At 54.2% G+C, this 56,164-nt stretch carries 57 protein-coding genes and 1 tRNA gene (2 of these 58 cut by a window edge); 40 read left to right on the forward strand and 18 right to left on the reverse strand.

All coding sequences use genetic code 11. The features are described 5' to 3' along the window. The 3 genes from H7U06_RS12695 to H7U06_RS16385 all read left to right on the forward strand — a co-directional run. Positions 1–679 carry the 3' portion of a hypothetical protein gene (locus H7U06_RS12695; protein ID WP_217703467.1) on the forward strand. 392 nt of this gene lie to the left of the window's left edge, so 679 of the gene's 1,071 nt are visible here — the last part of the coding sequence; the start codon falls outside the window, past its left edge; its stop codon occupies positions 677–679. Continuing rightward, complete coding sequence (locus tag H7U06_RS12700; protein WP_175626510.1) at positions 679–909, forward strand: hypothetical protein; 231 nt, start codon at positions 679–681, stop codon at positions 907–909. The genes H7U06_RS12695 and H7U06_RS12700 overlap by 1 nt, the downstream gene beginning before the upstream one ends. A gap of 156 nt (positions 910–1,065) precedes the next feature. Beyond that, positions 1,066–2,682 carry a recombinase family protein gene (locus H7U06_RS16385; protein WP_368492575.1) on the forward strand — a complete coding sequence of 539 codons (1,617 nt, stop codon included), beginning with the start codon at positions 1,066–1,068 and terminating at the stop codon, positions 2,680–2,682. On the opposite strand, the gene H7U06_RS12715 is transcribed toward H7U06_RS16385, so the two are convergent. Both H7U06_RS12715 and H7U06_RS12720 read right to left on the reverse strand, forming a co-directional pair. Continuing rightward, positions 2,641–2,716 (reverse strand) — tRNA-Asn (locus tag H7U06_RS12715). The two genes, H7U06_RS16385 and H7U06_RS12715, sit on opposite strands and share 42 nt — an antisense overlap. A 103-nt stretch (positions 2,717–2,819) precedes the next feature. Further along, positions 2,820–4,034 carry an amino acid aminotransferase gene (locus H7U06_RS12720; protein WP_175626511.1) on the reverse strand — a complete coding sequence of 405 codons (1,215 nt, stop codon included), beginning with the start codon at positions 4,032–4,034 and terminating at the stop codon, positions 2,820–2,822. Between the two features lie 117 nt (positions 4,035–4,151). Between H7U06_RS12720 and uvrB the strand changes: the two genes are divergently transcribed. Both uvrB and H7U06_RS12730 read left to right on the forward strand, forming a co-directional pair. Next, on the forward strand, positions 4,152–6,248 hold the full coding sequence (uvrB, locus tag H7U06_RS12725; protein WP_124575224.1) for an excinuclease ABC subunit UvrB: 2,097 nt from the start codon (positions 4,152–4,154) through the stop codon (positions 6,246–6,248). Between the two features lie 67 nt (positions 6,249–6,315). Next, on the forward strand, positions 6,316–7,101 hold the full coding sequence (locus H7U06_RS12730; protein ID WP_175626512.1) for a uracil-DNA glycosylase: 786 nt from the start codon (positions 6,316–6,318) through the stop codon (positions 7,099–7,101). Positions 7,102–7,108: 7 nt separating this feature from the next. Here the strand turns inward: H7U06_RS12730 and H7U06_RS12735 are convergent, their stop codons facing one another. Then, entirely contained in the window at positions 7,109–7,840 is a 732-nt protein-coding gene (locus H7U06_RS12735) for a TetR/AcrR family transcriptional regulator (RefSeq protein WP_175626513.1), read from the reverse strand. 512 nt (positions 7,841–8,352) lie between these two features. Here H7U06_RS12735 and iscR point away from each other — a divergent pair. The 8 genes from iscR to iscX all read left to right on the forward strand — a co-directional run bounded on the left by iscR (position 8,353) and on the right by iscX (position 14,263). Beyond that, positions 8,353–8,826, forward strand: coding sequence for a Fe-S cluster assembly transcriptional regulator IscR (gene iscR / locus H7U06_RS12740; protein ID WP_012079108.1), 474 nt, complete (start codon positions 8,353–8,355; stop codon positions 8,824–8,826). Positions 8,827–8,843: 17 nt separating this feature from the next. Beyond that, a complete protein-coding gene (locus H7U06_RS12745; RefSeq protein ID WP_175626514.1) occupies positions 8,844–10,097 on the forward strand; it encodes an IscS subfamily cysteine desulfurase in 1,254 nt (417 codons plus the stop codon). Positions 10,098–10,155: 58 nt separating this feature from the next. Further along, positions 10,156–10,560: a Fe-S cluster assembly scaffold IscU gene (iscU, locus tag H7U06_RS12750; RefSeq protein ID WP_012079110.1), complete on the forward strand. Its 405-nt coding sequence runs from the start codon at positions 10,156–10,158 to the stop codon at positions 10,558–10,560. A gap of 79 nt (positions 10,561–10,639) precedes the next feature. Next, positions 10,640–10,963, forward strand: coding sequence for an iron-sulfur cluster assembly protein IscA (gene iscA / locus H7U06_RS12755; RefSeq protein WP_012079111.1), 324 nt, complete (start codon positions 10,640–10,642; stop codon positions 10,961–10,963). A 166-nt stretch (positions 10,964–11,129) separates the two neighbouring features. Continuing rightward, positions 11,130–11,645, forward strand: coding sequence for a Fe-S protein assembly co-chaperone HscB (gene hscB / locus H7U06_RS12760; RefSeq protein WP_175626515.1), 516 nt, complete (start codon positions 11,130–11,132; stop codon positions 11,643–11,645). A 117-nt stretch (positions 11,646–11,762) separates the two neighbouring features. Then, positions 11,763–13,625, forward strand: a complete 1,863-nt coding sequence (hscA, locus tag H7U06_RS12765; RefSeq protein WP_175626516.1) for a Fe-S protein assembly chaperone HscA — start codon at positions 11,763–11,765, stop codon at positions 13,623–13,625. A gap of 81 nt (positions 13,626–13,706) precedes the next feature. Next, positions 13,707–14,045 (forward strand): ISC system 2Fe-2S type ferredoxin, encoded by a 339-nt coding sequence (gene fdx, locus H7U06_RS12770; protein WP_175626517.1) that lies wholly within the window; start codon positions 13,707–13,709, stop codon positions 14,043–14,045. 23 nt (positions 14,046–14,068) lie between these two features. Then, complete coding sequence (iscX, locus tag H7U06_RS12775) at positions 14,069–14,263, forward strand: Fe-S cluster assembly protein IscX (protein WP_175626518.1); 195 nt, start codon at positions 14,069–14,071, stop codon at positions 14,261–14,263. A 61-nt stretch (positions 14,264–14,324) separates the two neighbouring features. On the opposite strand, the gene H7U06_RS12780 is transcribed toward iscX, so the two are convergent. The 3 genes from H7U06_RS12780 to prfB form a co-directional block, all read right to left on the reverse strand. Continuing rightward, the gene (locus H7U06_RS12780) at positions 14,325–14,987 is read right to left on the reverse strand and encodes a glycine zipper 2TM domain-containing protein (RefSeq protein WP_175626519.1); all 663 of its coding nucleotides are present in this window, start codon (positions 14,985–14,987) and stop codon (positions 14,325–14,327) included. Positions 14,988–15,171: 184 nt separating this feature from the next. After that, positions 15,172–16,707 (reverse strand): lysine--tRNA ligase, encoded by a 1,536-nt coding sequence (lysS, locus tag H7U06_RS12785; protein WP_175626520.1) that lies wholly within the window; start codon positions 16,705–16,707, stop codon positions 15,172–15,174. A 56-nt stretch (positions 16,708–16,763) separates the two neighbouring features. Then, a protein-coding gene (gene prfB, locus H7U06_RS12790; RefSeq protein WP_175626521.1) for a peptide chain release factor 2 occupies positions 16,764–17,868 on the reverse strand; the annotation gives its coding sequence in 2 pieces (ribosomal slippage) (positions 16,764–17,786 and positions 17,788–17,868; 1,104 coding nt in all). 140 nt (positions 17,869–18,008) lie between these two features. On the opposite strand from prfB, the gene H7U06_RS12795 reads away from it, so the two are divergent. After that, positions 18,009–18,734, forward strand: coding sequence for a hypothetical protein (locus H7U06_RS12795; protein WP_175626522.1), 726 nt, complete (start codon positions 18,009–18,011; stop codon positions 18,732–18,734). 11 nt (positions 18,735–18,745) lie between these two features. On the opposite strand, the gene recJ is transcribed toward H7U06_RS12795, so the two are convergent. After that, a complete protein-coding gene (gene recJ / locus H7U06_RS12800) occupies positions 18,746–20,443 on the reverse strand; it encodes a single-stranded-DNA-specific exonuclease RecJ (RefSeq protein ID WP_175626523.1) in 1,698 nt (565 codons plus the stop codon). After that, a complete protein-coding gene (locus tag H7U06_RS12805) occupies positions 20,440–21,438 on the reverse strand; it encodes a hypothetical protein (RefSeq protein WP_254873239.1) in 999 nt (332 codons plus the stop codon). Before H7U06_RS12805 ends, recJ begins: the two co-directional genes overlap by 4 nt. Positions 21,439–21,683: 245 nt before the next feature. On the opposite strand from H7U06_RS12805, the gene H7U06_RS12810 reads away from it, so the two are divergent. The 7 genes from H7U06_RS12810 to ftsB all read left to right on the forward strand — a co-directional run bounded on the left by H7U06_RS12810 (position 21,684) and on the right by ftsB (position 30,525). Continuing rightward, a complete protein-coding gene (locus H7U06_RS12810) occupies positions 21,684–22,949 on the forward strand; it encodes a lipoprotein-releasing ABC transporter permease subunit (RefSeq protein WP_175626525.1) in 1,266 nt (421 codons plus the stop codon). After that, the gene (lolD, locus tag H7U06_RS12815; protein WP_175626526.1) at positions 22,942–23,628 is read left to right on the forward strand and encodes a lipoprotein-releasing ABC transporter ATP-binding protein LolD; all 687 of its coding nucleotides are present in this window, start codon (positions 22,942–22,944) and stop codon (positions 23,626–23,628) included. The genes H7U06_RS12810 and lolD overlap by 8 nt, the downstream gene beginning before the upstream one ends. Positions 23,629–23,685: 57 nt before the next feature. Beyond that, a complete protein-coding gene (locus H7U06_RS12820; protein ID WP_175626527.1) occupies positions 23,686–24,483 on the forward strand; it encodes a TatD family hydrolase in 798 nt (265 codons plus the stop codon). Between the two features lie 12 nt (positions 24,484–24,495). Beyond that, positions 24,496–26,910: a DNA internalization-related competence protein ComEC/Rec2 gene (locus tag H7U06_RS12825; RefSeq protein WP_175626528.1), complete on the forward strand. Its 2,415-nt coding sequence runs from the start codon at positions 24,496–24,498 to the stop codon at positions 26,908–26,910. Between the two features lie 216 nt (positions 26,911–27,126). Continuing rightward, on the forward strand, positions 27,127–28,770 hold the full coding sequence (locus H7U06_RS12830; protein ID WP_175626529.1) for a CTP synthase: 1,644 nt from the start codon (positions 27,127–27,129) through the stop codon (positions 28,768–28,770). Between the two features lie 82 nt (positions 28,771–28,852). Beyond that, the gene (gene eno, locus H7U06_RS12835; protein WP_124575206.1) at positions 28,853–30,136 is read left to right on the forward strand and encodes a phosphopyruvate hydratase; all 1,284 of its coding nucleotides are present in this window, start codon (positions 28,853–28,855) and stop codon (positions 30,134–30,136) included. Positions 30,137–30,192: 56 nt separating this feature from the next. Continuing rightward, positions 30,193–30,525, forward strand: a complete 333-nt coding sequence (ftsB, locus tag H7U06_RS12840) for a cell division protein FtsB (RefSeq protein WP_012079128.1) — start codon at positions 30,193–30,195, stop codon at positions 30,523–30,525. A gap of 38 nt (positions 30,526–30,563) precedes the next feature. Here the strand turns inward: ftsB and hslO are convergent, their stop codons facing one another. Together hslO and H7U06_RS12850 are read right to left on the reverse strand one after the other, a co-directional pair. Next, entirely contained in the window at positions 30,564–31,490 is a 927-nt protein-coding gene (gene hslO, locus H7U06_RS12845; RefSeq protein WP_175626530.1) for an Hsp33 family molecular chaperone HslO, read from the reverse strand. A gap of 2 nt (positions 31,491–31,492) precedes the next feature. Beyond that, positions 31,493–32,017, reverse strand: coding sequence for a gamma carbonic anhydrase family protein (locus H7U06_RS12850; RefSeq protein WP_175626531.1), 525 nt, complete (start codon positions 32,015–32,017; stop codon positions 31,493–31,495). Positions 32,018–32,186: 169 nt separating this feature from the next. Here H7U06_RS12850 and H7U06_RS12855 point away from each other — a divergent pair, with 169 nt between their 5' ends. The 11 genes from H7U06_RS12855 (at position 32,187) to H7U06_RS12905 (ending at position 41,626) form a co-directional block, all read left to right on the forward strand. Beyond that, a complete protein-coding gene (locus tag H7U06_RS12855; protein WP_175626532.1) occupies positions 32,187–33,020 on the forward strand; it encodes a ferritin-like domain-containing protein in 834 nt (277 codons plus the stop codon). Between the two features lie 186 nt (positions 33,021–33,206). Next, positions 33,207–33,515, forward strand: a complete 309-nt coding sequence (locus H7U06_RS12860; protein ID WP_175626533.1) for a hypothetical protein — start codon at positions 33,207–33,209, stop codon at positions 33,513–33,515. 182 nt (positions 33,516–33,697) lie between these two features. Next, a complete protein-coding gene (locus H7U06_RS12865; RefSeq protein WP_175626534.1) occupies positions 33,698–34,564 on the forward strand; it encodes an alpha/beta fold hydrolase in 867 nt (288 codons plus the stop codon). Between the two features lie 94 nt (positions 34,565–34,658). Next, the gene (locus H7U06_RS12870; RefSeq protein ID WP_175626535.1) at positions 34,659–35,495 is read left to right on the forward strand and encodes a 3',5'-nucleoside bisphosphate phosphatase; all 837 of its coding nucleotides are present in this window, start codon (positions 34,659–34,661) and stop codon (positions 35,493–35,495) included. A gap of 101 nt (positions 35,496–35,596) precedes the next feature. Then, entirely contained in the window at positions 35,597–36,469 is an 873-nt protein-coding gene (gene htpX / locus H7U06_RS12875; protein WP_175626536.1) for a protease HtpX, read from the forward strand. A 62-nt stretch (positions 36,470–36,531) separates the two neighbouring features. Beyond that, complete coding sequence (locus tag H7U06_RS12880) at positions 36,532–37,155, forward strand: L-threonylcarbamoyladenylate synthase (RefSeq protein WP_175626537.1); 624 nt, start codon at positions 36,532–36,534, stop codon at positions 37,153–37,155. A gap of 176 nt (positions 37,156–37,331) precedes the next feature. Then, positions 37,332–37,988 (forward strand): site-2 protease family protein, encoded by a 657-nt coding sequence (locus H7U06_RS12885; protein ID WP_175626538.1) that lies wholly within the window; start codon positions 37,332–37,334, stop codon positions 37,986–37,988. 30 nt (positions 37,989–38,018) lie between these two features. After that, positions 38,019–38,597, forward strand: coding sequence for a bifunctional 2-polyprenyl-6-hydroxyphenol methylase/3-demethylubiquinol 3-O-methyltransferase UbiG (locus tag H7U06_RS12890; protein WP_175626859.1), 579 nt, complete (start codon positions 38,019–38,021; stop codon positions 38,595–38,597). Between the two features lie 86 nt (positions 38,598–38,683). Further along, the gene (dapA, locus tag H7U06_RS12895; RefSeq protein WP_175626539.1) at positions 38,684–39,562 is read left to right on the forward strand and encodes a 4-hydroxy-tetrahydrodipicolinate synthase; all 879 of its coding nucleotides are present in this window, start codon (positions 38,684–38,686) and stop codon (positions 39,560–39,562) included. A gap of 127 nt (positions 39,563–39,689) precedes the next feature. Then, entirely contained in the window at positions 39,690–40,814 is a 1,125-nt protein-coding gene (gene bamC, locus H7U06_RS12900) for an outer membrane protein assembly factor BamC (RefSeq protein ID WP_254873240.1), read from the forward strand. Between the two features lie 32 nt (positions 40,815–40,846). Continuing rightward, positions 40,847–41,626: an MBL fold metallo-hydrolase gene (locus H7U06_RS12905; RefSeq protein ID WP_175626541.1), complete on the forward strand. Its 780-nt coding sequence runs from the start codon at positions 40,847–40,849 to the stop codon at positions 41,624–41,626. Between the two features lie 111 nt (positions 41,627–41,737). Here H7U06_RS12905 and H7U06_RS16390 read toward each other — a convergent pair whose 3' ends face one another. Then, a complete protein-coding gene (locus H7U06_RS16390; RefSeq protein WP_124575193.1) occupies positions 41,738–41,971 on the reverse strand; it encodes a hypothetical protein in 234 nt (77 codons plus the stop codon). Between the two features lie 231 nt (positions 41,972–42,202). Beyond that, positions 42,203–43,324, reverse strand: a complete 1,122-nt coding sequence (locus H7U06_RS12915; protein ID WP_175626543.1) for a cupin domain-containing protein — start codon at positions 43,322–43,324, stop codon at positions 42,203–42,205. 78 nt (positions 43,325–43,402) lie between these two features. Here H7U06_RS12915 and H7U06_RS12920 point away from each other — a divergent pair, with 78 nt between their 5' ends. Beyond that, complete coding sequence (locus H7U06_RS12920) at positions 43,403–43,948, forward strand: peptidylprolyl isomerase (protein WP_175626544.1); 546 nt, start codon at positions 43,403–43,405, stop codon at positions 43,946–43,948. A gap of 85 nt (positions 43,949–44,033) precedes the next feature. Here H7U06_RS12920 and H7U06_RS12925 read toward each other — a convergent pair whose 3' ends face one another. From H7U06_RS12925 to H7U06_RS12935, 3 genes are all read right to left on the reverse strand, one after another. Continuing rightward, a complete protein-coding gene (locus H7U06_RS12925; protein WP_175626545.1) occupies positions 44,034–44,978 on the reverse strand; it encodes a hypothetical protein in 945 nt (314 codons plus the stop codon). A gap of 8 nt (positions 44,979–44,986) precedes the next feature. Continuing rightward, a complete protein-coding gene (gene mutS, locus H7U06_RS12930; RefSeq protein ID WP_175626546.1) occupies positions 44,987–47,629 on the reverse strand; it encodes a DNA mismatch repair protein MutS in 2,643 nt (880 codons plus the stop codon). A 156-nt stretch (positions 47,630–47,785) separates the two neighbouring features. Further along, entirely contained in the window at positions 47,786–48,472 is a 687-nt protein-coding gene (locus H7U06_RS12935; protein ID WP_175626547.1) for a fumarylacetoacetate hydrolase family protein, read from the reverse strand. A gap of 215 nt (positions 48,473–48,687) precedes the next feature. Here H7U06_RS12935 and H7U06_RS12940 point away from each other — a divergent pair, with 215 nt between their 5' ends. Next, complete coding sequence (locus tag H7U06_RS12940; protein ID WP_175626548.1) at positions 48,688–48,942, forward strand: hypothetical protein; 255 nt, start codon at positions 48,688–48,690, stop codon at positions 48,940–48,942. A gap of 85 nt (positions 48,943–49,027) precedes the next feature. Here the strand turns inward: H7U06_RS12940 and H7U06_RS12945 are convergent, their stop codons facing one another. Further along, positions 49,028–50,374 (reverse strand): DEAD/DEAH box helicase, encoded by a 1,347-nt coding sequence (locus tag H7U06_RS12945; protein ID WP_175626549.1) that lies wholly within the window; start codon positions 50,372–50,374, stop codon positions 49,028–49,030. Between the two features lie 258 nt (positions 50,375–50,632). Continuing rightward, a complete protein-coding gene (locus H7U06_RS12950) occupies positions 50,633–51,427 on the reverse strand; it encodes an inositol monophosphatase family protein (RefSeq protein WP_175626550.1) in 795 nt (264 codons plus the stop codon). Between the two features lie 131 nt (positions 51,428–51,558). Here H7U06_RS12950 and H7U06_RS12955 point away from each other — a divergent pair, with 131 nt between their 5' ends. Further along, entirely contained in the window at positions 51,559–52,332 is a 774-nt protein-coding gene (locus H7U06_RS12955) for an RNA methyltransferase (protein WP_175626551.1), read from the forward strand. 10 nt (positions 52,333–52,342) lie between these two features. Here H7U06_RS12955 and lexA read toward each other — a convergent pair whose 3' ends face one another. Continuing rightward, positions 52,343–53,002, reverse strand: a complete 660-nt coding sequence (lexA, locus tag H7U06_RS12960; RefSeq protein WP_175626552.1) for a transcriptional repressor LexA — start codon at positions 53,000–53,002, stop codon at positions 52,343–52,345. A gap of 270 nt (positions 53,003–53,272) precedes the next feature. Here lexA and rpsF point away from each other — a divergent pair, with 270 nt between their 5' ends. The 5 genes from rpsF to H7U06_RS12985 form a co-directional block, all read left to right on the forward strand. After that, positions 53,273–53,641 carry a 30S ribosomal protein S6 gene (rpsF, locus tag H7U06_RS12965; RefSeq protein ID WP_012079158.1) on the forward strand — a complete coding sequence of 123 codons (369 nt, stop codon included), beginning with the start codon at positions 53,273–53,275 and terminating at the stop codon, positions 53,639–53,641. Positions 53,642–53,668: 27 nt separating this feature from the next. Beyond that, the gene (gene priB / locus H7U06_RS12970) at positions 53,669–53,962 is read left to right on the forward strand and encodes a primosomal replication protein N (RefSeq protein WP_175626553.1); all 294 of its coding nucleotides are present in this window, start codon (positions 53,669–53,671) and stop codon (positions 53,960–53,962) included. A 15-nt stretch (positions 53,963–53,977) separates the two neighbouring features. Beyond that, complete coding sequence (gene rpsR, locus H7U06_RS12975) at positions 53,978–54,262, forward strand: 30S ribosomal protein S18 (protein WP_012079160.1); 285 nt, start codon at positions 53,978–53,980, stop codon at positions 54,260–54,262. A 26-nt stretch (positions 54,263–54,288) separates the two neighbouring features. Next, positions 54,289–54,741, forward strand: a complete 453-nt coding sequence (gene rplI, locus H7U06_RS12980; RefSeq protein ID WP_175626554.1) for a 50S ribosomal protein L9 — start codon at positions 54,289–54,291, stop codon at positions 54,739–54,741. A gap of 111 nt (positions 54,742–54,852) precedes the next feature. Beyond that, positions 54,853–56,164 carry the 5' portion of a replicative DNA helicase gene (locus tag H7U06_RS12985; RefSeq protein ID WP_175626555.1) on the forward strand. Its footprint extends 74 nt past the window's final position, so the window shows 1,312 of its 1,386 coding nt (coding positions 1–1,312); it begins with the start codon at positions 54,853–54,855; its stop codon lies beyond the right edge, outside the window.

Here is a 56,164-nt window from a genome sequence, read left to right on the forward strand (position 1 = left end):
CTTTGATTACTGTCTGCCCGAGATCAATTTCAAGGAAGATGATTTCGTGTCGCTGTCAGCAAAAGATAGTCAGCACCGTAAAGACAGGCAGGTGCAAACCTTCTCATTCGGCAAGGGTGATGTGATGCTGCGTGTTTATAACAAGATTGCAGAAATCAACGAAAAGAGTCTGAAGACATGGTTCTTCGACTTATGGGGCGGTATCACTGAAAACGTCTGGCGTATCGAATGGCAGGTGCGCAAAGAAGTATTGCGACGCTTCGGCATTCGTAGCTTTGCTGATCTATTCGATGGGCAAGGCGATATCCTCCGCTATCTTTCGCATGAGCACACCACGCTACGCTCACCCAATGAAGACAGTAATCGCTCGCGCTGGCCTTTGAATCCACTCTGGCAATCGTTGCAAGCACATATCGGCACGTTACAAGCGCAAGGCGTTTATCGTGAGTACGACCGAGAGGAAATGCTTAATGCGCGTCTGATGCGTATAGCAATCGCTATTCAAGGCTATTTGAAGCGCATAGCGGCGGTTGAATGCGTGCTGCACGATAAACCGATGCTCACTAACAAAGAGGCATTTAAGCACCTTGAAGGGCTTCTCTTTAATGTCCATGACCCGCTGACATGGAAAACAGATGTAAGAAAGCGGATTGATTCGATCAAGTTAGGGCAATGGTGATGCTGCAATCTATCCTTGATTCACTCAATACGCACAAGCGGGAGTTGTTGCTTATGGCAGAAGCAATGCTGTTGCCGCAGCAGTTCGCAGCGTACCGCAAGCTATTATTAAATCGTCTTGGCAGGCAAGGCTTTGAAGGGGATTTGGAACGTATTATTGCCGAGCATGAGAAGCAGCAAAGGAATGGACAAGGGCAGGCCGATATAAGCAAGAAAGGAGGTGCCCTATGATTGAATCAACCTTCATCCTTGCAAGTCGTTGTTGCATTCGACGATGTACTGTCGAATGAAATTATTGGTGAGAGGGAATTAGCTTTGATTGGTGAATTCCTTCCTGAACTTTTGAAAGAAATGATCTGGCAAACATCCGAATCGGAGGAATAAGCCATGGCGGTTGCACTCTACGCTCGTGTATCGACGACACGACAAGCTGACAAAGATTTATCGATTCCTGACCAGTTGCGGCAAATGCGTGACTGGTGCGAGAAACAAGGGCTAGTTGTTGGGACTGAATATATCGAGCCGGGTGCATCCGCTACCGATGATCGCCGCCCAGAATTTCAAAAGATGATTGGTGATGCGACGTTTAAACCATCACCTTATGAAGCCGTGATTGTTCATAGTCAATCACGCTTCTTTCGTGATTCGCTCGAATTCGGATTGTATGAACGTCGTTTAAACAAGGCGGGTGTAAGGCTCATCTCCATCACGCAGCAGACCAGTGATGATTCATCCGGTCAAATGATGCGAAAAATCTTCAGCGTCTTTGATGAGTACCAAAGTAAAGAGAACGGAAAACACACACTACGCGCGATGAAAGAGAATGCGCGGCAAGGCTATTTCAATGGTTCCAAGCCTCCATTTGGTTTCAAAAAGGTAGAGCTTGATATCTCAGCGGCTAAAGGCAAAAAGAAAAAACTAGTCGTTGATGAAGTCGAAGCAGCTATCGTTCATAAGATATTTAATCTTTATCTGCATGGCGCACACGGTCAAGAAATGGGAACGAAGCAGATCGCTTCATATCTCAACGATCAAGGCATTCTGAACCGCAGCAAGAAGTGGTCACGTAATCGCATTCATCAGATGCTTTCTGATACCGCCTATTTCGGTCAATACTTCTTCAATCGTAAAGATATGAAGACGGGGCAAACCAAGCCGGTAGCAGAATGGGTGCCAATTGCTATTCCCGCGATTATTGATGAAGCCATGTACCGTGCCGTCGAAGCTAAACGGTATTCGCGTTCGCCCGACATGATGGCACCGCGCCTCGTCAACTCCCCAACGTTGCTGACAGGCTTGCTGAAGTGCGGCAATTGCGGGGCAGGGATGACCTTAGCGACAGGCAAGGGTGGGCGTTATCGCTATTACAAATGCAACACCCGCATAGCCAAGAATAATCACGACTGTGACACGCCAGCGATTCCGATGGAAAAGCTGGATACGCTTGTCTTGCAAGCATTGGCTGATAAGGTCGCCAGTCCTGAACGTCTGAAGGTGATGCTCAAGGCGATGAAGGCGAAGATCAAGAATGCTCATACCGAACAAAATACGCATCTCATCACGTTGAAGAAGGAGCTCTCCGAGTTAGAGGAGGCGACAGCGCGTTTATATGAGGCTGTAGAAAAAGGATTCCTGCCGATGGATGGCACTTTGCAGGAACGGGCGCAAAAACTCAAAGCAAGACGTGAATCAATTCTGATTGAAATGGCGGGTACTCGCCGCGATAGTGCGATGCCACTAGATAAAATCAATGCAGGTCAGATTGATGCGTTTGGAAAAGCGATGCGAACGAAACTGCTTGATCGTGAAAATGGATTCTCGAAACAATACCTGCGCTTGCTGGTAAGTGAGATTCGTGTAGAGGGAAAAGAGGTCAGGATGACCGGAAGCAAAGAAGCATTGTTGAATCTAATGGCACAAAAAAAAGTAGGCACCGCAGTGGTGCCTACTTTTAGCCATTCTTGGCTCCCCGACCTGGACTCGAACCAGGGACCTGCGGATTAACAGTCCGTCGCTCTACCGACTGAGCTATCAGGGAACAGAAGCGAGATTATGTATCAAGAACTCTCACTTGTCAAAGCTTTCGCGATAAATTTCTTTGTTTTTTGCAAAAATATTTATCGCGCTTTTACTACTACGTATTAAATGACCTTCGCGATTGCGCCAACGACGTAATCGATGTTGCGTGTGTTCAAAGCTGCGACGCAGATACGGCCAGTGTCGATAGCGTAGATCGAGTATTCGTCACGCAGGCGATTGACTTGTTCTTTGGTCAGGCCAGAGTACGAGAACATGCCGCGTTGCTGAATAACGAAGTCGAAGTTGTGCGCTGGTGCTTGCTCTTTCAACTTCTGTACGAATGCTTGACGCATGTCACGGATACGTACGCGCATGTCAGCCAGCTCTTGTTCCCACAGTGCACGCAGTTCAGGTGTTGCCAGTGCTGTTGCAACGACTTGGCCGCCGTGGATAGGTGGGTTGGAGTAGTTGGTGCGGATGACGCGTTTCAATTGCGACAGGACGCGTGCTGCTTCTTCTGCGCTGACTGCAACGATGCTCAATGCGCCTACGCGTTCGCCGTACAGCGAGAACGATTTGGAGAAGGAGTTCGAAACGAATACCGGGCCGCCAGCTTCTGCGAATTGGCGAACTACTTTGCCGTCGGATTCGATGCCATCGCCAAAGCCCTGGTAAGCCATGTCGAGGAATGGGATCAGGCCGCGTTTCAATACGACTTCAATGACTTGCGCCCATTGTGCGTCGGTCAGGTCTGCGCCGGTTGGGTTGTGGCAGCAAGCGTGCAACAGAACGATGGAGCCGCTTGGGATCGAGTTCAGGGTGTCCAGCATGCCGCTGAAGTTCACGCCGCGGGTTGCTGCGTCGTAGTATGGGTAGTTGTTGACTACGAAGCCAGCCGATTCAAACAGTGCGCGGTGGTTTTCCCAGCTTGGATCGCTGATCCAGACTTGTGCGTTAGGTGCGAAGCGTTTCAGGAAGTCAGCGCCCAGTTTCAATGCGCCGGTGCCGCCGATTGCTTGCGCGGTCACTGCACGTTTTTCCTTGACTACTGCGCTATCGGCACCAAATACGAGTTCTTGTACTGCTTTGTCGTAAGCAGCCAGGCCGTCGATAGGCAGGTAACCGCGTGGCGACAGTTTTTCTGCCAGCAGTACTTCGGCTTTACGTACGCATTCCAACAGTGGCAACTTACCGTTGTCGTCGTTGTATACGCCGACACCAAGATTGATTTTGTTTGGATTCTTGTCAGCATTGAATGCTTCGGTAATACCAAGAATCGGGTCACGGGGCGCCATTTCGATGGCGTTGAGGAGCGAAGCAGGAAGAGGTGCGTTCATCGTGATAACATCAAAAGTTAGCTGCAAACGGTGGTGTTGCAGACGGGTTGTATGAAGCGCAAGGCCAAAAGTCTTGCGGGAAATGCGACTCACTATTTTACCAAAGGTCGGATTTAAATGGCTGATTTATCCCAGGTTTCCAATCCAGTTGACGAATCGAAAATCGTTACCTTCCCGAACTCCCCGTTTCGCCTGCATCAGCCGTTCCCGCCGGCAGGGGATCAGCCGACTGCGATTGCGAAATTGGCCGAAGGCATCGAAGACGGTCTGTTTTACCAGACGCTGCTGGGCGTAACCGGTTCCGGCAAGACTTATACAGTTGCTAACGTGATCGCCCGCATGGGGCGTCCGGCCATCGTGTTTGCGCCTAACAAGACGCTGGCGGCACAGTTATATAGTGAATTCCGCGAGTTTTTCCCGGAAAACGCGGTCGAGTACTTCGTCAGTTACTACGATTATTACCAGCCGGAAGCATACGTACCGCAGCGCGACTTGTTCATTGAGAAAGATTCATCCATCAATGAGCACATCGAGCAGATGCGCCTGTCCTGCACCAAATCGCTAATGGAACGGCGCGATGTGGTGATTATTGCGACGGTTTCGGCGATTTACGGTATTGGTAACCCGAGCGAATACCACCAGATGATCCTGACCTTGCGCGCCAAGGACAAGGTCAGCCAGCGCGATGTGATTGCGCGCCTGATCGCGATGCAATACACGCGCAACGAGGTCGATTTTGGCCGCGGCACCTTCCGCGTACGTGGTGACACCATTGATATCTTCCCGGCTGAGCATGCCGAGCTGGCGATCCGGCTGGAGATGTTCGATGACGAGATTGAGAGTTTACAGCTGTTTGATCCGCTGACTGGCCGCGTCAAACAGAAGATCCCGCGCTTTACCGTATACCCAGGTTCGCACTACGTGACGCCGCGCGCCACCGTGCTGCGTGCGATTGAAACCATCAAGGATGAGTTGCGCGAGCGTCTGGAGTTCTTCCGCCAGGAAAGCAAGCTGGTGGAAGAGCAGCGCCTCGAGCAGCGTACCCGTTTCGACTTGGAAATGATGCAGGAAATCGGCTTTACCAAAGGCATCGAAAACTATTCACGCCACCTGAGCGGCGCCAAGGCGGGTGATCCGCCGCCGACGCTGGTGGATTATCTGCCGCCGGATGCGCTGATGTTTATGGATGAGTCGCACGTCCTGATGGGGCAGCTCAACGGCATGTATAACGGCGATAGGGCGCGGAAGACCAATCTGGTCGATTACGGTTTCCGCCTGCCTTCGGCACTGGATAACCGGCCGCTGCGTTTCGATGAATTCGAAGGCAAGATGCGGCAGATGGTGTTCGTCTCGGCGACGCCTGCCGATTATGAAAATACGCACGCCGACCAGGTGGTCGAGCAAGTGGTACGGCCTACCGGTCTGGTTGATCCGATTATCAGCGTGCGCCCGGCATCGACCCAGGTAGATGACCTGATGTCGGAGATTACCGATCGCGTGAAGAAGAATGAGCGCGTACTGGTCACTACGCTGACCAAGCGTATGGCCGAGCAATTGACTGAGTTCCTGACGGATAACGGCGTGAAGGTGCGTTACCTGCACAGCGATATTGATACGGTTGAACGGGTCGAGATCATCCGCGATTTGCGCCTGGGTACGTTCGACGTTTTGGTCGGGATTAACTTATTGCGCGAAGGGCTGGATTTGCCTGAGGTGTCTTTGGTGGCGATCCTGGATGCGGACAAGGAAGGCTTTTTGCGTTCCGAGCGCAGCCTGATCCAGACCATAGGCCGTGCCGCGCGTAACCTGAGCGGGATGGCGATACTGTATGGCGACAAGGTCACCGACTCCATGCGCCGCGCCATCGATGAAACCGAGCGTCGTCGCGCCAAGCAAATTGCTTTCAATGCGGCGAATAACATCACGCCTATGGGTATTAAGAAAAATATCCGTGAGTTGATCGATGGCGTCTACAGTCCGCAGGAAGCGCGCCTCGAGTTGCAGGTTGCGCAGGAGCACGCCAAATATGAGGCGATGAGCGAGAAGCAGGTCAGCAAGGAAATCAAACGCCTGGAAAAACAAATGCTGGTGCATGCGAAGAACCTGGAGTTTGAAAAGGCGGCGCAGATGCGTGATCAGTTGCGCATCCTCAAAGAGCAGCTGTTCGGCGCACCGGGTGCCGATAACGTCACACCGCTGGCGGGTAATCAATAGCGATTTAGGCTTGTGCCGGGCGAACTAGCGGCTACAATCGCTGCTTTCGCCCGCTCGCTATCAAGCTATGTCGCACACAATTCCACCTACCTTTATTGCCATGCTGGATGCCGCTGACGCATCCTGGCGTCCTACTCTGCTGGCTGGCCTGCAAGCAGTACATCAAGCCGCTCCTGATTATTTGCCTACGCTGGCCGCTGATGATTTCCTGCCGAATGGCGGCCGTCTGTTTGCCGCTTTCAAGCAGCCGCTGGCTGCCGTGCGCTATGTATTGGTGGGCGAGGGGCCTTATCCGCGTCCGGACAGTGCGACCGGGGTTTGTTTTATGGACGGTGCGGTGTCGTCACTGTGGTCGGACAAGGGTTTGTCCAAGCAGGTCAATCGTGCCACTTCGTTGCGCAATTTCATGAAAATGCTGCTGGTGGCGGATGGTCAGTTGGCGGTAGAGCAGACCACCGGCGATGCTTTGGCGGGTGTTTCACAGAAGGCGCAGGCGGAGCCGGCTAAAGTGATCCAGACCTTGCCTGAGTTGCAGGACAAGCTGACGCAGCATGGCTTCCTCTTGTTGAATGCTTCGCTGGTATTCCGCGCCCATGTCGCGCCGGTGAAGGATGCGAAAGCCTGGTTGCCGTTTCTGCAAACCGTGCTGGCGGCTTTGGCTGATCATGCGCAACACGCAGGCCAGATCGCGCCGACGCTGGTCTTGTGGGGCAAGATAGCGGTGCAATTGGAGGCTTTACCTGAGAGTGGGCGCTTCCCGAAGAAGGTTTCCGAGCACCCGTATAACCTGAGCTTTATCGCGAATGCGGTGATGCAGGACTTGTTTGGTCCTATGCATTTATTGCAGAAGTAGAGTTGTTTTAAATCAGGCTGAGCTGACGCAGGTCGGTCGCTTCTGCCGGCTCTTTGGCTTCACTCGCCGGAGCGGCAGCACTGGCTTGTGTCGCTGCAGCTTTGCCTGATTTTTCCGGTTTGCTTTCACGTGTCAGCAGCCGCGAAATCATCGTTTCAAAGAAGGCTGGCAACGCGTGCTGATCATCATGCGCGTGGAAATGCTGACGTATCACCATCCCATCCCACATCCCGGTCAGGAACAAAGCTGTTTGCGCTGCATCCAGTGATGCATCCATCTGTCCACGTGCTTGCGCAACCCGCAGCAGGTTGGTCAGGCCCATGATCCATTCCGCTTCTATCTTGCGCAGCACCGTGCCTACGCGTTTGCTGCGCATGCCTTCTGCATAGACTTCAGTCATCAGGCTGGCGTCACCACCCGCGCGATAACGTTCTGCGAACAGGCGAGTGGTGTTGTTCAGTGCTTGTTGTAGTGATTCAGCATCGCGCATTTGCAGCAGCATGGCGCGGGTTTGGCGGCGTTCATCTTCCACCATCGCTTCAATGATGGCTTCCTTGCCGGTGAAATAACGATAGACCGCACCCGGGCCGAGGCCGGTTTCAGCGCAGATTTGCTGCATGGAGGTTTGGTGGAAGCCGGTTTTGCGGAAACATTTGCCAGCTGCCTTGAGGACTTCAATTCGTTTTTTATCGGCTTTTTGGGTAGGCGATTGCGGGGTCTTGGAGATGCGTGTGGCCATTGCAGATATCGAAACGAGGTTTCAGTCAATTAACGAAGGGTCAATTATAAATTGAATATTCGTTCAAAGTCATATTTGTACTAAATCAGTGTGAAATGTGCTTTCTTCTATTGCTGTTATTTTGGGTTTTGCTCTGGAAAGTTTAATTAAATTGATTGAATAATCATTCAAATAATTATTTTGGCTAATGGTGTTTGGGGTGAATTCGGTGCTTCGGGACGGTTGCGGCTTGGGTTTGCGTGCGTCCTGCTGGCTATCGCAGGGTAATTTGCTGGCGCATAAAAAACTGATTTTTCTGCGATGCAATATCTGGCTTAGTGACGCCGGTCAATGTTGTCAGGCCGGGTGACTTATAAAATATCGACTTGGAAATGTTGGCGGAAAAGCCTTGTTGTATCCCGGCAAATCGGAAAAAGCGGGTACCTGACAGATTCAGTCAAGTTTGTTATACTTGAGTGAATCGATCAACCACTCGGTTTATTCATTCCTGTTGATCACTGGAGGCAAGATTCATGCGTTTGACGACTAAAGGACGTTTTGCTGTAACAGCAATGATTGACTTGGCATTGCGCCAGGACAATGGTCCGGTCACGCTCGCCGGAATCAGCCAGCGACAAGAGATTTCGCTGTCGTATCTGGAGCAGTTGTTTGGCAAGTTGCGCCGTCATGAAATCGTTGAATCCGTGCGCGGACCAGGTGGTGGTTACAACCTGGCGCGTCGTGCAGAAGACGTGACGGTGGCAGATATCATTATTGCCGTCGATGAACCTCTGGACGCAACGCAGTGCGGTGGCAAGGAAAATTGCCATAGCCCTGAGCATGAACACGGTGGTCGTTGCATGACGCATGACCTGTGGGCAACGCTAAATGCAAAAATGGTGGATTATCTCGATTCTGTGTCGTTAAAAGATTTGGTTGACCAGCAAAAACAAAAGATTTCTGAACAATGCGTGGTGGTTGTGCACCGCAACCACGCAGCCGTTTGATTATTGGAGCTTAAAAGATGAACGCCCCGTTAGACAAAAGCCTGATTGATACGATCAAGGCGCCGCATTTCCCGATTTATATGGATTATTCGGCGACTACGCCTATCGATCCACGGGTCGCTGACAAAATGATTCCGTACCTGCGTGAGCAGTTCGGTAATCCGGCTTCGCGCAGCCATATGTATGGCTGGACGGCTGAGAAGGCAGTGGAAGATGCGCGTGAGCAAGTCGCTGCACTGGTCAACGCTGACCCACGTGAAATCATCTGGACTTCGGGCGCAACGGAAGGCAACAACCTCGCACTCAAAGGCGCGGCACAATTTTATAAAACCAAGGGCAAGCACATCATCACGGTAAAGACCGAGCACAAAGCTGTGCTGGATACCGTGCGTGAACTGGAGCGCCAGGGTTTTGAAGCAACTTATCTGCAACCGCAAGACAATGGCCTGATCACTATCGAGCAATTGGCGGAAGCGATCCGTCCTGACACCATTCTGGTATCGGTGATGCTGGTCAACAATGAAATCGGCGTCATTCAGCCTATCGATGAAATCGGCGAATTGTGCCGCAGCAAGGGCATCATCTTCCATTGCGACGCTGCACAGGCAACCGGCAAAGTGAAGATCGACCTGGAAAAATCCAAAGTCGACCTGATGACATTTACTGCACACAAAACCTACGGTCCTAAAGGTATCGGTGCCTTGTACGTACGCCGCAAACCACGCGTCCGTATCGAAGCGCAAATGCACGGCGGTGGCCATGAGCGCGGCCTGCGTTCGGGCACGCTGGCAACCCACCAGATCGTGGGCATGGGCGAAGCTTTCCGTATCGCACGTGAAGAAATGGATGAAGAAATCACCCGTATCAAGGGTTTGCGCGACCGTTTGGCCAAAGGCCTGATGGATATGGAAGAGGTCTATATCAACGGCGATATGGATCACCGCGTACCGCACAACCTCAACGTCAGCTTCAACTATGTTGAAGGCGAGTCGCTGATCATGGCAATCAAGGATCTGGCTGTTTCTTCAGGTTCGGCTTGTACTTCGGCCAGTCTGGAACCATCTTATGTATTGAGAGCGCTCGGTCGCAGCGATGAATTGGCGCACAGTTCGATTCGTTTCACTTTCGGTCGCTTTACGACGGAAGAGGACGTGGATTTCACGATCAAGCTGATCAAGGAAAAAGTCAACAAGCTGCGCGAATTGTCGCCGCTGTGGGATATGTATAAAGACGGGATCGATATCAGCACGATCCAATGGGCAGCGCACTAATATCGTTCTCATTCCTGTCGCTGAATGGCAGGAATAAGGCTTAACAAGGAGTATCAAAATGGCTTACTCAGACAAAGTTCTCGATCACTACGAAAATCCACGTAACGTGGGTGCCTTCGACAAAGGCGATGAAACCATCGGTACCGGCATGGTCGGTGCGCCGGCTTGCGGCGACGTGATGAAATTGCAAATCAAGGTCGGCGCTGACGGCGTGATCCAGGATGCCAAGTTCAAAACCTACGGCTGCGGCTCGGCGATTGCTTCGTCGTCGCTGGTGACCGAATGGGTCAAAGGCAAAACCCTGGACCAAGCAATGTCGATCAAGAACACGCAAATCGCGGAAGAACTGGCTTTGCCGCCAGTCAAGATTCACTGCTCGATTCTGGCAGAAGATGCGATCAAGGCAGCAGTGCTGGACTACAAAACCAAGCACGGCGTAGCTGAATCGAAAGAAGCGGCTTAAGCTTGTTTAAGCGTCTGTGCAGCGCGTGTCCTTGCGGATGCGCGTGGCACAGTCCGGACAATCTTTTAGAGCAAAGATCATGGCAATTACACTGACTGAAAAAGCAGCGAAGCACATTACTCGCTATATGGAACGGCGCGGCAAGGGTATCGGCCTTCGTTTCGGCGTGCGCACGACCGGTTGTTCCGGTCTGGCCTACAAGCTGGAATATGTGGACGAAAGCGCCAATGAAGATAGCGTGTTTGAATCGCATGGCATCAAAGTCTTTGTCGATCCGAAGAGCTTGCCGTACATCGACGGCACCGAGCTGGACTTTGCACGTGAAGGTCTGAACGAAGGTTTTAAATTCCGCAATCCGAACGTCAAGGATGAATGCGGTTGCGGCGAAAGCTTCCGTATTTGATAGCTGGCTGCAGGGGCGTTTGCGCTCCGGCAGGAATGCCTTCTTTAGAGAGAGCCTGTCGAATGTGCGCAGGCTTTTTTATTTAATAAACCGGATATTCCCTGAGTATTCACTGATGCGATGTGTCGCATCGCACTAAAAGCCAGCCCATAGCCAGCGCACAAGCATGCAAAACCACTTCGAACTCTTCCACCTGCCGCAGCGCTTTGCCGTCGACCTGAAGGCACTGGATGGCGCGTATCACAGCGTGCAGGGCCAGGTTCACCCTGATAAGTTTGCACATGCGTCGGATGCCGAGAAACGCGTGGCGATGCAATGGGCGACCCGTGCGAATGAGGCCTATCAGACACTGAAGAGCCCGTTCAAGCGCGCTGCTTACATGTGTGAACTGAATGGTGTCGATCTGCAGGTCGAGTCCAATACCGCGATGCCGGTTGAATTCCTGATGCAACAAATGGAGTGGCGCGAAGCGCTGGACGACGCACGTGCACACAAAAGCAGTGAAGAGCTGGATGAGCTGGACAGCGCGATTCGCGCCGCACGCAAAACCACGGTAGCCGAGATCGGCACCTTGCTGGATGCGAACGACTTTACGCAAGCGGCCGGACTAGTGCGCCAGCTGATGTTCCTGGAAAAATTTGCCGAAGAAGTTTCTTATGCATTGGATGCCTTGCCGGATTGATAGGGCATGGCATCGAGTGCAGTAAAACCGATTAATGCGCGTAGCTAGCAATCACGCGCTAACGATGATGGCCGCAGTATGACCGTCATCCCATCTTGAGATAAGTTACAAACGAATATGGCTCTTCTTCAAATCGCCGAACCCGGCATGTCTACCGCGCCGCATCAGCACAGGCTGGCAGTCGGTATTGATCTCGGTACTACCAATTCTCTGGTCGCGACAGTACGCAACAGTATTCCTGAAGTATTGACCGATGAAGAAGGGCGCGCCTTGCTGCCGTCCGTCGTGCACTACATGAAGAACGGTCACGCGCAAATCGGTTACAAGGCGCTGGCAGCACAAAATACTGATCCAAAAAATACGGTAGCGTCGGTCAAGCGTTTCATGGGTCGTGGTTTGAAAGACATCGCCTATGTCGAAAACCTGCCTTACGATTTCCTCGACACACCTGGCATGGTGCAGCTGAAAACCGTGGCTGGTGTCAAAAGCCCGGTAGAAATTTCCGCTGAGATCCTCGCCACTTTGCGTCAGCAGGCAGAAGATGCGCTCGGTGATGAGTTGGTCGGTGCGGTGATTACCGTGCCTGCGTATTTCGATGACGCGCAACGCCAGGCGACCAAGGATGCAGCCAAGCTGGCTGGCCTGAACGTCTTGCGCCTGCTGAATGAACCGACCGCTGCTGCGATTGCCTACGGTCTCGATAACGGCTCTGAAGGCGTATTCGCAGTCTACGATCTGGGCGGTGGTACTTTTGACGTATCCATACTCAAACTGACCAAGGGTGTATTTGAAGTGTTGTCTACCGGTGGCGATTCCGCCCTGGGTGGTGACGACTTCGATCATCGCCTGCTGTGCTGGATCATAGAACAAGCCAAGCTCTCGCCTTTGTCCGATGAAGACCTCAGTGTTTTGATGGTGAAGTCGCGCGAAGCGAAAGAATTGCTGTCGACCAAGGCAGAAACACGCATAGATGCGGCACTGGGTTCGGGCGAAGAAGTGCACCTGACAGTGACGGCTGAAGAGTTTGTCAAAATGACGCAGCATCTGGTGGCGAAAACCATTACGCCGACCAAGAAAGCATTGCGCGATGCTGACCTGACCGTGGATGACGTCGATGGCGTTGTGATGGTGGGTGGTGCGACGCGCATGCCGCATATCCGTAAAGCGGTCGGTGAGTTTTTCCAGGCTACGCCGCTGGCGAATATTGATCCGGATAAAGTTGTGGCGCTCGGCGCGGCGATACAAGCCAATCTGCTGGCCGGTAATCGTGCCGCAGGCGACGACTGGTTGTTGCTGGATGTGATTCCTTTGTCGCTCGGTATAGAAACCATGGGCGGCCTGGTTGAAAAAGTCATTCCACGTAACTCGACCATTCCATGTGCACGCGCGCAGGAATTCACGACTTTTAAAGATGGCCAGACTGCGATGGCGATCCATATTGTGCAGGGCGAACGTGAACTGGTGAGCGATTGCCGCTCGCTGGCTCGCTTTGAATTGCGCGGCATTCCACCGATGGCTGCGGGCGCAGCACGCATACGCGTCACCTATCAGGTGGATGCGGATGGCTTGCTCTCTGTTTCTGCCCGTGAACTGCGTTCCGGCGTCGAAGCTTCGATCAGCGTCAAACCTTCGTATGGTCTGGAAGACGACCAAATCGCGCAGATGCTGCAGGATTCATTCAAGTCGGCAGATGTCGACATGGCTTTGCGTGCTTTGCGCGAAGAGCAGGTGGAAGCAGAGCGCATCGTACTGGCGACGCAATCCGCGCTGGCGGAAGATGGTGGCTTGTTGTCTGATGACGAGCGTGCATCCGTTACCGGCTTGCTGGCTGCCGTGCAGCAAAGCAGCACCGGTAACGACCATCATGCGATCAAGGCGGCAGTCGAAGCCCTGGCGCAAGGGACGGAAGAATTTGCCGCACGTCGCATGGATCGCAGCGTACGAACTGCGCTTTCTGGCAAGAAACTGGACGAAATTTGATACATCGCTCTTCATCCTGTGGGTGAAGGGTAGTCAGGCTAAGCAGTGCGCATTAAAACTTAAACTTTCGAGGTAAACCAAGTGCCCCAAATCGTTGTTCTTCCCCACCATGCTTTGTGCCCGGACGGTGCCGTAATCGAAGCGCCTGCAGGCAAATCGATATGTGATGTTTTGCTGGAAAACGATATCGATATCGAACACGCTTGCGAGAAATCCTGCGCTTGCACAACTTGCCACGTGATCGTGCGCGAGGGCTTTGCTTCGCTGAATGAAGCCGGTGAAACTGAAGAAGATTTGCTGGACAAGGCCTGGGGCCTGGAAGCCTCATCGCGCCTGTCCTGCCAGGCCATCGTAGCGGAAGAAGATCTGGTGGTTGAGATTCCACGCTATACAATTAATCATGCCAGCGAAAATCACTAAAACTTATTGCCGGGAGAGCTGATATGAAATGGACAGATACCATCCGCATTGCGGAAGAATTGAACGATAAATTCCCAGACATCGATCCTTTGACGATACGTTTTACCGACCTGCACCGCTGGGTATGTGAACTCGACGGCTTTGACGATGCACCGGATCACTCAGGTGAAAAAATCCTCGAAGCGATCCAGATGGCATGGATAGAGGAATCGAAATAATCACTTCATTGTGACGAAAAAAAAGCGACCCGCAGGTCGCTTTTTTTATGGCCATCAAGGATTAACGTGGGCGCAGATAACCATCAACTACGCGAACCTGGTCGCCGTTGCTCCAGTTAGGTGGGTTATTGTATGGGAAGGTGCGGATGCGACCATCGTCCATACGGACACGCACTTCATAGGTCGTGGTGGTGCGGGTGTGTTTCTCGATTTCATTGCCGGCATAACCGCCACCGACTGCACCAGCTACTGTTGCCAGGCTGCGGCCGTTACCGTTACCGATCTGGTTACCGAGCAAGCCACCAACTACAGCACCACCAACGATACCGACACCGCTAGGTTTGGCTGCGGTTTGTACACTGCGGATGGATTCGATGCGACCGCAGTTGCTGCAAACCTGGGCTGGAGGCGCTGCTTGTGCCAGCTTGTTGCTGGAGTTTTCACGGGCTTGTGCCTGCTTCGCTGCCTTGGCAGCAGCAGCCTGGCGTTCATCTGCTTCACGACGTGCCTGATCGGCACGTTCTTCGGCAGCTTGTGCTTCTGCTGCTTTATCAGCGGCTTCTTTTTCCAGCGCGGCGATGGCTTCTTTTTGTGAGCCGGAGCTGTTTGAGTTAGGCAGCATACCGGTCATGGCGGCGATACCAACCAGACAGACCAGCAATACTGCGACAGCAGCAGCGGCGATGAGTGGGTGTATGCGACTAGTAGTGTTATTGGTTTCCATGGTTCCCCCAGCTAGTGGTTATTGTTCGAGTAGCTGCAGTATTGCGCGCTACCAGTTAAATAAAAAGCCGAAACCTGTGTCAAATGTAAGCCTATGTAACGATACACACCTGAAAACAACATTTAGTTTCTCACAATAAAAAAAGGACTGCCGAAGCAGTCCTTTTTTGTTTTCATATGGAAACTTAGTCTTCGCGACGCAGGTGCGGGAACAGCAATACGTCACGGATATTCGGCGAGTCGGTGATGATCATCATCAGGCGATCGATACCGATACCGCAGCCACCGGTCGGAGGCATGCCGTATTCCAGTGCACGGATGTAATCAGCGTCGTAGTACATCGCTTCTTCATCGCCTGCGTCCTTGGCGGCTACCTGTGCCTGGAAGCGTGCTGCCTGGTCTTCTGCATCGTTCAGCTCGGAGAAGCCGTTGGCGATTTCACGACCAACCATGAACAATTCAAAGCGCTCGGTGATGCCTTCGACGGTATCCGAAGCACGTGCCAGTGGCGATACTTCAACCGGGTAATCGATGATGTATGTCGGCTCCCACAGTTGCGCTTCCGCAGTTTCTTCAAACAGTGCCAGTTGCAACGCGCCGAGGCCGGAGTGGGCATGTGGCTTGACGCCGAATTTCTTCAGTTCAGCCTTGATGAATTCGGCATCGTGCAATTGTTCGTTGCTGTATTGCGGCGCGTATTTATTGATTGCACCAACGATGGTCAGGCGATGGAAAGGCTTCGCCAGGTCCAGTTCGCGACCGCCGTATGTCAGGGTGGCGGTGCCGTGCGCATCGATCGCTGCCTGACGGATGACGGCTTCGGTGAAGTCCATCAGCCATTTGTAGTCGGTGTAGGCCGCATAGAATTCCATCATCGTGAATTCCGGATTGTGGCGTATCGAGACGCCTTCATTACGGAAGTTACGGTTGATTTCAAATACGCGATCGAAGCCGCCGACGACCAGGCGCTTCAGGTACAGCTCAGGTGCGATACGCAGGAACATTTCCATGTCGAGCGCATTGTGATGCGTCACGAAAGGCTTGGCTGCAGCACCGCCAGGGATCGTGTGCAACATCGGTGTTTCGACTTCCATGAAGTCGTTCTCTGCCATGAAGCGACGTATCGATGCGATCGCAGCAGTACGTGCCTTGAAGGTACGGCGTGTATCTTCATTCATGATCAGGTCAACGTAACGTTGGCGATACTTGGTTTCCTGATCGGCCAGGCCGTGGAATTTATCCGGCAACGGACGCAGCGATTTGGTCAGCAAGCGCAGTTCGGTAACCTTGATGGTCAATTCATCGGTCTTGGTTTTGAACAGGGTACCGACCACGCCCAGGATGTCGCCGAGGTCGTAGTGATGCAGTGCCGCCATCGCCGCTTCACCGGTCAGGTCCAGCGTTGCGTAGATCTGGATACGGCCGTCAGCCTTCGGTCCGGACGCATCCTGCAAGGTGGCAAATGCAGCTTTCTTGCCTGCTTCACGTTTCAACATCATGCGGCCTGCCAGCGTCACGGTGACTGGCTCGGCTTCCAGTTCTTCGCGTGTCTTGCTGTCGTACTGCGCGTGTAGGTCGGCTGCTTTATGTTGTGGACGGAAGTCGTTCGGGAACGCGATACCTTGTTCACGCAAGGTGCTCAGCTTGGCGCGGCGCTCGGCGATGATTTTGTTTTCGTCTTGCGGTAGCGCTGCTGCAGCGTCGTCGTTGTGCGTAGTCATGGGAGGCAACAATCTGTATGTAAATGTATTTTATTGACGGAGGTACTCGGTGCTGCTTATACGCCTTGCTTCAGCGATGCGGCGATGAAGTCGTCGATGTCGCCGTCGAGTACCGCCTTGGTATTGCCGGTTTCAAAGTTGGTACGCAAATCCTTGATGCGGGACTGATCCAGCACGTAGGAACGGATCTGGTGACCCCAGCCGACGTCGGTTTTGGAGTCTTCCAGCTTTTGCTGTTCGCTCATGCGATTGCGCAATTCCAGCTCAAACAGTTTGGCTTTCAGCATGTCCCATGCTTCGGCTTTGTTGCGATGCTGCGAACGGTCGTTCTGGCACTGCACGACGATGCCGGACGGAGCGTGCGTCAGACGCACAGCGGAGTCGGTTTTATTGATGTGCTGACCACCCGCGCCGGACGCACGATAGGTATCGATGCGGACGTCGGCCGGATTGATGTCGATCTCGATCGAGTCGTCGACTTCAGGGTAGACGAACAAGCTGGAGAACGAAGTGTGACGACCGTTGGCCGAATCGAACGGCGATTTGCGCACCAGGCGATGCACGCCGGTTTCAGTACGCAGGAAGCCATAGGCGTAGTCACCTTCAACCTTGAGGGTCGCGGTTTTGATGCCGGCAACCTCGCCGTCGGATTGTTCGAGGATTTCGACCTTGAAGCCTTTGCGTTCGCAATAGCGCAGGTATTGGCGCAACAACATCGATGCCCAGTCCTGCGCCTCGGTACCACCAGCACCAGCCTGGATATCGATAAAGCAGTTGTTGGCATCCATAGGATTGTTGAACATGCGGCGGAATTCCATGCCTTCAACCAGCTTCAGCAATTCCTGAGCATCGTTTTCGATGGCGACGATGGTGTCTTCGTCTTTTTCTTCACGCGCCATTTCAAACAGATCGCGCGCGTCGTTCAGCTCGGAATCAATCTTGATGAGCGTATGGACGATCGCTTCCAGCGATTTCTTTTCTTTGCCCAGGTCCTGGGCGCGTTTCTGGTCATTCCAGACATCCGGGTCTTCGAGTTCACCGTTGACCTGGTCGAGTTTCTCTGACTTCACATCGAAGTCAAAGATACCTCCGGAGTTCGGCCGCGCGAGTCGTGAGATCGGCGAGCAGGGATTCGAGGGAATTTAAGCGTTCAGCTTCCATGATATTTCTTCAGCAATCAAACCGTGAATTATACCTGAGCTAGTGTTTGCTTTTAAGCCAGTTTCTAGGGCAAACTGGCTTGGGATATCGTTTTTTCAATATTAGGACTACTGATAAATATTATTCAGGGAGTAACAAATATGGAGCGGTCGCGACACATTTGCGCGTTTTTTTGCGTATGTGCGGTACTGACAGGCTGTTCCACGACCCCGGCGCCACGCGGGGAAGTCAAGGGGATGTCAGCCAGCGGTAAAGAGATGGCGCAGTCGGATACCAACCGGATTGCCACGATAGCCATGCGTGACAATCTGGAAAGCCTGTATCTGCTGATGGATAAGCTGTACAAGCGCAATCCTGCCGAATGGCGTAAAACCGGCACCAGCCGTGAGGAAAGCATCAAGCGGGTGCGTGCTGCGGTGGAGCAGCGTCAGCCGTGGCCGGGCCTGCAAGGCCAGCGCGACATCAAGGCACTGTCCCTGGCGCTGAGTCCTGAATTCAGTGGTGACCGGGTGGCGGCGCTGATTTATGGCAGTGCCGACATGATAGTCGCCGCGCATGATGGCAAAACCGAATTTTTCCTGATCGACGGGCTGGATGCGCAGCATATCTACAATGCCGCCCGCAATATCGAAATCGCGGTGTGGCTGCTGGGCAGTCGACGCGACAGCAACGGCAAGGTCTTGCTTCTGGCGGACGATATCAGCGAAAACGGACGCAACCTGAGCTTTGAGCGTGAATTCGGCAAGGTGGTTGGTCGGCTCGACCTGATGGCCGAGTTCCTGACTGAGAAGTACCGCCGTGCCGGTATCACTTATGTGCAAAACCTGATCGGCGGTTCCTTCCTGCAATTCCTGCCGGTGCGTTGACGTGTGTTGATTTAGTCCGTAGCCTCAGCATGCTCGACCAGCAACTGGACGCGGGTACGGCCATTGAATTCATTCGCGTCGAGACGGAAAGCGACGCGCGCACGATTCGGTAGCGAGTCTATGTGGCCGAACCAGATAGCGTCATAGCTGGCACCGTCTTTTTCCAATGTCAGCTTGAGGTGACGTTCTTTCAGGATGCGCTGGTTGACGACGCGGAACTCATCGCAAAACACTGGCGGCGCAAAGCCCTGGCCCCATACCTGGGCTTCCATCAATTCGATGAATTGCGTGGTGAAGTAAGCGGTTTCCAGCGGGCCGTCGGTTTCTACCACGCGCTCCAGCTGATTCTGATCCAGCCAGTCCTTGCCGACTGCTTCAAACGCTGCGGTAAACGCGTCCAGCGCATCTGCCCGTATCGTCAAACCAGCCGCCATCGCGTGACCGCCAAATTTATCGATCAGTGTCGGAGCGTGCTTGGATACCAGATCCAGCGCGTCGCGCAAATGGAAGCCTGCAATCGAGCGACCCGAACCCTTGATCCAGCCATCTCCGGCATCGGCAAAGGTAATCGTCGGGCGGTAAAACTTGTCTTTCAGGCGTGAGGCGACGATACCGATCACGCCCTGATGCCAGCTCGGATCAAACACGCTGATGGTAGTCTTGTCTTGCGGATTGAAGTTTTCCAGCAAGAGCAGCGCGGTGTCCTGCATATCCGCTTCTATGCTGCGACGCTCGCGATTGATTTCATCCAGTTGCTGTGCGATAGCCCAGGCACGGCCTTCGTCGTCGGTGGTCAGGCATTCGATGCCGAGCGACATGTCGGACAAGCGACCGGCGGCATTCAGGCGCGGTCCCAGCGCAAAGCCAAGATCGAACGGTGAAGCACGACGTGCTTCGCGTCCTGCTGCGCGGAACAGGGCGGCAACGCCTGCGTGCATGCGTCCGGCGCGCATGCGCTTCAAACCTTGGGCGACCAGGATGCGGTTATTGGCATCGAGTTTGACCACGTCGGCCACAGTGCCGAGTGCGACCAGGTCGAGCAGGCTATCCAGCTTGGGTTGTGTCTGCGCGTCAAAGATGCCGCGTTTGCGCATTTCTGCGCGCAAGGCGAGCAGCACGTAAAACATCACGCCTACACCTGCCAGGTTCTTGCTCGGGAAGCCGCAATCCGGCTGATTCGGATTCACGATGACGCGTGCTGCCGGCAGCGTGTCAGCGGGTAAGTGATGGTCTGTCACGACTACATCGATGCCGCGACGATTGGCTTCGGCCACGCCGTCTATGCTGGCGATGCCGTTGTCGACCGTGACGATGACGTCCGGTGTTTTTTCACGGACGGCGAGGGCGACGATTTCCGGCGTCAGGCCATAACCGTATTCGAAGCGATTCGGCACGATGAAGTCGACGATGGCACCCATTGCGCGCAAACCGCGCAGCGCAACAGCACAGGCGGTCGCGCCATCGCAATCGTAGTCGGCGACGATGACGAGTTTCTTTTTAGCGGCGATCGCGTCGGCCAGGTAGCTGGCGGCCACATCTATTTGCAGCAAGCCGGGCGGCGGAATCAGCGCAGTCAATTCGCTATTCAATTCCTTCAGGTCGAGCAAGCCGCGTGCGGCATACAGGCGTGCCATGACCGGATGCACGCCGCTTTGCGCCATGCGTTCGGCATCGCGGAATGGATAGGGACGGGTGGTAATACGGGTCATGGTGCCAGTCGGGTGAGGGATGCTTTACGCCAGAATTTGCGCAGCGACGATTTGCTGCTGGTGATGGTCGACAAGGCGGTGTTATTGCTGAGGGTGAGGCTGAGCTGGTCTAGTTGGCCGTTTTTCAGTGCTTCCAGCAAAGGCGCGAACCAAATGCCTTCCATCGCCTGCAGGTGCATCAGCCATTCCGACCAGTCGCCAGCCATCGCCGGGGCGATGAGGCTTCCCAGTGTGAGCAGGCCACGTTGCGGATGAGTGGCTAACAGCTCGGCGGCGGAACTCACGGCGCGCTGTCTCAGCTCTGCGCCGATCAGCGGATTGCGCTCGGTTGATAAACTGAATGTTTCTTCAAATTTCTGTGCCGGAGCCGCATTGCCACTGCTTGTGGCACCCCACAGCCAAACCGAATTGACCGGTTTCAAGCCGCGCATTTCGCGTGCTTCATTGGTCGGATGGGCATGCCAATGCATTTGGACTTCGTTTTGCAGGCGACGCCAGTCACGCGCTTTTTCGCCCTTGGGCATCCAGATGTCGATGTTGTGGCCGCAGGCTGCGCCCGGAGTTGACGTCTGCAAAGCGGATAATTCATCGGCGCGCAGGAACCAGGTTTGCGCATCGCCATACAGCAGCGTCTGGCCGGTTTCGGCAAATAAAGGTTGGATGACCTCAAACAGGCTGCGCGCATCTTCTTCCGCCAGCTGCAATTGCTGGGTGTCTGTCAGGACCAGGTGATCGCGGGCGATGTGTAAATGTACAGGCTGCAGAATGAACCAGGTGCCATCTGCGCTTGGCAGGCCGTAGGCGGTCATCGCGTTGTGTGCGGCGGCGGGGCTGGTGTCGCCTGTGCTGCCCAGGCCGAATTGCCGCGCCAGCCATGTTTCATGCGGCAGGCTGCGGGCAAAGCCGTCAAATGCCAGGTGTTCGGTCAAATCGCCGCGTCCGAGCAGGGTGGCGAGTGCGGGCGTTTTCAGCTCACGCATGAGGTCGCGTGCCATTTCTTTCTGTGGCAGGGCGTACGGTAAAAGGAGTGCAAGTTGAGTCATGCCGCGATTGTAGGGCAATTGCGTGATGCACTGCTATCTGGATCGCGATCCGGATAGCTAATCCGGATTTGTATCTGCCGGGAACGTAAGTTGATACGGCATAGTCAATCGCTGGTACGCTTGCCGCTTTTCACCCTCGGGCTGTACTGGCAAAGGGGAATGTATGGCAAACTGCGTGCTGCATTCAGGAGCCCTCTTTGAGCATCATAAAAAACTTATCTTTCGAATGGCTGGTCGGCATACGCTATACGCGTGCCGGGCGACGCAGTGGTCGTAACAGCTTTATCTCATTCATCTCGCTGATTTCGATGGCGGGCATTGCGCTCGGCGTGGCGGCACTGATTATTGTGTTGTCGGTCATGAACGGCTTCCAGAAGGAGGTGCGTGACCGCATGCTGTCGGTGCTCTCGCATATAGAGATCTTCGAGCCGCAAGGTGCGCTGCCGGACTGGCAGGCGACTGCGCGTGAAGCCTTCACAAATAAGGAAGTGCTGGGCGCTGCACCTTATGTGGATGCCCAAGCCATGATGACGCGTGATGACACTTTGCGTGGCGTCGCGGTGCGTGGTGTGTTGCCAGCGGAAGAGCCCAAGGTTTCGGATGTTGCGTCGCAAGTGCGCCAGGGTAGCCTGAATAATTTGCGCGCGGGTGAGTTCAATATCGTGCTGGGCAATGAGCTGGCCCGTAGCATGGGCGCGCAGCTGGGCGACAAGGTAACGATGATTGCGCCGCAAGGGCAGGTTACGCCGGCAGGTGTGATTCCGCGTCTCAAGCAATTTACCGTGGCTGGCATTTTCGATTCCGGTCACTTTGAATACGATTCGACGCTGGCTTTCATCCATATTAATGATGCGATGACTATGTTTAAACTGCCAGCGCCATCCGGTTTGCGCCTGAAAATCGCCGACATGCAGCGTGCGCCACAAGTCGCGATGGATTTGACGCAAGTCATCAGCGGCAATGTGCTGATACGTGACTGGTCGCGCCAGAACCGTAACTGGTTCGCTGCGGTACAAACAGAAAAACGCATGATGTTCATCATCCTGACCCTGATCATTGCGGTTGCCGCGTTTAACCTGGTGTCGACGCTGGTGATGACAGTGACCGACAAGCAGGCTGATATTGCGATCCTGCGTACGCTCGGTGCATCGCCACGCTCCATCATGAAGATCTTCATGATCCAGGGCGCTTTGGTCGGCCTGATAGGTACGGCACTGGGCGTCGGTGGTGGTGTGTTGATTGCGTCGAATATCGATGTGATCGTGCCGTTTATTGAACGCTTGCTGCACGTGCAATTCCTGCCCAAGGATATTTACCTGATTAGCGAACTGCCATCCGATTTGCGCTGGAATGATGTCTGGACCATCGGCAGTGTGGCAGTAGTACTTTCTTTTGTTGCGACGCTGTACCCAAGCTGGTGGGCTGCCCGCGTAAAACCTGCGGAGGCATTGCGTTATGAGTGATCAAGTATTGGCGTGCCGTGATCTGGCTAAGACTTTCACGCAAGGGAAGTATTCGGTCAATGTACTGAAAGGCATCAACCTGGATATCGTCAAAGGTGAGCGTGTGGCCATCGTCGGCGCTTCCGGTTCCGGCAAATCGACCTTGCTGCATTTGCTGGGTGGCCTAGATACGCCTAGCGCGGGTTCAGTAACCTTGCTGGGACAGGACTTCGCGACGCTGGATGAAAAGAAACGTGGTGACTTGCGTAACCAGTCGCTGGGCTTTGTGTATCAGTTCCATCATCTCTTACCAGAGTTTTCTGCGTTGGATAATGTTGCGATGCCCCTGATGATACGGCGTGTACCGCGCGCGGAAGCGCATGAAACAGCGCGCAAGATACTGGCACGGGTAGGACTCGAGCATCGCGTTACACACGTACCAGGTGAGTTGTCCGGTGGTGAACGACAACGCGTGGCTTTGGCGCGTGCGCTGGTGACACAACCGGCGTGCGTACTGGCAGATGAACCTACCGGTAACCTGGACCGTGCAACTGCGCAGAAGACATTCGATCTGATGCTCGAGTTGTCGCGTACCTTGGGTACGGCGTTTATCATCGTGACGCATGATGTTGAGTTGGCGACGCACTGCGACCGGATTCTGCGTTTGTCGGATGAAGGGCTGCAGCCTTATACGGATTGATTTTCGGGATAGCTATGGATGATTTGCATTGCCATCATCTGATTGCGCATAGTTGATATGTGGGTAGATACACACTGTCATCTGGATGCGGCCGAGTTTGCAGGTGTTGAAGACGCCATTGCAGTCGAAGCGGCGCAAAGCGAGGTCGGCATGATCGTGATCCCGGCGGTTGCGCGCGATAACTTCGTGACGGTGGCCGAGCTGGCACGCAAGCATGCCAATTGCAGTTACGCCCTCGGCATCCATCCCATCTATGTGCCGCAGGCCGAGGAAAGTGATCTCGCTCTCTTGCGCGAGACAGTGGCTGCGGCCATGAACGATCCCCGTTTTGTTGCTTTGGGCGAGATAGGCCTGGATTTCTTTGTGCCTATGCTGACCACGCCGGAGATGCGTGAGAAGCAGGAATTCTTTTATGCAGAGCAACTCAAGATTGCGCGCGACTTTGACTTGCCAGTACTGCTGCATGTGCGGCGTTCGCAAGACAGCATCCTGAAATACTTGCGTCGCATCAAAGTGGTCGGCGGCATTGCCCATGCATTCAATGGTAGCTTCCAGCAAGCTGAAACCTTCATCTCACTGAATTTCAAACTCGGCTTTGGCGGCGCGATGACATTTACCCGTGCGCTGCAAATCCGACGCATGGCGGCTACCTTGCCGATCGAAGCCATCGTGCTGGAAACCGATGCACCCGATATTTCACCGGCCTGGCTGCACCCTGAACGCAATAGTCCTGGGCAATTGCCGCGTATAGGCCAGGTATTGGCTGAATTGCGTGAACTTCCACTGGATGAGGTCGCACACCAGACGACCGCCAATGCGCTTGCCGTGATGCCGCGGCTGGGCAGCTTTATCTAATTCCTGGTCGGCATGCGTAGTGCAATCCTTGGCTTTGTCTTGGGTGCGGCCTGGCTGCAAACGTGCGCTACGCTGCCACAATACTTCACCATCCTGCTGCTCCTGATTGCAGCCTGTGCATTGATTGCGCTGGCGCGGTACTCCATCCTGAAGAAATTCAGAACGCCCTTGTTCGTGTTATTCGGCACGGCGCTGGGTTTCGTCTGGGCGGCCTTGTTCGCGCAATTTTATTTATCGCATGAATTGCCGAAGGAGCTGGAAGGCCGGGACATTACCGTGATAGGTACTGTTGCCAGCCTGCCGAATTATTTTGAGCGTGGCGTGCGCTTTAATTTTGCGGTGGAAGACGTGTTGCCAGTAGATGGTGTGGTGCCGACTATACCCGGCAAGCTGGCTTTGTCCTGGTACACCTCCTTCAATCCGGCCGATGCGACGCCGGTCAGCGAGATACATGCCGGTGAGCGCTGGCAACTGACGCTGCGACTGAAGCGTCCGCATGGCAATGCGAATCCATATGGCTTTGATTACGAGCGTTGGTTGCTGGAGCAAAATATCCGTGCCACCGGCTATGTGCGTCCGGATCAAAAAGCCGAGCTCAAGAATCAGCGACTCTCTCCATTTGTGTTTAGCTTCAACAATGTGGTTGAACGCGGTCGCGGCTGGTTGCGCTCGCGTATAGAACGAACGCTGGAGGGCAAGCCTTACGCGGGTGTGATTGTGGCGTTGGTGGTGGGGGATCAGCGTGCGATCAGTCAATCGGATTGGGCCGTATTTAACCGAACCGGTGTTTCGCACCTGATTTCCATTTCTGGTTTGCACATCACCATGATCGCGGCCATGTTTGCCGGTCTGGTCTTTGCATTGTGGCGGCGTTCTTTTTTCACCTCGGCACGACTGCCTTTGTTTTTACCTGCGCAAAAAGCCGCGGCATTGGCAGGTGGCCTGGCGGCGCTGGTGTATGTCTTGCTGGCCGGTGCTGGTGTACCTGCACAGCGTACGCTGTATATGCTGACGGTGGTGGCACTGGCCTTGTGGCACGGTCGGATTACCAACGTCTCTTATGTATTGTGTGTGGCGCTGGGCGTGGTGGTCTTGCTTGATCCGTGGGCGGTGCTGGGGCCAGGCTTCTGGTTATCGTTTGGTGCTGTCGCGGTGATCCTCTACGTCAGCGTAGGACGCGCGCGGCCACCGAGTCAGTCCGCTGGCGCACGCTGGCGTGTCGGTTTGAAGAATGCCGGCTTGACGCAATACGCAGTGACGCTAGGGCTGGTTCCATTCACCGTCCTCTTGTTTGGCCAAGCTTCGCTGGTCAGCCCGATTGCGAATGCAGTGGCGATACCACTGGTTAGTTTCTTTGTGACGCCGCTGGCACTTGCAGGCAGTGTATTGCCCGCGCCTTTGTCTGCCTGGTGTTTAGTGTCAGCGCATTTCCTGGTTGAGATGCTGGCGCAATTGCTGGGCTGGATGAGTAGCTGGCAACTGGCGGTCTGGACGGTACCGATTCCAGGCTGGTGGATGTTTGGGCTGGCCTTGTTCGGCACTCTGTGGATGCTGGCGCCACGCGGCTGGCCGGTGCGTTATCTGGGCGCGTTCGCCTGGCTGCCTTTGCTGCTCAATACTGCCACTCATCCGCGTGCTGGTGAAATGTGGGTGACGGCCTTTGATGTGGGGCAGGGTATGGCCTTACTGGTGGAAACGGAAAAACATCGCCTGCTCTACGATACCGGCCCCGTTTACTCGCCGGAATCGGATGGCGGTAATCGCGTGATCCTGCCTTATCTGCACGCGCGCGGGATTAATCGGCTCGACGCTGTGATGATTTCGCATAGCGATAATGATCATTCAGGCGGCGCTTTATCCATCCTGAAGGAAATAGAAGTTGCGCAGCTGTCGAGTTCCTTGCCGCTCGACCATCCGATAGTCAGTGCCGCGCCATCGCACCAGCGTTGTACGGCCGGGCAGGCCTGGGAGTGGGATGGGGCGCGCTTTGAAGTTTTACACCCGTCACCAGAGAGCTATGACAGCAGCAAGTGGAAGCCGAATGCGCGCAGTTGTACGTTGAAGATCAGCGTGGGTGAGTATGCAGTCCTGTTGCCGGGTGATATAGAGGCGCGGCAGGAAGCTGAGCTGGTCGCAAACCAGGGCGATAATTTGCGTGCCCATATATTGCTGGCACCGCACCATGGCAGTGGTACTTCTTCGACTGAGCCATTTTTGCGTGCCGTTGATCCGCAATACGCGGTATTCCAGGTTGGCTATCGCAACCGTTACCGCCATCCGAAGCAGGAAGTCTACGATCGCTACGGAGCGCTGGGGATCTCGCGTTTGCGCAGCGATGATACCGGCGCGATCAGCCTGCGCTTTGCCCAGCAGATGCAGGTAAGTGACTATCGCAGCGAACATGCGCGCTACTGGTACGGGCGTTGACAGGGCGTTCCGGCGGCGTTGTGATTTTTGTACTTTTGGCGGTTTTGACGGAAAGCCTTATGCCACAAGGTTTTGCCGATGCGAGCTTGCATGCGGCCGGATGGAAACCGGGGAATTTGTTTCACCGGCTTTAAATTCATCTGAAAACCTCGAAGAACCAGGTGGGTTTGCGGTATAATTTGAATTTCCCGCATGTGCCGTTCGGCACCTTCTGTAATGACCAAGTTTGTATTCGTCACTGGCGGCGTTGTGTCTTCCCTGGGTAAAGGGATAGCCGCCGCCTCTCTCGCTGCGATCCTCGAATCGCGCGGCCTCAAAGTCACTCTTCTCAAGCTCGATCCGTATATCAACGTTGATCCAGGCACGATGAGTCCGTTCCAGCACGGTGAAGTCTTCGTTACTGAAGACGGCGCTGAGACCGATCTTGATCTCGGTCACTATGAACGCTTCATCACTGCCAAGATGCGCAAGGTGAATAACTTTACGACTGGCCAGATTTATGAATCCGTAATCCGCAAGGAACGTCGCGGTGAGTATCTGGGCAAGACAGTACAGGTTATTCCGCACATCACCAACGAGATCCAGGATTACATCTATCGTGGCGCTGAAGGTTTTGATGTTGCTCTGGTGGAAATCGGTGGTACGGTCGGCGATATCGAATCGCTGCCTTTCCTTGAAGCTGCCCGTCAGTTGAGCTTGCGTGCTGGCCGTAATGCCGCTGCATTCGTACACCTGACCCTGGTTCCTTACCTGGCGTCTGCCGGTGAACTGAAAACCAAACCGACCCAGCACAGCGTGCAAAAACTGCGTGAAATCGGTATTTCGCCAGACGCCTTGCTGTGCCGCGCGGATCGCCAGATTCCGGACGACGAGCGTGCAAAGATTTCGCTGTTCTCTAACGTGCAGGAAGACGCGGTTATCTCGGTTTGGGATGCCGATACGATTTACAAGATTCCACAAATGCTGCACGACCAGGGCCTGGATCGCATCGTTTGCGAAAAACTCGCCTTGTCGCCGAAACCAGCTGATCTGTCGATCTGGACCAAGCTGGTGCACGCACTGGAAAATCCAAAGGACAGCGTCACCATCGGTATGGTCGGCAAATACGTCGACCTGACCGAGTCGTACAAATCGCTGACCGAAGCGCTGCGTCACGCCGGTATCCATACCGAAAGCCGCGTCAATATCGAATACCTGGATTCGGAAGAAATCGAAGCGACCGGCCCGCAATGCCTGGCCAAGTACGATGCGATCCTGGTACCTGGCGGCTTCGGCAAACGCGGTGTGGAAGGCAAGATTGCGTCCGCTCGTTTTGCCCGCGAAAGCAAAATCCCTTACCTCGGCATCTGCCTCGGCATGCAAGTCGCGCTGATTGAATATGCACGCGATGTAGCAGGCCTGACCAAGGCGAACTCGACCGAGTTTGATCCGGATACCGAACAGCCAGTGGTCGCACTGATCAATGAATGGCAAAACCATGACGGCAAAGTAGAGCGTCGTGATGCCAATTCTGATCTCGGCGGCACCATGCGCCTCGGCGCGCAAACCTGTGCAGTCAAGCCGGGTACGCTGGCAGCAGAAATCTATGGCAATGAAGTGACCGAGCGTCACCGTCATCGCTATGAAGCAAATAACCATTATCTTGGTCGTGTTGAAGATGCGGGCCTGATTGTTTCGGCGCGTACCCCAACCGAGTCCCTGTGTGAAATCATGGAATTGCCACGTACCGCGCATCCTTGGTATGTCGGCGTGCAGTACCACCCTGAGTTCAAGTCAACCCCGCGTGACGGACATCCGTTGTTCATCTCGTTCATCAAGGCGGCGCTGGCACACAAACATGCAGGGCAGGCCAAGAAGTAAAGGGGATTAAACCCTGCAGAGTATCGAAGCAGCTTCCATATTCATACAAACGTTAAAAGAATTTGTAATTTAGGAGAATTAGATGAGTGCAATTGTTGACATCATTGGTCGCGAAGTAATTGATTCACGCGGCAATCCGACCGTTGAATGCGATGTCTTGCTGGAATCCGGTGTCATGGGCCGTGCGGCCGTACCGTCCGGCGCGTCGACCGGTTCGCGCGAAGCAATCGAATTGCGCGATGGCGACAAGAGCCGTTATTTCGGCAAGGGCGTGTTGAAGGCATGTGAGAACATCAACACCGAAATCTCCGAAGCGATCATGGGTCTGGATGCCAATGAACAGGCTTTCCTCGACCGTACCCTGATCGACCTCGACGGTACCGAAAGCAAATCACGCCTGGGCGCAAACGCGACCCTGGCAGTGTCGATGGCAGTTGCCAAGGCAGCCGCTGAAGAATCCGGCTTGCCACTGTACCGCTACTTCGGTGGTTCGGGCGCGATGCAAATGCCTGTGCCTATGATGAACGTCATCAACGGCGGTGCCCACGCAAACAACAATCTGGATTTGCAAGAATTCATGATTATTCCAGTCGGTGCGCCTAGCTTCCGCGAAGCGATCCGCTACGGTGCGGAAGTGTTCCACACCCTGAAAAAAATCATCAATGACAAAGGCTTGCCAACTTCGGTAGGCGATGAAGGTGGTTTCGCTCCTTCGGTGGAAAACCACGAAGCAGCGATCAAACTGATCTTGCAAGCAATCGAACAAGCCGGCTACGAGCCAGGCACGCAAATCGCGTTGGGCCTGGATTGCGCTGCCAGCGAATTCTACAAGGATGGTAAATACAATCTGTCCGGCGAAGGCATGACCTTGTCGAGCGCTGATTTCACCAACCTGCTGGGCACCTGGTGCGACAAATACCCTATCATCTCGATCGAAGACGGCATGGCTGAAAACGATTGGGAGGGCTGGGCAACACTGACCAATGCATTGGGTAAAAAAGTGCAATTGGTTGGCGACGATTTGTTTGTGACCAACACCAAGATCCTGCGTGAAGGCATCCAGAAAAACATCGCCAACTCGATCCTGATCAAGATCAACCAGATCGGTACCCTGACCGAAACTTTCGCTGCGATTGAAATGGCGAAACGTGCAGGTTACACCGCTGTGATCTCGCATCGCTCGGGCGAAACCGAAGATTCGACCATTGCAGATATCGCAGTTGGTACCAATTCGCTGCAGATCAAAACCGGCTCGATGTCGCGTTCGGATCGTATGGCGAAGTACAACCAATTGTTGCGCATAGAAGAAGATCTGGGTGATATCGCGAGCTATCCAGGCCGCGGTGCATTCTACAATTTGAAGTAAGCATGATCCGGTCATGCAGCCTTGCTGTATGACCGGAATTTCCTTGTAGATGTCTGATGCGTCTCATTATTCTTTGTCTCGCAGCGCTGGTAGTGCTGATCCAATTCCCGCTGTGGCTGGGGAAGGGCGGTTGGCTGCGCGTGTGGGACCTCGATCACCAGGTGGTCGCAGCACAGAAAAAGAATGACGAGCTCAAGGCGCGTAACGCCAAACTGAATTCCGAAGTACAGGATTTGAAGGAAGGTACCGGCGCCGTTGAAGAACGCGCCCGTTACGAGTTGGGCATGATCAAGGAAAACGAAGTCTTCGTGCAGATTCTTGATCCTAACAAGAAGTCCACCTTCGTTTCGATTCCCCCGCCTGTCGTAGAACCCAAAGAAAAACGTTGAATGATGCGTGTCGCAGGACACGCACCATATAGCTGGCTTTAGTGCTTGCTCGGGCTGGCCGGGATCAGTGTTTCGACCGGTGCTTCGCTCACGAACAGTTGTGCGCAATCGACCGGGTCAAACTCATAGTGCTGACCGCAGAAGTCGCAGTCTATCGCCAGTTTTCCCATTTCTTCCAACGCCGTTTCCACTTCCGCCTGGCCCAGCATTTTCAGCATGGAGCCGACTTTTTCACGTGTGCAGCTGCACAGGAAGTGTGGATGCTTGGGATCGAAAATGCGTATGTCTTCTTCCCAGAACAGGCGACGCATCACGGTTTCGATATCAGTCGACAACAGCTCCTCGGTGCGCAGCGTGGATGCCAGCATGACAGAGCGATCCCATGGTTCCATCTCTTCGCCGCTGGCCGATTTGATGCCGCCTTCGCCAGGCAATTTCTGCAGCAGCAAGCCACGTGAGACATTGCCATCAGCTGCCAGCCACAGGCGGGTATCCAGCTGTTCCGAACGCATCATATAATTTTCGATGACAGTCGCAACCGACTCGCCATCCAGCGGCACGATGCCCTGGTAGGCCTGCTGGCCTGGCAGTTTGTCTTTCGGGTCCAGTGTAATGACAAAGCGACCGCTGCCGTTCTGGTTGACCAGCTGCGTCAGGGTGGTGTCGTCGGCGATGACTGCAGAGTCAGCCAACTTTGCGGTGGCGCGCATATTCAGGTCGGAGTCGCATTCGACTACCAGCAAACGCAGCGGGCCGTCACCGTGGATTTGCATCACGATGGCACCATTGAATTTTAGGTTGGCAGACAAAAGTGCAGCAGCCGACAGCATTTCGCCGAGTATGGTTTTTACCGCAGCAGGATATTCACGTCGGGCCTGTACATGTTTCCATGTCTCTGAAACATCGACCAGCTCACCGCGTACCGCAGTGTTTTCGAACATGAATTTTTGTAGTGTATCGGTCATGCTTATCCTATCCGTTTCAATTTATCTTTAAATTCACGCGCACGCTCTACATAGCTGTTTGCGATGCGCTGCAAGTTGGCGACATCCGCCTCGTTCAGTGTGCGTATGGCGCGGGCAGGCGCGCCGATGATCAATGAGTTATCCGGGAATTCCTTGCCTTCGGTGACCAGTGCGCCCGCACCGACCAGGCAGTTTTTGCCGATTTTGGCACCGTTCAGGATGATGGCCTGGATTCCAACCAGTGAGCCTTCACCTATGCTGCAGCCATGTATCATCGCCTGATGACCGACGCTGACATTGTCTGCCAGCGTTAGCGGGAAGCCGGGGTCTGCGTGCAGTACCGCGCCTTCCTGCAGATTGCAGTTACGGCCGATGGTGATGTCTTCATTGTCGCCACGTATGGCCACCTGGAACCACACGCTGGAGTTGTCCTTGATGGTCACGCGTCCGACTACGGTGGCGGTATCCGTCACGTAAGCGCTGGTGGCTATGTCAGGGACGTGCTCGCCTAATTGGTAGATGGCCATGTTGTCAGTAAAATAGTAAGGTTTTAATCGTGCCTGACCAGGCTACAAGTCCCGTAGCCGGATCAATCTCCGTAATTGGGGTCGTATTCCCGAATTGGAAGTCCCGCGCCGAATGAATTATGGCAGCCAGCCTGGCTGCGCCAATAAAGCGCTATTTTACGTTACTCACATGCATATTCTCGAATCCACGCCCGGCGCAAACTATGAATTGCGCGCGCTGGCTCTGTATTGGGCCGGGCAGACCGACGCCGCTGCCAAGGCCGCAGGTGTGATCGGATTGGCAAAATCCTGGGCGGCAGGTCAAATCGGACTGAGTCCGGCCGCCTCTTTGCAGGCGCAAGTGAGCATCCCGGGACGCCCGGCCTTGCCCGAGCTGATCTCGCCCAAATTCGTCAAACACCGTTCCATGCGCACGACAGAGGGACGCGCCGCGTTAATCCATGCGCTGACGCATATCGAGTTCAATGCCATCAACCTGGCGCTGGATGCAATCTGGCGCTTTGTCGGTATGCCGGCGGCTTATTATGCGGACTGGCTGCAGGTCGCAGGAGAGGAAGCGCTGCATTTCTCGTTGCTGGCCGGACATTTGCAGGTATTGGGTCATCAATATGGTGATTTCCCCGCACACAACAGTATGTGGGAAATGGCAGACAAAACCAGCAGCGATATCCTGGCGCGCATGGCGCTGGTGCCGCGTACGCTGGAAGCGCGCGGGCTGGATGCCACGCCGCTGACCCGAGCCAAGCTGGCGCAGGCGGGTGACCAGGCTGCGGCAGAGATACTGGATATCATCCTGCGCGACGAGATAGGACACGTGGCAATAGGCAATCACTGGTATAAAGTGCTGTGTGACGAGCGTGGACTTGATCCGGTGACAACGTATGCCGATTTGACCGTACACTACAAAGCACCTGTTTTGCGCGGACCATTCAATCTGGATGCACGGCGGGCGGCCGGTTTTAGTGAGCCGGAGCTGGATGCGCTGCAAGCTGAGCCACGCTAGATTTTCGCTTCACCTGTTGTTTGCATTTGTTACACCCTGTTACTGCATGAATGGAAACTTGGTTCAACGTTCTTAGTCTGATGGAAAGATTGTCGTATCGATAATCGCAATGCGTAGGGATGTTTCTCTGCCAGTGCATTTTGGTTTGAGGCATCTTTTTCGTATCACTTCTAAAAGGGAAAAATCATGAATTCAAGCAAAACTCTCATCTCGCTACTCGCAGCTAGTGTGTTGATCGCAGGATTGGCCGCCTGCCAGAAAAAAGAAGAAGTCAGTGGCGGCCCGGCGGAAACCACCGGCCAGAAGATAGACCAGGCCGCAGCTGCGGCAGGGCAGAAAATAGATGAAGCAGCTGCGAAGGTTAGTGCCGAAGCAGAAAAAGCCAAGGCTGACATTAGCCAGGGCGCTGCCAATATGACAGACGCGGCTGGTAAAAAAGTCGAAGAAGTCGGCGTGAAGATGCAAGACTCCGCTAAAGACAGCACCAGCAAGTAAGCAGTTTTTCCAGCAAGCGCGCCGCCAGTTCTGCTGTCGGCGCGCTTTGTTTGTTTACGCTCGTGCAGTCGTGCGGGCTTAGCCTTACAGTGGCTGGAATGTAAAATGCTTAGTAATCAATTGCAGTATTTGTTGCTCGTTTTACAGAGCTATTTCTATCGACAATTTTTATTGAATTCAGCATGAAGTCTACGCGTTCGGAATGGATCAATATCCGCGGTTTGCAATACCACATACGGCATTGGGGCGAGCCTGACGCGCCTGTCCTGTTCATGCTGCACGGCTGGATGGATGTGTCGGCTTCGTTCCAGTTCCTGGTCGATAGCCTGCAAGGCGAGTGGCATGTGATTGCACCGGATTGGCGCGGTTTTGGTTTGAGCGATCATGCTGCCGGTAACTACTGGTTTCCCGATTACCTGGCAGACCTCGATGCCATCCTGCAGCATTATTCGCCGGAACAGTCCGTCAATTTAGTTGGGCATAGCCTGGGCGCGAACGTCGCTGGTATTTATGCGGGTGTGCGGCCGGAACGGATCGCGCGGTTGATCTTGCTGGAAGGATTCGGTATGCCGGCGACGCGAGCCGAAGATGCGCCAGCACGCTTTGCCAACTGGCTGGATGAGTTGCGTGAACCGCCCGTGTTACGCGACTACGGCAGTTCAGCAGAAGTTGCGCGACGCCTGCAGAAGAATAATCCGCGCCTGAATAATGAACGTGCGGCATTTTTATCTGTCCATTGGGCAGCGCCGGATAAGGATGGACGTTGGGAGTTGCAGGCTGATCCTGCGCATCGATTGTCGAATCCTTATCTGTATCGCATTGATGAAGTGCAGGCTTGCTGGCGCGCGATTACGGCCCCGGTTTTATGGGTGGAAGGCAAGCAGAGTGAATTGCTGGCGCGTTTTGGCGCTGACCCGCGCGCGGTGGTCGATGAGCGGATTGCTTGTATCGCCGATGCCACTGTCGTCCTGCTCGATGATGCGGGGCATATGCTGCAGCATGATCAGCCGGAACAGCTGGCTGCTGCAATGGAACAATTCCTTGTCTGAAGCCGCCTATTCCTTTTTGCTGTGCAGCAAATCACCGCTATCACGCGTACAATCCTTACATGCGCCCATGCTGGCGCAAAACTATTGAATTTGCATGTTAAACGCTGACCTACATTGCCACTCCAACTTTTCTGACGGTACCTTGACGCCGACGGCTCTGGCTGCACGTGCCAAGGCAAATGGCGTCGATGTATGGGCGATGACAGACCATGATGAAGTCGGCGGCCTGGCAGAAGCACGTGCTGCTGCCGCTGCGCTCGATTTGCCGTTTGTCGCGGGTGTAGAAATCTCTATCACCTGGTCTGGACAGACCGTGCATATCGTCGGTTTGCAAATCGACGAAACCAATGAAACCCTGGTGCAGGGTCTGGCGAGTACCCGTGGCGGGCGTGAACCACGCGCGCGTGAAATTGCCGCGCAACTGGAAAAGATAGGTATCAAAGGTGCGTATGAAGGTGCACTCAAATTCGTTGATAATCCTGACCTGATTTCGCGTACCCACTTTGCGCGCTACATCATCGAACAGGGTTTATGCGATAACTTGCATGATGTTTTTGCCAATTACCTGGGCGAGGGCAAGCCGGGTTTTGTCCCGCATCGCTGGGCCAGCCTGCAGAATTCTGTCGATTGGATACGCGCCGCCGGAGGCATCGCCGTGATCGCCCATCCGGGACGTTATAAATTTACTGATCTCGCATTTGACGCCTTGTTTAAGGAATTTAAATCCTTCGGCGGTGTCGGAATCGAAGTGACGACAGGTAGTCATACTGTCGATCAATATGATTTTTATGCGAAGGTTGCCAGGGACTATGATTTCCTCGCTTCGCGTGGTTCCGATTTTCATGGTCCAGGCGAGTCGCGCGTTGACCTGGGCGGCTTGCCGCCGCTGCCAACAGGTGTAAAACCGGTGTGGCATAACTGGGGGTGGTAAATTTTGTGAAGATTTCGTTAAAAACAGTGAGTTACACTATTGAAATTTTCGATTGCGGTCTTATTTAGGAATCGCTCTTAACCCCCTCTGGAGGCTATTGAATGAAACGTATTTTCCTCTTCATCGCGACGAATATTGCAGTTATCGCGGTGATGTCCGTGGTCCTGTCGCTGCTGGGCGTAGATCGCTTTATCTCGCAGGCTGGACTGAACCTGCCGATGTTGCTGGTGTTCTCGCTGGTGGTTGGCTTTACCGGTTCCATCATCTCGCTGCTGATCAGCAAGCCGATGGCCAAGTGGTCGACCGGTGCGCGCGTGATCGATGCGCCATCGTCGAGCACTGAATTGTGGCTGGTCGATACCGTCGGCAAGCTGTCACAGCGTGCGGGTATCCGCATGCCGGAGGTCGCTGTTTATGATGGTGAACCGAATGCATTCGCGACTGGCGCTTTTCGTGATTCCGCTCTGGTTGCGGTGTCGACCGGTCTGCTGCAAAGCATGACGAAGGAAGAAGTGGAAGCTGTGCTCGCACATGAAGTGGCTCACGTTGCCAATGGCGACATGGTGACCATGACGCTGGTGCAAGGCGTGGTCAATACTTTCGTGGTGTTCCTGTCGCGTGTGGTTGGCTACTTTGTTGATCGTGCGATTTCGCGCGACAACAATAACAGCCAGGGCATCGGTTATACGATTACCGTCATTGTGTCGCAAATCGTATTTGGTATTGCTGCCTCGGTGATCGTTGCATGGTTCTCGCGTCATCGTGAATACCGTGCGGATGCAGGTGCTGCCAAATTGCTGGGTAGCCCGCAACCGATGATGAAAGCGTTGGCACGTTTGGGCGGGATCGAGCCGACCAGCTTGCCGGAAGGTCTGGCTTCGCTGGGTATCAACGATAAGCCTGGATTCGCTGCCTTGTTCTCCAGCCATCCGCCTATCGAAGATCGTATTGCTGCGTTGCGTAACCTGCGATAGTCTTTAACAAAGGAAGACACGGCGGCGGTGGCTAAAAAAGCTGCCGCCGCCCTTATTATTTTATGAGCCAATTTTTTCAAATCCATCCTGACAATCCGCAAGCGCGATTGATCAGCCAGGCGGTGCAAATCATCCGGGACGGTGGCATTGTCGCCTTGCCGACTGATTCCTGTTACGCGCTGGTTTGTCATCTCGACGACAAGGACGCCGTGGCGCGCCTGCGTCGCATACGTAATGTCGATGACAAGCATCACCTGACGCTGCTGTGCCGCGACCTGAGCGAGATTTCGCTGTACGCCAAAGTGGATAATCAGCAGTACCGTTTGCTGAAAGCGGCGACGCCGGGTGCTTATACTTTCATCCTCGAAGCGACCAAGGAAGTGCCGCGTCGCCTGAGTCATCCATCGCGCAAAACCATAGGTTTGCGCGTACCGGAAAACCGTATCGTGCATGCCTTGCTGGAAGAGTTGGCGCAGCCTTTGCTGGGCACCACGCTGATCCTGCCGGGTGAAGATGAGCCGCTGACCGATCCGGAAGAGGTACGTGACCGCCTGAACAAAGTAGTGGACCTGGTGATCGATGGTGGTGCCTGCAGTTTTGAGCCGACTACCGTGATCGACCTGACCAGCGGTGAACCTGTATTGCAGCGCCAGGGGCGCGGCGATGTTGCACTGTTTGGTCTGTAATGAGAACGCATCTCACGGATATTGGTGAAATGCGTTCTAACCTTTCCCCTCGCGCTTGTCGGCTCTGACCGGCAGGCGCGTCTTGTATGCCGCCATGCTAGTCCTGAGGGGGTATATATCCGATTGCTTACGCCGTTGTCATAAACGACGGCATCCCCTCTGATAAAATTCTGCCGATGAACGATCTTATTCAAACCTTTTCCGTTTATGCATTGCCTATCGTATTCGCGATTACCTTGCATGAAGCTGCGCATGCCTACGCTGCCAAATACTTCGGTGACACCACTGCTTACGCGCAAGGGCGCATGAGCCTGAACCCGATCAAGCACATCGATCCTATCGGTACCTTGCTGATACCTATCGTGCTGTATTTCGCTGGTAGTCCTTTCCTGTTTGGTTACGCGAAACCGGTGCCGGTCAACTTCGGCAATTTGCGCAATCCGAAGAAGCAGATGGCTTTCGTTGCGCTGGCGGGGCCGGCGGCTAACCTGGTGATGGCACTGATGTGGATGTTGCTGGCGGTGTTCCTGCATGCCTTCGGCTCGACTGAAGAATTCCTGATGCGCATGGCGCAGGCCGGTATCCTGACCAACCTGGTGATTTTCGCGTTTAATCTGTTCCCGATTCCACCGCTGGACGGTGGTCGCATCATGACCAGCCTGCTGCCGAATAAATATGCGTACAAGTTTGCGCAGTTGGAGCCCTATGGTTTCTTCATCGTGCTGGCGCTGGTCTTTTTGAAGGTGCTGCATTTCTGGATGGTGCCGGTCATGACGATTGCCGAGACCGGTTTGCTGCTGTTGATTTCCCCGATTACTTTTTTACTGAACTGAGTTCGCGTGTCACAACCATCGATGATGCAGATGCCAGGCACTAACGCACATAATGCAATGGACAAGGCTTCGGCCTGGGTCACTCGCTTTGCGCCGCTGATTCCGGCTGGCGAGGTCTTGGATCTGGCTTGCGGAGCAGGGCGTCATAGTCGGCTGCTGGCGCAGCACGGGCATCCGGTACTGGCAGTCGACCGGAATGAGGAAGCGTTGGCTTTGGCTGCCGGTTCTGGCATTCAAACCATGCAAGTCGATCTGGAGACCGCAGAGCCTGCCAAAACCTGGCCGTTTGCCGCTGACAGGTTCGCTGGCATCGTCGTCACCAACTATCTGCATCGCCCACTCTGGGGCAGCATGGTCGCCAGCCTGGCGGACCAGGGCGTGCTGATTTACGAAACCTTCGCGCTGGGGAATGAGCAATTTGGCAAGCCGTCCAATCCTGACTTCCTGCTGGCGCATGGGGAATTGCTGGAAGTTGCGCGTCTTTATGACCTGCAAGTGGTGGCTTATGAGGATGGGTATCTGGATGAGCCCAAACCGGCGATGGTACAAAGAATTTGCCTAATTAAGGCCAATAAGGGTCTGAAAGCCACTAATTTGCGCTTAAATTGAGCTTCTATTCTTTGCAAGAGCACACCACATAAGCGGGCGATCCGCTACAATCTAATATTCTCCAATTTTTTCGCTCACACACTATTATGATTCAGGGCAGCTTAGTCGCAATCGTTACTCCCATGCACGCCGACGGTACACTCGATATTCCGGGCCTGCGTAAATTGATTGATTGGCATATCGCAGAAGGTACTGACGGCATCGTGATCGTCGGTACTACCGGCGAATCGCCAACAGTCTCAGTTGAAGAACATTGCGAGCTGGTCCGCGTCACTGTAGAACATACCGCCAAGCGCGTTCCTGTCATCGCCGGTACCGGTGGTAACTCGACCTCTGAAGCCATTGAACTGACCCAGTTCGCCAAGGATGTAGGCGCGGATGCGTCGCTGCAAGTTGTACCTTATTACAACCGTCCTACCCAAGAGGGTATGTATCAGCACTTCAAGAAAATCGCGGAAGCGGTTGACCTGCCTGTGATCCTGTACAACGTCCCTGGCCGTACCGTAGCGGATATGTCGAACGACACTATCCTGCGTTTGTCCAAAGTACCAGGCATCATCGGCGTCAAGGATGCGACCGGCAACATCGGTCGCGGCACTGAATTGCTGCGCCTGGTGCGCAAGGATTTCGCGGTGTATTCGGGTGACGATGCAACGGCTATGGCCCTGATGTTCTGTGGTGCCAAAGGCAATATTTCGGTCACTGCCAACGTCGCACCACGCGCAATGCATCAATTATGCGATGCAGCGGTGAACCAGCGCGTTGCTGAAGCGGTCGAAATCAACAACAAAATGATTCCTTTGCACACCAAGCTGTTCATCGAACCGAATCCGGTACCTGTCAAATGGGCGATGGCTGAGATGGGTTTGATTCCATCCGGCATGCGTTTGCCTATCGTGCCGCTGGCTGCAGAGTTTCACGAGACAGTGCGTGCCGCGCTGCGTGAATCGGGCGTATTACAATAAGCCCGCTCAATAAGCCTTGATGTGGCGTTCGCAGCCGAAGTTGCCAGCTGAACCAGCTTTTTAAGTATTCAACATAATTACTCGGAAGATTTCTTACATGGCTCAAAGTAGCTTCGCAAAACGTGGAATGATTTACCTGCTCGCGCTCACTGGTGGTCTGGCTGGATGCAGCTCCATCAATTCGATCCTCGAGCCAGGACGCATCGACTACAAAAGCGAGGTGAAAAAGACACCTACGCTGGAAATTCCTCCTGATCTGACCCAGTTGCAACGTGAAAACCGTTACGCCTTGCCGGATGCAAACCGTGGTACTGCCACTGCTTCTTCGTACAACGCGCAACAGACGACACGTCCGGCTGAGCAGGCCGCGACTGTCGCGCCCAAGGCTTTCAACGATATCCGCGTAGAGCGCGATGGTTCGCAACGCTGGCTGGTCGTCAACCAGGCACCTGAAGTCCTGTGGCCTAAGGTCAAGGATTTCTGGCAGGACAACGGCTTCCTGATCAATCTGGAGGCACCACAATCCGGCGTGATGGAAACCGACTGGGCTGAAAACCGCGCCAAGATCCCGCAAGACTTCATCCGCTCGACCCTGGGCAAAGTATTTGATTCGCTGTACTCGACCGGTGAGCGTGACAAGTTCCGTACCCGTCTGGAACGCGGTGCGAACGGTACCACCGAAATTTACATCAGCCATCGTGGCGCAGAAGAAGTCCTGACTGGTACCGACAAGGAAACCACGGTGTGGACTGCGCGTGCTTCCGATCCTGACCTGGAAGCAGAATTTCTGTCGCGCCTGATGGTTGCGCTGGGCGCTGAAGATACGCGTGCCAAGGCAGCTGTTGCCAACGTGGTAGCGCAATCTTCGCGTGCCAAGCTGGTGAAAGCACCTAGCGGCAATTACGTGCAGGTAGACGAAAGCTTTGAACGTGCATGGCGTCGTGTCGGCCTGGCACTGGATCGCGTCGGCTTCACCGTCGAAGACCGTGATCGCAGCCAGGGTCTGTACTTCGTACGCTATGTCGACCAGGGCGACGATGCGAAAAACACCGAGAAAAAAGGCTTCTTCGGCAATCTGTTCACCTTCGGTTCTTCCAAGGCAGAGAAGGATAAAGCAGCAGCGCGCTATCGCGTCGCCATCAAGAGCTCGGGCGACACCAGCCAGATCACTGTGCTGAACAGTGACGGCAAGCTGGAATCGTCGAAAACAGGCGAACGTATCCTGAGCCTGTTGAACGAGCAACTGAAGTAATTTGTAGTAATGCCTGCTGACGAGGCCTGCGCATGAAATTTGCCAGCCTCGGCAGTGGCAGTGAAGGAAACGCTTTACTCATTTCTACCCAATCCGGCAGCTCGCGTACTACGCTGATGCTGGATTGCGGCTTCGGTATCAAGGAAACCGAAAGACGTCTGGCCAGATTGCAGATGCTCCCGACGGATCTTTCCGGCATCATCGTTACCCACGAACACCAGGACCATGTAGGTGGCGTATTCAAGTTCGCCCGCAGGCACAAGCTGCCAGTCTGGCTGACTTATGGTACTTACCAGGCGGTGCATGATAAGTGCGACGGCGTACAGCTGCATTTCTGTCGTGACAGTGAGCGCTTTGCGATAGGTGACCTGGAGCTGTCGCCTTATACCGTACCGCACGATGCCCGTGAGCCGGTGCAATACGTCGCCAGTGACGGCGCAAGCAGGCTGGGAGTGCTGACTGATGCCGGACATGGCACCGCGCATATGATAGCTGCGCTGGACGCCTGTGATGCCCTGATGCTGGAGTGCAATCATGACCGGCAAATGCTGATCAATTCCACTTACCCACCTTCACTCAAGCAGCGCATAGGCGGCGAGTACGGCCATCTGTCGAACCATGCGGCGGGTGAGATTCTGGCAGCACTGGACAAGTCACGGTTGCAGCGGATCGTTGGTGCGCATCTCAGCCTGAAAAACAATACGCCGGAACTGGCGCGGGCGGCTTTGACCGGGGTGGTGGCAGATCGCGCCGAAGTAATGATTGCGTGCCAGGAAGAGGGCTTTGGCTGGGTGGAAGTCACGCTACCCTGAGTGCCGCGATGGAAATGAGGCAACTCACCTCAGTGCGACTTTAATCGCGAATGCTGCAGGCATAAAAAAACCGACCCGAGGGTCGGCTTTCTCATCCAGAAACTGGATTAATTACTTAGCTGCTGGTGCTTCAGCTGGAGCTGCTGCAGGAGCTGCTGGAGCTTCAGTTGCTGGAGCAGCTGGAGCTTCTGCTGCTGGAGCTGCTGCTGGTGCTGCTGGAGCTTCTGCTGCTGGAGCAGCTGCAGGTGCTTCAGTTGCTGCTGGTGCTGCAGGAGCTTCTTCTTTTTTGCTGCAAGCGGTCAAAGCAATAGCCAACAGGGATGCGATCAGCAAGGATTTTGTCATGATTATCTTTCAATAACTAGGTTGATATTAATTTGCGATGAATAATTACCGGTAATTATCGCTCTATAGGGTGCTTCGTAGTATTTCGAACCATAATGTTGCGGTGCGATGAAACGAAACCTTCCTAACCGGTAATTATAGCGCTTCTTTTTGTTTGTGACACAACACTTTTACATTTTGGTAAGTGCTAGTTTGTAACAAAATATGAATGGATTATGACGTGATTTGTCATCATCCCAGCAGTAACCAGCCGTCTTTGTGCCATGTGTGCAGCGCATCGATGACATCAGCAGAAGCCGAACTGATAAGCGTTCCACTGAGCGATCTTACATTCGCCAGTTCTTTCAAAACTGCCAAATCCTCGTCTCCGACTTCGAACGAAGTACCGTTAATGAAGACATAATTGCTGCGATGCAGCATAAGACTTTTCAGAGAAAGCTTGATGCCGTTTTTCTTTGCACTTTGCAGGAAGCGGGCACGCGTCAGGTTTTCTTCCGGTGCGTCGAAGTAGATCTGCGCTTTGGGTTCGGACAAATACTCGCCGACAAAGAGTGTGATGTCTTCCTGCGTAAAGCGCACCTTGTTCAATTCGGCGGCGATACGCGACAGCATTGCGCTGCTGATTTCCGCGGGCTGCTTGGCTGGCTTCAGATCAGGGTCGGCATAGCGACCCGGCAGGTCTATGGTGTCTATCATAGACTCCAGGAAGGCTTCACCCAGCTCTTGATAGGACGGCGCGCGGAAACCGATAGAGTAGGTCATGCATTCGTCCATTGCCACACCTTCGTGCGCATACTGCGGTGGCAGGTAGAGCATGTCGCCGGGAGCGAGGATGAATTCTTCTTCGGGCTGGAAGTTCTTCAGGATTTTCAAGGGCATGCCGTCGACCAGCGTGAGGTCGGTTTGTGCACCTATGCGCCAGCGGCGGTGGCCATGCGCTTGCAGCAGGAACACGTCGTAAGAGTCGAAATGCGCGCCGACGCCACCTGTTTCGGTGGCATAGCTGATCATGAGGTCATCCAGGCGGGCATCCGGGATAAAACTGAATTCGCGCATTAGTGCATCGACCGCTTCGTCATGCAAATTGACGCCTTGTACCAACAAAGTCCAGTCTTTTTGCGTCAACGGCGGCATCTTCTCAAACGGGCCGTTGTCCATATTCCATACCCGTTTGACATGTGTAATCAGACGCGATTCGACATCTTCGCTTTGCACCAGCTCAAACAGTTCGTCGCGTGTCAGCAGCGGCTGGAAATCGGGGATGGCCTGGCGGATCAATAATGGCTTTTTGTGCCAGTAGTCGCGGAGGAATTCTGCGGCGGTCAGTCCGCCTAGTAAGGTCAGTTTTTTCATGGCGCCATTATATAGGTTGCCATGCCATAGCTTTGGTGCGCGAGTATAATTGCGGCCATATTTAATGAAAGGATCATCATGAAGATTGCCAAGAATACGGTCGTGACCGTGGAATACAAATTGTCAGACGCGCAAGGCGATTTGATTGAAGAAGGCCGTGAGCCTATGGTGTACCTGCACGGCGGCTATGAAAATACCCTGCCTAAGATCGAAGAAGCGCTCGAAGGCAAGGAAGCCGGCTTCGAAGATACGATCCAGGTTGAACCTGAAGATGCTTTTGGTGAATACGATGCCAACCTGGTCAAGATCGAGCCACGCAACCGCCTGCCGGAACCACTGGAAGTAGGCATGCAGTTTGAAGGTTCGCCGGAAGCGGAAGATGAAGATGAGCAACCACTGATCTTTACCGTGACCGACATCGCTGACGACAAGGTTGTGCTTGATGGCAATCACCCGTTGGCAGGCATGGCACTGCGCTTCACTTTGAAAGTGACCGAAGTACGCGCTGCGACTGAAGAAGAAATTGCACATGAGCATGTACACGGTGCACATGGTCACCACCACGGTGACGAGGATGACGAAGGCGAAGCCGGCGATCATTTCCGCAGCCATCCTATCCACTAATAGCTGAATTTGCTGTCCGGTGAAACGGGCGCATAAAAAACGGATGCCGAGGCATCCGTTTTTTATTGGTCGCGCACTATATCGTTTAGTGACGCGCCGCTTGTACCGTGATCGGATTGATTAGTGTGAACAGGTCAGCAGACGCCGGATTGACGTGAATCTTGCGCCATGGTGGTTCTACACGCAACGCGCCTATATTGCCGCGCCAGCTGATGCCTTTCGGTGATGGTGTTGCGCGCGTGTTGTAATCGCTGTGCACGATCAGTATCTTGCCGTGGTACTTGTCGGCGAAAGCCAGTATCTGGCGTCTCAGATCAGCAAAACCCTCACGCTTGCCGGAAGAGAACATCGATGAATGTTCGGCCTGCAGCAAAGGATTGCCATCGCAAAAAATCACCACGCCATCGACCTTGCCGATTTTTGCCGTGATGAACAGTCGTTTCAGCCAGTCGCTATTCGCGGTCTGGCGGTCTTCGAATTCAGTATTGTGACCGGCTGCATACTGGTAGTTATTGTTATTCGCCGGGACATTGATGGTGGCAAACATTACATCGCCGATACGCCAGCGCATATTCTCGGCATAGCTGCGGAATTGCGGCATGGTGGACTGACGTACCAATGGGATCTTGCTGTCGCCGAGTGAAAGATCCTCGCTGAACAGCAGGTCACGTAAACGGTTCATGCGGTCTGTTGCGATCAAACGATTTTTGCTGTTGACGCAGCGTGTCCAGTCATAGCCACTGACGGCGACTACTACGCCATTCTTCGCGCTGTCCAGCAGTGTCTTGCGGTTGCGATAGAGACTGTCGCTACACGGTTCTTCTGCTGCCTTGATGCCGCTGGCGACCACGAAGGCGAGGTTGTCGGCATCGCTCTCGGTAATTGCTTCACGCAACACGGTTTCGCTATCACTGGCCTTGACCGGTTTCGCGATCACGCCGAAGCTGAATGGCGTTGTATCGGCCGCCTGCACCCATACCGGATGCAGGAGTGCGATACAGAGCAGCAATGGCGTGGCGACGAGTTTCATGCAGTCATTTACTGATTGCTCAGTTCCTTCAGGCGATACAGTGCATCCAGTGCTTCACGTGGCGACAAGGCATCCGGATTGATGGCAGCGATAGCCTCATCCACCGCCGAGGGCGCTGGTGCTTCAGGTGCGCTTTCTATTGCGCGCGCAGTACTGCCGCCAGAAAACAAATCAAATTGTGGCGTCGCCTGCATCGAGTTCGCTTCCAGCGATGCCAGATGTTTGCGTGCAGCACGTATAACTTGCTGCGGCACACCGGCCAGTTGCGCCACTTGCAAGCCATAGCTTTGCGAAGCAGGTCCGGCTTGTACTGCATGTAAGAACACAATACTGTCTTTATGTTCCACTGCCGACAAATGGACGTTGGCCGCCGTCGGGTGGACTTCCGGCAACTGTGTCAGTTCGAAATAGTGGGTGGCGAACAGCGTAAAGCTTTTCGTATTGTCGATCAGGTGTTTGGCGATCGCCCAGGCCAGTGCCAGGCCGTCGAAGGTCGAGGTACCGCGACCAACCTCATCCATCAGTACCAGTGAGTTCTCTGTCGCACCATTCAGGATGGCCGCCGACTCGGTCATTTCAACCATGAAGGTCGAACGTCCGCCGGCCAGGTCATCAGCAGCACCGATACGGGTAAAGATACGGTCAATAGGGCCGATCACGGCGCTGGTCGCTGGTACGAAGCTGCCGACATAAGCGAGCAGGGTGATCAGGGCGACCTGACGCATATAAGTCGATTTACCGCCCATGTTAGGGCCGGTGATCAGCAGCAACTTGCATTCGCTGGAGAGCAGGCAATCATTGGCGATGAAACGCTCTATATGGTTTTCAACGACAGGGTGGCGACCTTGTTCTATCGTGATGGTCGGCTCGCTGACCAGTTGCGGTGCGCACCAGTTATGGCGCAATGCATGTTCGGTCAGGGCGACCAGCGTATCCAGTTGCGCCAGCGCATGCGCGATGTTCTGCAGCGTGGCGATGTGCTGCGTCATTTGCAGCAAGACTTGTTCGTACAAATACTTCTCACGTGCCAATGCACGTTCCTGTGCCGACAGTGCTTTGTCTTCAAATGCTTTCAGTTCAGGCGTGATGTACCGCTCGGCATTTTTCAGGGTCTGGCGGCGGCGATAGTCGTCCGGCACTTTATCGGTCTGCCCATGCGTGACTTCGATATAGAAACCATGCACCTTGTTGTACTCAACGCGCAGATTGCTAATGCCGGTGCGCGCACGCTCGCGGGTTTCGAGATCGATCAGGAATTGCCCTGCGTTTTCCGACAGACCGCGCAATTCATCCAGCTCGGCGTCAAAGCCGCGTGCGATCACGCCGCCATCGCGCACCATTGCTGCTGGTTCCATTGCGATTGCGCGCTCGACCAGATCCAGGCAATCACTGGGTGTTGCGAGGGCCTCGTGTATGGTTTTCAGCAAGGGGGCATCGGCATTGCACATTGATACATAAGCGCGCAGCGACGGTAGCTGCTGCAGGCCGCCGCGCATGCCAGCGAGGTCGCGCGGACGCGCCGACATCAGTGCGATGCGGGTGGTGATGCGTTCAACGTCAGGTACTGAAGCCAGCGTAGAGGCGAGGCCGCTGCAGGCATCGGCATGCATCAGCGCATTGATGGCGGTATGACGTGCGATTGCCACGCTTTGATCACGACGTGCATGATGCAGCCAGTGTCGCAACAGGCGTGAACCCATCGCGGTACGGCAGTGATCGAGCAGGGAGAACAGCGTGGCAGCATTCGTATCCTGTCCGCGTATGGTTTCCGTCAGTTCCAGATTGCGACGCGTGGCGGCGTCGAGGCCGATGAATTCATTCTCGGTTTCTACCGTCAGCATACGTACATGCTGCAAGCCTTTGCCTTGGGTAGATTGCGCGTAACGCAGCAAGGCACCGGCGGCACCGATAGCGGCGCTCAGGTTCTCCGCGCCGAAGCCGGTTAGTGTGCCCACATTCAGTTGTTCGTATAAAGCCTTGGTGCCGTGTGCGATATCGAAGTGCCAGTCAGGCACAGTCGTGTTCTTGGCAAACGCGTATTCATTGAACAAATCATTGACCGCTCCAGAGACCAGGATTTCTGCCGGTGCGATGCGTTCGAGTTCATGTTTCAGGCGTGTATCTGCATTTTGCGCATCGGTCGCGAATTCCATCAGCTTCAATGCGCCACTCGCCATCGACAGCCAAGCCAGCCCTATGGTAGTGGTCTTGCGTTGTGTGGTGCTGTATAGCGCGAGCAGGGGCTGTTCTGATTTTTCCGGCAGCAGGTCGGAATCGGTCAGGGTACCCGGCGTGATCACGCGCAAGACTTTGCGCTCTACCGGACCTTTGCTGGTCGCCGGATCGCCTATCTGTTCGCAGATGGCGATGGACTCCCCCAGTTTTACCAGCTTGGATAAATACTGATCAACTGCATGGAAAGGCACACCCGCCATTTTGATCGGGTTGCCGTTGGAGGAGCCGCGCTGGGTCAGTGTGATGCCGAGCAGACGCGACGCTTTTTCCGCATCGTCGAAGAACAGTTCATAGAAATCGCCCATGCGGTAAAACACCAGGGTGGTCGGGTACTCGGCCTTGATGCGTAAATACTGCTGCATCATCGGAGTATGTTTTTCGCTGACCTCTGGTGTTTGAGGCTTGATGGTTTTCATATGCTTGATGTCATGTAAATGCGGTGTGCGGAAGGCGAGGAAAACAGCCGATCATTGTACGAGAATGCTAGGCTGCGCATGAGCTATATCGCCGCTTCCCTTGATACATTCAGAGATTTCGGCGACTCGCATCTCTGCAAGCCGCGTACTGGTCGCTTAGGCGTAAGTGACGACCAGTTCTTCCAGCCCGTCTACATGCCCTACCAATTTGTCTCCGCGCTGCACCGGGCCGACGCCAGCCGGAGTGCCGGACATGATCAGGTCGCCTGGACGCAGCGTGATCATATTGGACAGGTAGGCGATTGTTTCGGGTACGTTCCAGATCAGGTCAGCGAGGTCACCTTTTTGTTTCAATTCACCATTGATCTTGAGCCAGACCGCGCCTTTGCTTGGATGACCGATTTGCGTGACCGGCGTGATGCCAGTGCAGGGAGCTGAATTGTCGAAGGCTTTGCCCATTTCCCATGGGCGTCCCATTTTCTTGGCGATGCCTTGTATGTCGCGGCGTGTCATGTCCAGCCCTACGCCGTAACCAAATACGTGATCCAGTGCCTGTTCGACTGGGATATTCGCACCGCCACGTCCGATAGCCACGATCATTTCGATTTCGTGGTGTAAATCCTGAGTCAGTGTCGGATATGGGATGGTGGCATGGTTGGCCGCGATAGCATCAGCAGGCTTCATGAAGAAAAATGGCGGTTCGCGATCAGGATCGTGGCCCATTTCACGGGCATGCTCAGCGTAGTTGCGACCGACGCAGTAGATGCGTCCGACCGGGAACGGCTTGTCACTCTCGCTCACGGGTAAAGTCGTGATTGGCGGGAAATCAATTGCGTAATCCATCGTATTTGTTCCTGATGTTTAATGGGGGATTGCTTGCAGGGCATCCGCTGAACCAGCGTGGCGTTCACCCGGGAGGGAAGGAGGGCGTGAGCAAGAGCGAACATGATAAATTTTAAATGCGTCAAAATCAACTGAATGAGCGGCAAAGCCGCGCCATGCCAGCGTGTTTCCGTTTTCGGTATGATGCACTTTTCCTTTCCCGCAGGAGTGTATGTATGGATGCAAGCAGTCGTAGTGAAGCAGACGTTGCAGCGAAGCTGGGAGCAATGCGTTATTTGCTCATCATGCTGATCCAGCGACTGGACGCGAACCTGCAGGTGAAGACTGCGGATTTGATGGCTGGCGTGCAGGCCGATTGGGCTGCGCTCGCACCAGATATTGCCGAAGGGCAGTTACTTGATCAGGTATTCAGGGAAACCTTGGATATCCTGCAAATTGCCGCAGGCGGCAAGCGCGATATGCCTGCTTAGAGAAGGATGTAGTTCAGGATACGACAGGAAGAAACTGCCAGAACCCATGCAGAAGATGGATCCCGGCTGAAGTACGTGCGTCGGATTAGCGTCCGCGCCCACCCGAGCGGTGTGGTGCCGACGGACGTGCATTCGAGTTGCCGCCGAAGCCGCCGCGGGACGGTCCGTTAGGCTTGCCTGCCGGTGCCTTGCCGGATTTGGCTGGCGCGTTACGACCCTGACCTTGCGGACGGCGACCTGGTGCATCGTTGCTGCGACGCTGGATAGGTTGCGGCTTGGCATTCAGGTCTGGTTCAAAGCCAGGAATCACTTCGGATGGCAGTTTGCGTTTGATCAGCTTTTCGATGTCTTTCAACATTTCCAGTTCATCGACGCAGACCAGCGAGACTGCTTCACCAGTGGCGCCAGCGCGACCGGTACGACCGATGCGGTGTACATAGTCTTCCGGTACGTTAGGCAAGTCATAGTTGACTACGTGTGGCAATTGATCGATGTCGATACCACGGGCAGCGATGTCGGTCGCAACCAGTACTTGCAGGCTGCCGTCCTTGAACTCGCTGAGGGCGCGGGTACGTGCCGACTGACTCTTGTTGCCGTGGATGGCCATGCCGCTGATGCCGTCTTTTTCCAGTTGTTCTACCAGTTTGTTCGCGCCATGCTTGGTGCGGGTAAAGACCAATACCTGCGACCAGTTATTGCTCTTGATCAGGTGCGCCAGCATGGGGTGTTTCTTGTCGCGATCGACCGGATGGATTTTTTGTTCGATGATTTCCACTGTCGAATTGCGACGTGCGACTTCTATGGTCGCAGGCGAATTCAACAAGCCGTCTGCCAGTGCCTTGATCTCGTTCGAGAAGGTGGCGGAGAACAGCAGGTTTTGACGATTCTTCGGCAAGGCTGCGAGGACACGGCGTATGTCTTTGATGAAGCCCATGTCCAGCATGCGATCAGCTTCGTCCAGCACCAGGATCTGGATGTGGTTCAGATTGACCGTGCCTTGTTGCATATGGTCGAGCAGGCGGCCTGGTGTCGCCACCAGGATATCGACGCCATGCTTGAGCATTTTGATTTGCGGGTTGATGCCGACGCCGCCGAAGATCACGGCAGAGTTCAGGTTCAGGTATTTGCCGTAGGTGCGTACGCTTTCTTCGACTTGTGCCGCCAGTTCGCGGGTTGGTGTTAACACCAGTGCACGAATAGGACGTTGTGCGGTAGCAGACGCATGCGGCGTGCCGCTGGTCGCGAGGCGATGCAGTATCGGCAGCGTGAAGCCTGCGGTTTTGCCGGTGCCGGTTTGTGCACCTGCCAGCAAGTCGCCACCTGCCAGTACAGCGGGAATCGCCTGGGCCTGGATAGGGGTAGGGTTGGTGTAACCGCTTTCAGTAACGGCGCGAACAATTCCTTCGGCTAAGCCGAGGTCAGAAAAAGACATGAATACTCAATAGAAAATTATCGGCCTGTCGCCGCAGTGGGCGCCAGTCGCAGGCAAACGGGGATTAGGGTGCGGAAGTCGCAGGACAGCGGCAAGGTGACTGGTGGTATGCCGTGTGCCGCGAGTATAGCAGTAGTGGGCTGGAAGCCGGGGATTACTTGCTGATGCATGGTTGACATGCGTATACCGGAATGAAAAAAGGGAAGTACCAGCTGCTCAATCCGTCAGCGGATACTTCCCTTTCTTGTGCAGAGCTACTTACTTGGCGTATGGGCTCAACAAGGAAACCATTTGCGCAAATACTTTAGGCGTACCAGCGATGACATCACCTTTGTACAAGTAGTCGGATTCACCATCGAAGGTGCCCATGATGCCGCCGGATTCAGTGATCAGCAAAGAACCTGCTGCCATATCCCACGGTTGCAAACCTTTTTCAAAGAAGCCATCGAGACGACCGCAAGCGACATAAGCCAGGTCGAGTGCAGCGGAGCCAGGACGACGCAAACCAGCGCAGCTTTGCGTCATGATCTTGAAGACTTTCAGGTATTCATCAATATCGTCGCCTGCACGGAACGGGAAGCCGGTGCCGATCAGTGCGTCAGCAATCTTGTCGCGCTTGGTGACACGGATGCGTTTTTCATTCAGGTAAGCGCCTGCGCCTTTGGTCGCCGTGAACAAGTCATTGCGGGTCGGGTCGTAGACCACGGCTTGCGTGATCTGGCCGCGTTGTTGCAGGGCGATCGATACGCAGTATTGCGGGAAGCCGTGGATGAAGTTGGTGGTGCCGTCGAGAGGATCGATGATCCAGACGTTGTCGTTTTCGTCGTGCAGATTGCTCGACGCGCCGGATTCTTCGGCGAGGATGGCGTGGTCGGGGTAGGCGGATTTCAGGACTTCTATGATCGCCTGCTCAGCGGCCTGGTCCACTTCGGTCACAAAGTCGTTAGGCTTTTTTTCGGTGACCTTGATACGGTCCAGATCGAAGGACGCGCGATTGATGATGGCAGCGCCGCGGCGGGCAGCTTTGACCGCCGTATTAAGCATGGGATGCATAGAGTTTCCGTTAAAATGGCGGTCCTTACGCCTCAGGGCGAGCAGAACCACCTAAATTGAAATTAATGAGCGATGCGGTATAGAGTTGCCATTTCTGACATGATTCTTACCGCGCAATGCCGCTATTTTAAATGATGCAGCCACAAACCGACACGCCTCTTTTCAATCGACTTCGTTTTATCCTGGTGGAAACCAGCCGTCCCGGCAATATCGGGGCGACCGCGCGCGCTATCAAAAACATGGGTTTTACCGATCTGGTATTGGTCAATCCGCGTTTTCCGGATGCTGCGTTACAGGAAGAGGCGGTTGCGTTTGCCAGTGGTGCGCAGGATATCTTGCAGTCTGCCCGCATCGTTGGTTCGATAGAAGAGGCACTGGTCGATTGCAACTTTGCTGCCGCAGTGACGGCGCGCTTGCGCGAATTCTCGCCACCGGTGATTTCGCCGCGTGCGTTGGCGACGCGTCTGGTTGAGGAGAGCGGTTTGCGCGCAGCGGTGGTGTTTGGCAATGAGCGTTTCGGCTTGCCGAATGAAATCGTGGAAAAGTGCAATGTACTGATCAATATTCCGGCGAACCCGGATTATTCATCGCTGAACCTGGCGCAGGCGGTGCAGGTATTGGCTTATGAAGCACGTATGGCTGCAGTAGGCGAGACGCGTACTGCGACAGAAATCGGCTTCCAGGGTGAGGCCGCGAGCATGGCGCAGATCGATGGCATGTATACGCATCTGGAGCAGGCGCTGGTAGCAATCGACTTCCTTGATGCAAATAATCCGAAGAAGCTGATGCCACGACTGAAGCGCCTGTTTTCCCGTACCCAGCTAGAGACAGAAGAGGTTAATATCCTGCGTGGCATCGCCAAGCAGATACTGGCGCAAAAGAATAAAGGCGGAGATAAAAACTGAGGCGTTTGCCTCAGTTCCAGGTACGCATCAGGCCGACCGCCAGGCCTTCCAGTGCAAATTCGTCGTGCGCCAGGTCCACGCGTATCGGTTCAAAGTCCGGGTTCTCCGGCAGCAATTCAATCAATGAGCCGGATTTCTTGTAACGCTTGACGGTGACTTCTTCACCCAGACGTGCCACCACGATCTGGCCGTTTTTCGCGGTATCGATTTTCTTGACTGCTAGCAGGTCGCCGTCGAGGATGCCGGCGTCGCGCATGGACATGCCGCGTACTTTCAGCAGGAAGTCTGGTTTGGCCGAGAACAGCGAGCGATCTACATCGTAGGTGGCTTCGATATGTTCTTGCGCCAGGATAGGCGAGCCAGCGGCTACGCGACCGACCAGCGGCAGGCTGAGTTGCATCAGGGCTGGATGTGGCAAGGCCATCTGGCGGGCAGAGGAGCGATCATCGCCGTGGCCCATGTCGCGCAGACGGATACCGCGTGAGGTACCGGGGGAAATTTCGATGGCGCCTTTGCGCGCCAGGGCCTGCAAATGTTCTTCGGCCGCATTGGCCGAGCGGAAACCGAGTTCTGTTGCAATTTCGGCACGGGTCGGCGGAAAGCCGGTATTTTCGATCGCATCGCGTATCAAATTCAGGATTTGTTCTTGGCGTGCTGTCAGTTTGATCATTGCGTAGGCCCGTTTGGTGACGGGCGTAGCTGTGACGCCCGTAAACTGTTTGTATGAACAGTCTGTATTTTTATACAGTACATGCCTAAACGCAAGCTGATTTATGCGGTTTCGGTGCAAATTGCGACGTATTCATGCGGGATTGCGGCGATAAACCTGCGTAAGCATTGAGTTTCCCTGCATTTGCGCGTATGATTGCCGGTTTTCCTCTTCCCACACTCGTCTTGACGCCGAGGTGGGCGATTTTCAATCCGACCAAAAGGAGCTTACATGCGTCATTATGAAATCGTATTTATCGTTCATCCGGATCAAAGCGAGCAAGTGCCTGCAATGATCGAGCGCTACAAAGGTATCGTCACCGCACGCGGCGGCGTTATTCACCGTGTCGAAGACTGGGGCCGTCGTCAAATGGCGTACATGATCCAGAAATTGGCAAAAGCGCACTACGTCTGCCTGAACATCGAATGTGACGGCGAAACACTGGCTGAAATCGAAACCGGCTTCAAATTCAACGATGCCGTTCTGCGTCATCTGACAGTGAAAATGAAGAAGGCTGAAACCGCACCATCGCCAATGATGAAGGCTGTGCAGAAGGAAGATGCTGCCAAGAGCCATCGCGCCGAGGCACCTGCTGCCTAATAGTCCTTAGACGTTACCAGACGGAGAGTGAATCAGCTTCAGTTTATTGCGACCATCGCCGAGCGTGAAATTTTGCGCTACACACCGGCCGGTGTCCCGATAGTGTCAGCAGTTTTGCTGCACAGTTCGCAACAGATGGAAGCAGGTATCCCACGATTGGTTGAGTTTGAAATGACCGCGATAGCTGCGGGTGAAATTTCAGGTCGATTCAATCAAGCCGAATTAGGCGGGACATATCAGTTCACTGGATTTCTGGCACGCAAGAGCCGTAACAGCAAAAGCCTTGTTTTCCATCTCACAGATTTCGAGAACCACATTTAGATACAGGAGCCCAAAATGGCATTCGGTAAAAAATTCGACAAGAACAAACTCAAAGAAAAACGCAAACAACAAAACCCATTGTTCAAGCGTAAAAAATTCTGCCGCTTCACCGCTGCACACGTAGAACAAGTTGATTACAAAGACGTAGATACCTTGAAAGACTTCGTTCAGGAAAACGGCAAAATCATGCCAGCACGCCTGACCGGTACCAAGGCTATCTATCAACGTCAGGTTGATACAGCAATCAAACGCGCACGTTACCTCGCGCTGTTGCCGTACACCGATCTGCACAACGCGTAATTAACGACTTGAAATAGGAGAAAAACATGCAAGTCATTCTGTTGGAAAAAGTCGTTAATCTCGGCAACCTCGGTGAAGTTGTAAAAGTCAAAGACGGTTACGCACGTAACTTCCTGATCCCACAACGTAAAGCACGTCGTGCTACCGCTGCTGCAGTCGCTGAATTCGAAGTCAAGCGCGCAGAACTGGAAAAAATCGCTGCAGAAAAACTGGCAGCTTCGCAAGCTCAAGGCGAGAAACTGACCGGTCAAACCGTTCAAATCACGCAAAAATCGGGTGTTGACGGCCGTTTGTTCGGTTCCGTTACCAACTCCGATATCGCTGAGGCGTTGGCAAAACAAGGCTTTGCAGTTGAAAAAGCTCAAGTTCGTCTGCCTACCGGCCCATTGAAAGTTGCTGGCGATCACGTTGTTGCAGTTGCATTGCATACCGACGTAGTCGTTGACGTAACGATCACTGTAATCGGCGACCACGCTTAAGTCGTCTTAAAGTACCTCGGGCACTTGCTGCCCACAAAAAGCCGGGTTTTCCCGGCTTTTTTATTGCCCATTTTCTGAAAGGGTGGGCTCCTAACAGGTATAATTCGCGCCATGAACACCCGTGCCGATCCGCAATTAGAAGCCCTACGCGTCCCCCCGCATTCGATAGAAGCCGAGCAATCTGTTCTCGGCGGCCTGCTGCTGGACAATGCTGCCTGGGATCGTATTGCCGATTTCGTCAATCAGGACGACTTCTATCGCTACGATCACCGGATTATCTTCCAGCACATGGTCAAGCTGATCAACAGCTCCAAACCAGCTGACGTCATCACCGTATTCGAAGCATTGACCAACAGTGGCAAGGCAGAAGAAGTCGGCGGCGTCGCCTACCTCAATGCGCTGGCCCAGAACACCCCATCCGCTGCCAATATCCGCCGCTACGCCGAAATCGTGCGTGATCGCGGCGTGCTGCGCAAACTGATTACAGTTGCTGACGAGATCTCCGGCAACGCTTTCAATCCGCAAGGTAAAGAAGTAAAGCAGATGCTGGACGAGGCCGAATCCAAGATCTTTGCGATTGCGGAAGAGGGCGCACGTGGTGCACAAGGTTTTCAGGAAATTCAGCCCCTGCTGACGCAGGTGGTAGAGCGTATCGACGAGCTGTATAACCGTGACATGCAGAATGACATCACCGGTGTACCTACCGGTTTTGCCGACCTCGACCGCATGACTTCCGGCTTGCAGCCAGGCGATCTGATTATCGTCGCCGGTCGTCCTTCGATGGGTAAGACCGCATTCTCCGTCAATATCGGTGAAAACGTGGCGATCGATAGTGGCTTGCCAGTCGCCGTCTTCTCGATGGAGATGGGTGGCGCTCAGCTGGCAATGCGTATGCTGGGTTCGGTTGGTCGTCTCGATCAGCACCGTCTGCGTACCGGTCGTCTGGCCGACGAAGACTGGCCACGCCTGACGCACGCGATCCAGAAAATGAACGATGCACAGCTGTACATCGATGAAACTCCGGCCTTGAACTCGATCGAGTTGCGTGCCCGTTCGCGTCGTCTGGCGCGTCAATGCGGCAAGCTGGGCCTGATCATCATCGATTACTTGCAACTGATGTCGGCCAACTCCGCCGGTGAAAACCGCGCTACCGAGATTTCCGAGATTTCGCGTAGCCTGAAAGGTCTGGCCAAAGAATTGAATTGCCCGGTGATTGCGCTCTCGCAGTTGAACCGCTCGCTGGAGCAACGTCCTAACAAACGCCCCGTCATGTCCGATCTGCGCGAATCCGGCGCTATCGAACAGGATGCTGACGTGATTCTGTTTATTTATCGCGACGAGGTTTATAACCCCGATTCGCCGGATAAAGGTACTGCCGAGATCATCATTGGTAAGCAGCGTAACGGCCCGATTGGTGCGGTAC

This window comes from Herminiimonas sp. Marseille-P9896 (genome assembly GCF_903993245.1).
GTDB classification, from domain to species: Bacteria; Pseudomonadota; Gammaproteobacteria; order Burkholderiales; family Burkholderiaceae_D; genus Oxalicibacterium; species Oxalicibacterium contaminans.

What these genes read in the sequence shown, in the direction of transcription:
- H7U06_RS12945 (WP_175626549.1), bottom strand. Translation starts at nt 50,374, where the DNA reads ATGTCTTTTTCTGACCTCGGCTTAGCCGAAGGAATTGTTCGCGCCGTT.
- iscX (WP_175626518.1), top strand. Translation starts at nt 14,069, where the DNA reads ATGAAATGGACAGATACCATCCGCATTGCGGAAGAATTGAACGATAAA.
- H7U06_RS12865 (WP_175626534.1), top strand. Translation starts at nt 33,698, where the DNA reads ATGAAGTCTACGCGTTCGGAATGGATCAATATCCGCGGTTTGCAATAC.
- H7U06_RS12915 (WP_175626543.1), bottom strand. Translation starts at nt 43,324, where the DNA reads ATGAAAAAACTGACCTTACTAGGCGGACTGACCGCCGCAGAATTCCTC.
- htpX (WP_175626536.1), top strand. Translation starts at nt 35,597, where the DNA reads ATGAAACGTATTTTCCTCTTCATCGCGACGAATATTGCAGTTATCGCG.
- H7U06_RS12860 (WP_175626533.1), top strand. Translation starts at nt 33,207, where the DNA reads ATGAATTCAAGCAAAACTCTCATCTCGCTACTCGCAGCTAGTGTGTTG.
- rpsR (WP_012079160.1), top strand. Translation starts at nt 53,978, where the DNA reads ATGGCATTCGGTAAAAAATTCGACAAGAACAAACTCAAAGAAAAACGC.
- iscA (WP_012079111.1), top strand. Translation starts at nt 10,640, where the DNA reads ATGGCAATTACACTGACTGAAAAAGCAGCGAAGCACATTACTCGCTAT.
- lolD (WP_175626526.1), top strand. Translation starts at nt 22,942, where the DNA reads ATGAGTGATCAAGTATTGGCGTGCCGTGATCTGGCTAAGACTTTCACG.
- H7U06_RS12850 (WP_175626531.1), bottom strand. Translation starts at nt 32,017, where the DNA reads ATGGCCATCTACCAATTAGGCGAGCACGTCCCTGACATAGCCACCAGC.
- H7U06_RS12820 (WP_175626527.1), top strand. Translation starts at nt 23,686, where the DNA reads ATGTGGGTAGATACACACTGTCATCTGGATGCGGCCGAGTTTGCAGGT.
- H7U06_RS12855 (WP_175626532.1), top strand. Translation starts at nt 32,187, where the DNA reads ATGCATATTCTCGAATCCACGCCCGGCGCAAACTATGAATTGCGCGCG.
- H7U06_RS16390 (WP_124575193.1), bottom strand. Translation starts at nt 41,971, where the DNA reads ATGACAAAATCCTTGCTGATCGCATCCCTGTTGGCTATTGCTTTGACC.
- H7U06_RS12935 (WP_175626547.1), bottom strand. Translation starts at nt 48,472, where the DNA reads ATGGATTACGCAATTGATTTCCCGCCAATCACGACTTTACCCGTGAGC.
- H7U06_RS12955 (WP_175626551.1), top strand. Translation starts at nt 51,559, where the DNA reads ATGATGCAGCCACAAACCGACACGCCTCTTTTCAATCGACTTCGTTTT.
- iscU (WP_012079110.1), top strand. Translation starts at nt 10,156, where the DNA reads ATGGCTTACTCAGACAAAGTTCTCGATCACTACGAAAATCCACGTAAC.
- H7U06_RS12720 (WP_175626511.1), bottom strand. Translation starts at nt 4,034, where the DNA reads ATGAACGCACCTCTTCCTGCTTCGCTCCTCAACGCCATCGAAATGGCG.
- H7U06_RS16385 (WP_368492575.1), top strand. Translation starts at nt 1,066, where the DNA reads ATGGCGGTTGCACTCTACGCTCGTGTATCGACGACACGACAAGCTGAC.
- H7U06_RS12890 (WP_175626859.1), top strand. Translation starts at nt 38,019, where the DNA reads ATGCCAGGCACTAACGCACATAATGCAATGGACAAGGCTTCGGCCTGG.
- rpsF (WP_012079158.1), top strand. Translation starts at nt 53,273, where the DNA reads ATGCGTCATTATGAAATCGTATTTATCGTTCATCCGGATCAAAGCGAG.
- recJ (WP_175626523.1), bottom strand. Translation starts at nt 20,443, where the DNA reads ATGACCCGTATTACCACCCGTCCCTATCCATTCCGCGATGCCGAACGC.
- H7U06_RS12745 (WP_175626514.1), top strand. Translation starts at nt 8,844, where the DNA reads ATGAACGCCCCGTTAGACAAAAGCCTGATTGATACGATCAAGGCGCCG.
- H7U06_RS12880 (WP_175626537.1), top strand. Translation starts at nt 36,532, where the DNA reads ATGAGCCAATTTTTTCAAATCCATCCTGACAATCCGCAAGCGCGATTG.
- H7U06_RS12730 (WP_175626512.1), top strand. Translation starts at nt 6,316, where the DNA reads ATGTCGCACACAATTCCACCTACCTTTATTGCCATGCTGGATGCCGCT.
- H7U06_RS12950 (WP_175626550.1), bottom strand. Translation starts at nt 51,427, where the DNA reads ATGCATCCCATGCTTAATACGGCGGTCAAAGCTGCCCGCCGCGGCGCT.
- H7U06_RS12805 (WP_254873239.1), bottom strand. Translation starts at nt 21,438, where the DNA reads ATGGCACGCGACCTCATGCGTGAGCTGAAAACGCCCGCACTCGCCACC.
- H7U06_RS12825 (WP_175626528.1), top strand. Translation starts at nt 24,496, where the DNA reads ATGCGTAGTGCAATCCTTGGCTTTGTCTTGGGTGCGGCCTGGCTGCAA.
- H7U06_RS12700 (WP_175626510.1), top strand. Translation starts at nt 679, where the DNA reads ATGCTGCAATCTATCCTTGATTCACTCAATACGCACAAGCGGGAGTTG.
- H7U06_RS12795 (WP_175626522.1), top strand. Translation starts at nt 18,009, where the DNA reads ATGGAGCGGTCGCGACACATTTGCGCGTTTTTTTGCGTATGTGCGGTA.
- H7U06_RS12870 (WP_175626535.1), top strand. Translation starts at nt 34,659, where the DNA reads ATGTTAAACGCTGACCTACATTGCCACTCCAACTTTTCTGACGGTACC.
- iscR (WP_012079108.1), top strand. Translation starts at nt 8,353, where the DNA reads ATGCGTTTGACGACTAAAGGACGTTTTGCTGTAACAGCAATGATTGAC.
- hslO (WP_175626530.1), bottom strand. Translation starts at nt 31,490, where the DNA reads ATGACCGATACACTACAAAAATTCATGTTCGAAAACACTGCGGTACGC.
- H7U06_RS12920 (WP_175626544.1), top strand. Translation starts at nt 43,403, where the DNA reads ATGAAGATTGCCAAGAATACGGTCGTGACCGTGGAATACAAATTGTCA.
- H7U06_RS12885 (WP_175626538.1), top strand. Translation starts at nt 37,332, where the DNA reads ATGAACGATCTTATTCAAACCTTTTCCGTTTATGCATTGCCTATCGTA.
- dapA (WP_175626539.1), top strand. Translation starts at nt 38,684, where the DNA reads ATGATTCAGGGCAGCTTAGTCGCAATCGTTACTCCCATGCACGCCGAC.
- H7U06_RS12940 (WP_175626548.1), top strand. Translation starts at nt 48,688, where the DNA reads ATGGATGCAAGCAGTCGTAGTGAAGCAGACGTTGCAGCGAAGCTGGGA.
- uvrB (WP_124575224.1), top strand. Translation starts at nt 4,152, where the DNA reads ATGGCTGATTTATCCCAGGTTTCCAATCCAGTTGACGAATCGAAAATC.
- ftsB (WP_012079128.1), top strand. Translation starts at nt 30,193, where the DNA reads ATGCGTCTCATTATTCTTTGTCTCGCAGCGCTGGTAGTGCTGATCCAA.
- H7U06_RS12905 (WP_175626541.1), top strand. Translation starts at nt 40,847, where the DNA reads ATGAAATTTGCCAGCCTCGGCAGTGGCAGTGAAGGAAACGCTTTACTC.
- hscA (WP_175626516.1), top strand. Translation starts at nt 11,763, where the DNA reads ATGGCTCTTCTTCAAATCGCCGAACCCGGCATGTCTACCGCGCCGCAT.
- H7U06_RS12735 (WP_175626513.1), bottom strand. Translation starts at nt 7,840, where the DNA reads ATGGCCACACGCATCTCCAAGACCCCGCAATCGCCTACCCAAAAAGCC.
- lexA (WP_175626552.1), bottom strand. Translation starts at nt 53,002, where the DNA reads ATGATCAAACTGACAGCACGCCAAGAACAAATCCTGAATTTGATACGC.
- rplI (WP_175626554.1), top strand. Translation starts at nt 54,289, where the DNA reads ATGCAAGTCATTCTGTTGGAAAAAGTCGTTAATCTCGGCAACCTCGGT.
- H7U06_RS12830 (WP_175626529.1), top strand. Translation starts at nt 27,127, where the DNA reads ATGACCAAGTTTGTATTCGTCACTGGCGGCGTTGTGTCTTCCCTGGGT.
- hscB (WP_175626515.1), top strand. Translation starts at nt 11,130, where the DNA reads ATGCAAAACCACTTCGAACTCTTCCACCTGCCGCAGCGCTTTGCCGTC.
- eno (WP_124575206.1), top strand. Translation starts at nt 28,853, where the DNA reads ATGAGTGCAATTGTTGACATCATTGGTCGCGAAGTAATTGATTCACGC.
- bamC (WP_254873240.1), top strand. Translation starts at nt 39,690, where the DNA reads ATGATTTACCTGCTCGCGCTCACTGGTGGTCTGGCTGGATGCAGCTCC.
- mutS (WP_175626546.1), bottom strand. Translation starts at nt 47,629, where the DNA reads ATGAAAACCATCAAGCCTCAAACACCAGAGGTCAGCGAAAAACATACT.
- H7U06_RS12925 (WP_175626545.1), bottom strand. Translation starts at nt 44,978, where the DNA reads ATGAAACTCGTCGCCACGCCATTGCTGCTCTGTATCGCACTCCTGCAT.
- H7U06_RS12780 (WP_175626519.1), bottom strand. Translation starts at nt 14,987, where the DNA reads ATGGAAACCAATAACACTACTAGTCGCATACACCCACTCATCGCCGCT.
- lysS (WP_175626520.1), bottom strand. Translation starts at nt 16,707, where the DNA reads ATGACTACGCACAACGACGACGCTGCAGCAGCGCTACCGCAAGACGAA.